The organism is Neisseria sp. P0006.S009 (assembly GCF_051962915.1).
Taxonomy (GTDB): Bacteria; Pseudomonadota; Gammaproteobacteria; order Burkholderiales; family Neisseriaceae; genus Neisseria; species Neisseria subflava_E.
The window spans coordinates 1-57,671 of record NZ_JBQCUV010000001.1 but is presented as its reverse complement, the minus strand read 5'-3'; the positions used below and the strand labels follow the sequence as shown (position 1 = coordinate 57,671).

The window sequence follows — 57,671 nt, the reverse complement described above, 5'->3', positions numbered from 1 at the left end:
CCGTTGACCAGCAAATCGTTGAGGATGCCCGGTTCCATGTTCGCGCCTATCCATTCTCCCAGTGCGGTAAAACCGCCTTCAATGGCGTCCATAATCGGTGCTGCCCAAGTGTATACCGCTTGGAACACCATAAACAGGATCACCAGCAGCATAATCATGCCCCAGACGGGGTGCAGCACGATGTCGTCGAGTTTTTTGTGCCATGCGGGCAGCGTCATCTGGGTGCGTACCACTTGTGCCAAAATCGATTCGACTTCTTGATAAAGTTTGTCGCTATCCAGCGCATCGAGCGTGCGTTCGGCAGAGGTGGGGTTTGCGGGGAAAGAGCGTTTGCGCGGCAGCTTCGCCACGGCTTCGCGTACAGCCTGTACGCCCGACGCGCTCACTGCAACTGTTTCCAAAACAGGTGCATCCAACAACTCGCTCAGTTTGGCCGCGTCGATATTCAAGCCCCTTTTGCGGGCCACGTCGCTCAAATTCAGCGACACCACCATAGGCAGTCCCAGCGTTTTCAGTTCCAAAATCATGCGCAGGGTCATACGCAGGTTGGTCGCGTCGGCAACGGCAATAATGGCATCGGGCGGAATGCCCATCTTGCCTACCATTACATCTTTCGCCACCGCTTCGTCGGGGCTGGTCGTGCGTAGGCTGTATGTGCCCGGCAGGTCGATAATGCGGACGGCCTCGTCGTCGAGGAAGGCGCCCTCGCGCTTATCGACAGTTACGCCCGGATAATTGGCAACCTTGGCATGTGAGCCGGTCAAACCGTTAAACAAAACGGTTTTGCCGCAGTTTGGCGCGCCAATCAAGGCAAAATAGCTTAGTTCCATCATTTTTCCTTATTCTTTCAGACGGCCTTAAACGGCCTCAACGATACGACACATAATCTTCCCGGCCTCTTCCAAACGCAGGGAAAATTGAGATTGGTTACCCAAACGTACCGCAAACGGGCCTCTCCCAAAACCACCCACTGCAATCACTTGCAACGGCATTCCGCTGGAAAAACCCAAATCTGCAAGGCGACGGGTTACCAAGGTATCCAAATCACCAAAAACAGGATTGGAAACGATGGAATCAATATGTACGACTGCGCCTTTTTTCAGGCGCGACAAAGGAATGGTAGACATAAGCCTCTCTTTTCATTTGTTTTAAAAAATCAGATTATTAGAAATGTGAGAAGTGCTGACGAATGTGTGGCACATTTGAAAGATTGGTTATGAATGGCTATTTGCCCCTTCTTTCGATAAGTGCGGTTTGTTTTGAATACTGTGTTTCCGTTAATGATAAGGTATATCAATATAAAAATCAAATGTAACAAGATAAACTAAAAAGGCTGAAATCCTTTTATCATTAGAATTTCAGCCTTTTTATGCACTCAACAAACTAAAGGCCGTCTGAAAACTTTCAGACGGCCTTCAAAATAAAAAACCGAATCAAATCGGTTTTTTATTCCCATTCAGGGAAAGACTCTAAATTACAGAGCGTCTTTCAATGCTTTACCGGCACGGAATTTAGGAGTTTTAGCGGCAGCAATAGTCAAAGGCTCGCCAGTTTTAGGGTTGCGGCCTTGACGTTCGGCACGCTCGCCGACGTAGAAAGTACCGAAACCGACCAGAGTAACAGTGTCGCCGTTTTTCAACGCGTTGGTTACGGCATTAGTAGTAGCATCCAAAGCTTTTTGCGCAGCAGATTTGGAAATGCCGGCTTCTTGAGCAATTGCTTCGATCAATTCAGACTTGTTCACAATTAGTCCCTTCCTATCGTAAAAAATGATGAAATGCCCGAATACTCGGGGCTTAAGCACTTTTAAAGCACATACGCACTTTATAGCAATTCTCAAATTATCATGTCAAGTAAAAGATGTGGAATTGCCCTATTTTTGTGGCATTCAGGGCAAAACCACATTTTTTGCAACATCAGACGGCCAACTTAATGCTTGGTTGCTTTTGTTCTTGACTTCGTCTTAGAAGTTTGCGGGGTCTCGGCAACCGCCAATTCAGCCGCCCATTGCTCAGGCTGAGTTTCCAAGCCCAAAGCCAACACTTCATCAATCCATTTGACCGGATGAATGGTCAGACCGGTTTTGACATTTTCAGGGATTTCTTCCAAATCTTTGACGTTGTCTTTTGGAATCAATACATGCTTGATCCCGCCGCGCAAAGCAGCCAGCAGTTTTTCTTTCAAACCGCCGATAGGCAAAACTTCGCCACGCAAAGTGATTTCGCCGGTCATCGCCACGTCTGCACGCACCGGAATTTTGGTGAAGGCAGAAACCATCGCCAAAGTCATGGCGATACCTGCGCTCGGACCGTCTTTTGGCGTCGCACCTTCAGGCACATGGACGTGAATATCTTTCTTCTCGTAAAAATCAGGAGCCAAACCCACTGATTCAGCACGAGAACGGACAACCGACCATGCGGCCGATACCGATTCTTTCATCACATCGCCCAGTTGGCCGGTGCATTGAATCGTACCTTTGCCCGGCAAAGCTACTGCCTCAACAGTCAACAACTCGCCACCGACTTCGGTCCAAGCCAAACCGGTTACCTGACCGATGCGGTTTTCGCTTTCGGCCACACCATAGTCGAAACGGCGCACGCCCAGATAGTCATGCAGATTTTTCTCAGTAACTTTAATCGCTTTAGGCTTGGCCTTGCTTACTGTTTTGGATTTGGACGCTTTTTTCTTGTCCTCATTCAAAGTAACCTGCATTACCACTTTGCGGCAGATTTTGGCAATTTCGCGATCCAACGAGCGGACACCGGCCTCACGGGTGTAGTAACGGATAATATCGCGCACGGCACTTTCATCAACCACCAGCTCACCCTCTTTCACACCATTACGCTTCATTTGTTTCGGCACAAGGTATTGCATGGCAATATTGATTTTTTCATCTTCCGTATAACCGGACAGACGGATAATTTCCATACGGTCAAGCAGCGGAGTCGGGATATTCAAGCTGTTTGAAGTGGCAATAAACATCACATCGCTCAAATCATAATCGACTTCGGCATAATGGTCAGCGAACTTGTTGTTTTGCTCAGGATCCAGCACCTCAAGCAAAGCACTGGCAGGATCACCACGGAAATCGCTGCCCATCTTGTCGATTTCATCAAGCAGGAACAATGGGTTTTTCACACCCGCTTTCGCCATATTTTGCAAGATTTTGCCCGGCATAGAGCCGATATAGGTACGGCGGTGGCCGCGGATTTCGCTTTCATCACGCACGCCGCCCAACGCCATACGCACATATTGACGGCCTGTGGCTTTGGCAATCGACTCACCCAAGGAAGTTTTACCCACCCCCGGAGGGCCAACCAGACATAAAATCGGGCCTTTGAGCTTGTCCATACGTTTTTGAACGGCCAAATATTCCAAAATGCGCTCTTTAACTTTTTCCAAACCATAGTGGTCGGCATTCAAAATCAAATCAGCCTTGGCAATATCTTTGCTGACACGGGATTTTTTCTTCCACGGCAACTCAAGCAAAGTATCGATGTAGTTGCGCACGACGGTAGATTCCGCAGACATCGGCGGCATCATTTTCAGTTTTTTCAATTCAGACAGACATTTTTCTTCAGCCTCTTTGCTCATGCCTGCTTCTTTGATTTTGTTTTCCAGCGCATCCAGCTCGTCGCGCTCGTCTTCTTCGCCCAATTCTTTCTGAATCGCTTTTACTTGCTCATTCAAGTAATACTCACGTTGGGATTTTTCCATTTGACGTTTCACACGGCCACGGATGCGTTTCTCGACCTGCATGATATCGAGTTCGGCTTCCAACTGCGCCAGCAGAAATTCCAAACGGTCAACAATGCCGGCAGTCTCCAGTACATATTGACGCTGCTCTAATTTCAGCTGCAAATGCGCGGCAATAGTATCGGCAAGACGGCTGTTGTCATCGATACTGCTGATGGTACTGATAACTTCGGCAGGGATTTTTTTGTTCAATTTCGCATATTGCTCAAATTGAGTCAGCAAGGTACGGCGCAAGGCTTCAATTTCGGGATTGTCCTTGTCGCTGTTTTCATCAATCGCCTCCACATGGGATAAAAACAGTCCGCCTGTTTCGTCAACCGTCAATGCGCGCGCACGACGGATACCTTCTACCAACACTTTAACGGTGCCGTCAGGCAGCTTCAAAACCTGCAAAACTTGGGCAACCGTACCAGTTTGGTGCAAATCTTCAGCTTTAGGGTCTTCTGTATTAGGGTCAAGCTGGGCCAACAGGAAAACCGGATCATCATTAGCCATTGCCGCCTCAAGGGCTGCAATCGATTTAGGACGACCGACGAACAGCGGCAATACCATATGCGGATACACCACGACATCGCGTAAAGGCAAGGTAGCCAGCGCACTGTATTCCTCGAAATATTTGTCTTTTGTCGGCATAGTTAGAAATCTCAATCATTGTTAAATCAGAATGTAGCTCAAAATTGGGCTGAAGCGCTCCATTTCAAGACTTGAAAACAGCTTATCCGCACCTATTTTCTAAAACATCATTTTTAATAGCCCGATATGGACGTTTACGATAAAATATATCGGATTTTGGGCCGTCTGAAAACTTTTCAGACGGCCCTGGCTAACCAAAAAAGGTAGTAAACCATGACAGACTCAACCGAAAAAAAATCATTAATTGAATTCCCTTGCACCTTTCCTGTAAAAGTCATGGGCGTGGTTCATCCGGAATTTGAATCCGCCATCTTGGAAACCGTGCGCAAACACGCTCCCGATACCGAGCCGCACCACATTACTACGCGCCCAAGCAGCAAAGGCAACTATACCGGCGCGACTGTCCATGTAAATGTTGAAAATCAAGAGCAGCTCGACAATATCTACCGCGACCTGACTTCACACGAATTGGTAAAAGTGGTGCTGTAATGAAAATCGTGCACAAAGGCTTGGTCGATTACCTGCCGACTTTCGAAGCCATGAAGGCATTTAATGCCTCGCGTGACGAAAATACCGAAGACGAATTATGGGTGGTCGAACATCCGCCCGTATTCACTCAAGGCTTGGCCGGTAAGCCCGAACACCTCCTCATCCGCGACGATATTCCCGTTGTCCAAATTGACAGAGGAGGTCAAATTACCTACCACGGTCCTGGCCAATTGGTCGTTTATACGATGATCAATTTCAAACGCCGTAAGACCAGTGTGCGCCATATCGTTTCCGCACTTGAAAACAGCATCATCGCCACCTTGGCAGAATACGGCATCGAAGCAGCCGCCGACCCCAAACGTCCCGGCGTTTATGTCGGCGAGCGTAAAATCGCTTCCCTGGGCCTGCGTATCAAAGACGGCTCCGTTTACCACGGCTTGGCGCTTAACGTGAACATGGATTTAAGTCCGTTTACCCATATCAACCCCTGCGGTTATGCCGGTATGGAAATGACCCAAATTGCCGACTTTGTCTCTCCGGCACCCGGCTTGGCAGAAGTTTCAGACAAACTGACCAAGCATTTACAGAAAGAGCTGGCATAAGGCCGTCTGAAAATATTCGACCCCAACACCATCTTTTAACTGCCCCTCTGAACCCACAAGCCCTTAGTTCATAAAGACTACAATAAGCTTTTCAGACGGCCTTTATAACGACAGAAAGAACACATCACCATGAGTGAAGAAGTAAAAAACGACCCAAAACGCGGCATCAAACTGAAAGGCGCAGATAAAACTGCACGCATTCCGATTAAAGTTGTTCCATTGGAACAAAAATTGAAAAAGCCCGAATGGATCCGCGCCAAATTACCGGGCAAGAAATTCTTTGAAATCAAAAACATTCTTCGCGAACAAAAAATGCATACCGTGTGCGAAGAAGCATCTTGTCCAAATATCAGCGAATGCTTTACCAAGGGTACGGCCACATTCATGATTATGGGCGATATTTGTACCCGACGCTGCCCATTCTGTGACGTTGGCCATGGCCGCCCCAACATGTTGGATCCTGACGAGCCTAAACACTTGGCCGAATCCGTCAAGTCCATGAACCTGCGCTATGTCGTGATCACTTCCGTCGACCGTGACGACCTGCGTGATGGCGGCGCACAACATTTCGCCGACTGCATCAAAGCCATCCGCGAAACCAGCCCGAATACCAAAATCGAAATCCTTGTTCCCGATTTCCGCGGCCGTCTGGACATCGCACTGGAAATCTTGGCAGAAACACCGCCCGATGTGATGAACCACAACTTGGAAACCCATCCAAGCCTGTATAAAAAAGCCCGTCCGGGTGCCAACTACCAACACTCCCTCGAGCTTCTGCGCCGCTACAAAGAAATGATGCCACATATCCCGACCAAATCCGGCATCATGGTCGGCTTGGGCGAAACAGACGAGGACGTGCGCGAAATCATGCGCGATATGCGTGCCAACAATATCGAAATGATTACCATCGGCCAATATCTGCAACCTTCAGACGGCCACCTGCCCGTCTTGCGCTATGTAACGCCCGACCAATTCAAAGTTTTTGAAAAAGAAGCATATGAATTGGGCTTTACCAATGCCGCCATCGGCGCAATGGTTCGCTCCAGCTACCATGCAGACGAGCAAGCAGCAGAAGCTTTGCGTGAAACCCACGGCGGGTGTAGCCACCACTAAGACGTAGTAAATAGTTAATACCTTGATAAAACAGCCTTTTCCTATCAATAGCCCAAAACTTTGTTTGAGTGCCGGCTATTGATAGGAAAAGGCTGTTTTATCAAGGTATCAGCATTTTATCTATACTCGATGAACCTATCATTATAAACAAGTGTGTCTACAAAACAATAATTTCCCATCAAAGGCTTCTTAAAAATGCCTTCTCCTAACGATAAAGAAATGTCCAAAATGATTAATATGTTGATTCACTAGTTTATTCGTGTAAAATAAAAAGCCATCTGCACCAGTCTTCGGACTATCCTCTCTATTCTAATAGGACAACCTAATGAAACCGATGACCGTATTATTGACTGCAACCCTGCTTTCAATTTCCAGCATAAGTGCTTGTAGTAATTCGGAGAACAGTATGAGTATTCAACAAGAGACAGAAGCCAAATTTCATTTAAATCCTCAGCCTAAACAGGCATACCGCCTCAAAATTAAAATTAATGATGCTCCAGGCCCCTTAAAACTCATGGGAAAGATGGGTGTTGGCTATAAAGCTGAGGATTGTACATACATTATCAATAAAATTGAAGGAGCTCCCGCCCATCCTGAAAAAAATGTACAGTTTGATATCCATCAAATCAATGAGTTTGAATATGAATCCATTGTATATGCAGATGCTGTTTTAAATGAAGACTACTTTGGCGACGGAGTTTGTCATTGGAACCCTGAAGGATTTGGTTTTTCACTATCAGCAACGGGTAAACCGGAAGAAACTAGATTCAATTTTAGCGATATATTGGAAAAGCTACTGAGTAAAAAAACACTGACACAATATTACTGGAAATGGACATATCCCTTTTCAAAAAAAGAAGATGGTACTCTTTATACTGATTCTGTTCATTATGGCATAGTGTCACCTGAACTGTATGATGCAGAAAAACATAAAGAAATGTTCAGTATTACTGTCTCTCTGGAGGAAATTCAACCATGAGTAAAATTACTAGACAACAACATGCCGATTTGGCTGTAGATGCTTATATCACACGCTCCGTTACCAAAGGAAATGAAACTATTAGAATCGGAGGTAATGAATATAAAGTGGCTGCTGTATGGAATAATCCGAAAACTGGATATTATGGTGCTGTATATCAAGATGTCCGTACCAATGACTTTATCGCTGCCCATAGAGGAACCGCGATCAGTCTTAAGGATTTGAGTGATGGGTATACAGACTTAAAAATGGTTACCCGAAGTATGAATAATCAATCAGCCGATGCAGAAAAACTAACACGCATGGCTATTTCAAAAGCAGAAGAATTTCATAGTAAAAACCCATATCTACCCAAACCTTCTGTTACTCATACCGGACACTCACTCGGTGGGACACACGTTCAAATTCAAACATACCGCTTTGGCCATGAAGGAGTAACCTTTAATGCATATGGCGCTGTCCGTATGCATGGTGTACGACAGGGTAATGGTGATGTGATCAATTACGTTAAAGCCGCAGATGCCGTCTCTTCTGCTAATCCGCATTACGGCAAAGTTATCATTCTAGCCGAACAAGACGACCTTGCCCCATTAAAAAAATCTGGCTATAACAATAAAAGCAATACGTCTGCTTACCATGCGGTGACTGCAGCAGCAAGATCATATAAAGCTCACTCATCTGATCATTTTGTGGGTAAAGATTCGATCCTTTCTGAACATAATTACACTCGTGCTCGCCAACTAGCGGAAGCAAATAAATTTATGATTTCAGACTATCGAGGTGATGTAGCTACCGCAAAAACTTTATTTGCTGCAGCCAGTTTTGCGAATGCCAATCTTTTCGAAAAAATGAAAATCATACGTAACATGACAGAAAAATTTGATAGAGATCAGGAAAAGATTAAGGAGTTTATTAATAGTGCGCCTACTCCAAAATCTATATTCGATAGTCGGTCAATGCATCTTATGCAAGATAAGGGTAAACATCCTCATAGCGATAAAACTATTTATGCTGATGCAAATAAACTTGATCTTAGCAAACCTTTAGCTTCAAATGCTTCCTCTAAAGAATTCCGTGAATACGGTTTTGCAGCATTATTAGCAGACGACAAAACAATGCAACATTCGCTAGACAGTCTACTTGCTTCCAACATTAATCGAGGTTTACAACAAAATACGGAAAAAATGTTTCAGGAGCAGGAAAGTATGAGATTGGCTGAAGAGCAATCAAGGGCTTCAGGTATATCCCGAAGCTAAGGAAAGCATATGGATCTGGACCAAAAAATTGATTATCTGACTGATAATATTATTGCTTTAGCTGGGCAAACAGAAAAGCGGGCAAAAAATGCTGAACTATTAATTTCACAAGCATTCCAAGAATTGAATACAGCAACTACCGATTTGAACCGCTCAGCAGATACAATTAAGCAAACAGCCGCAGAAGAAGTACATCGTGGTTTAAATCAGTCAGTAGATAAATTTACCGAAAGGATGGAGACAAGTGGAAGATGGTTGCTCGAAAATTCTCGTGAAATTGAAAAACAGCAGCAGCAATCAGCTAAAAATTTAAAATATTTGGTAATAGCATCAATCACTCTATTTTGCCTAACTGCTCTATTATGTTTAGGTACAATAGTTTATTCTATTCAACTGGCTAATACCCAGATAAAACGTATAGAATGGGTTGAGGAAATTAATAAAGCTATTGATAATGGTAAACTGATGCGATGTGGAGAGGATGGAGGTATTTGCACCAGAATAAAAGGTAAGTCAATCCGATTGGATCAATAAGTCTATGCCTGGGCAAAAACTCTACCCAACAGCTGAGATCCAAATACAGGATTTCAGCTGTTTTTGTTCCAAATCTCCCCTTTATTTCCCCTTTTCCTCCTTGAATATTCGATAATTGGACATTCGGATCACCTTCTAGGCTACTTAGTCTGAAAAATCAGTAGGCTATTTTTCAGACGACCTTTATTTGGTCAAAATTACTATACAAGATTTTTTTAGATTTTCAAAAAATAAACCTTAGTCAGGCTCTAAAGAAAACTAAAAATTCAATCCACCGATATTTATAATGAATTGAGAAAAAAATGGGATTTATCCTTTTCCTCCTAATGGGTCTATGCTTAGTTGCAGCTGTCATTGCCTTTATCAGGCTTGCTGGATTCTACTCTAAGAAGCAGCTTGAAAAACAAGTTATTTTCTATGGTGTATTACTATCCATATTCCTACAGACCTTTATTTTTTTGAAATACGTCCGCATAAAAGAATATTGGGCATTTGATCCACTATTTACACAAATGAATTATCTATTTTTTAAACCATTTGTGCTTTCAATAGTTATCGTTCCTCTTGAGTTTGAGAAACTGTCCAAATTAAGCAAAATCGTCCTATCCGGCGTGATATGCGGTGCTGCTTTTTACTACTTGGCGTTCCCACCTTTCATGACATTACTGTATTTCATTATTGCTGTGGCTTTGGCTTTTACAAAAACTCAATATGCTCAATTTTTAAATAAGATTATTCTGATAAGCATCGTATCTTCATTAATACTGTCGTTCGTTACCATGCCGTTGCTTGAAAACGTATTGGAAGCCTTAAGTATCAGACGATATTATTAAAAACAAACCATAAATTTCAAAATTGCATAATTTGAAATTCAGTAACTTAGATTTCAATTAATCTATTAATAACTATACATTTTTCCGTATCAAGGCCGTCTGAAATATAATGATTGAGCCAATCTTAAGTAATACAAAAAAGCGGCTAAACAGGATAAACACTGTTTGCCGCTTTTTGATTTATTTCTTTATTTTACTTCTTCAACAATTTTGCCGCTTCAATCGCATAGTAAGTTAAAATACCATCAGCACCGGCGCGTTTGAATGCCAACAGGCTTTCCAAAATGGTTTTTTCGCCATCCAGCCAACCGTTTTGAATGGCAGCCTGAAGCATGGCATATTCGCCGGAAACTTGGTAAGCATAAGTCGGTACGCCGAACTCGTCTTTAACTCGGCGGACAACATCCAGATACGGCAGACCCGGTTTTACCATTACCATGTCTGCGCCCTCTTGAATATCCAATGCTACTTCGTGCAAGGCTTCGTTAGTGTTTGCAGGATCCATTTGGTAGGTTTTCTTGTCTGCCTTACCCAAATTGCCGGAGCTGCCGACAGCATCGCGGAACGGGCCGTAGAATGCTGAAGCATATTTTGCCGAATACGCCATGATGCGCGCATGGATATGTCCGGCATCTTCTAAGGCTTCGCGGATGGCAAGAATACGTCCGTCCATCATGTCGGATGGGGCAATGACTTGTGCGCCTGCATCGGCATGACACAAAGCCTGTTTTACCAAAACTTCAATGGTTTCATCGTTGAGGACATAGCCATTTTCATCGGTTAAACCGTCTTGGCCGTGAATGGTATAGGGATCCAAGGCAACGTCGGTCATGATACCCAGCTCTGGGAATTTCTCGCGCAGGGTTCGTACCACTGTCGGCACCAAGCCTTCAGGGTTATAAGCTTCCTCCGCAAACTCGGTTTTGTTTTGCGTTACCACAGGAAACAAAGCCAGCATAGGAATGCCGAGCTTCAGTGCTTCTTCAGCGGTAAACAACAATTTGTCCAAACTTTGGCGTTTGACACCCGGCATGGATGGGACTGCCTCTTCCTGATTCTGGCCTTCCAATACAAAAACTGGATAGATTAAATCATCTGCCGTCAAAGTATGCTCGCGCATCAGACGACGTGAAAAATCGTCTTTACGCATACGGCGCATACGGGTGTTTGAGACATAACGCGGAGGGAAATTCATAACAATTGCCTTTCAATAATGAAGTCTTAAAATCAGTCTTCGACTTGACGTATGGCTTTGACCGAACGTTTGATTTCGCTGAGCGTACCGGTTTTATAACTATTACGTTCCTGCTCGGTCATGCCGTTTTGATCCAATTTGGCGATATTTTTCAATGCCTCGGCATATTGGCCGTCTGAAAGTTTTTCCTGTTTGATGCGCCAACGGTTGTTCACTTCGGAAGCCGTCCATAAGCCTACTTTGTTGTAGTAGAACAAAATGCTTGCCGCCAGCGTCTTCATATCGCTGTCGGGTTTGGCACTGCCGATACTGCGGCCGATACGGTTGTTTCGCTGATCGACTGCCTGGTCGGCAAGGTAACGGCTGAAGTAGTCGTCTTTACCTTCTCGCAACTCCATATCCGTCAGGCGCGCATTACCTGCTTTTTCGGCAATAATGCTGTCGAATTTAGAAGCAATCGCCGCCTGCCATAATGCTTGGCGTACGGCATTGACCTGTGTTCCCCTGCTGTCGCCGTTTGCTTTGTCGTCCAAACCTGTACGCTCGGCAAAGCGTGTGGCATTACTGGTCATATTGATTAAGCCTTCGTCTTCCATGCCGATAACTTGGGCGGCTACGGGATGGTTAAGCGCAAATTGTGCCATTTTACTGCGGCGGCTTTGATCTTCCTGATACGATTGGCAACCGGACAATACCAGCATGCCGAAAACGGCGTATTGAATGTGTTTTTTAATATGTTTCATGATGTAACTATCGATATTATTGTGTGAGTTCAACTTCTTTGTTTAACATAGAAACGCCCGTAAGCGCAAAATAATTCCCATACGGCCAAATCGGCGCATGAATGGCTATTTTATAATAAAAATAAGGCCGTCTGAAAATTTTCAGACGGCATAAGTATTTTTAACCTACCAAGCTTCGAATTTGCGGCCAATAAAACAGACAGGCTATCGAGCAAATAGCAATACTGATACCAGCTGCATTAATGCTGCTGATTTTTTCTTTAAACATTGCCGCACCAATCAGCGTACCCAAAACAATCACGCCAATATTCATACCGGCAAAAACCAAAGTCGGATTATCCTTCATGATTTGGTGTGCCGAAATGTAGGTAACAATATTCAAAAAATTCAGGCAGCCTAAAATCATACCGCCCAAGATGCCCTCTTTGGTCCATTTGCTTCCTTTGGCAAACAGGTAGCCAAACATCAAGATACCAGCCAAACAAAACGCCACCAGCAAATTACCGGCAAACGCGGTACCGCTTTTCGCCACTTGTTTGAACAAAATATCGATGACGCCGTAGCCGCACCAAACGCCCAAAAGCAGCATCACTTGCGTACTGAGGCCGCCGGATTTCTTGCCGCCATCGCTTTTCCAAAGTAAGAAAAACAGTGCCGTAAATGCCAATACCAAACCAATCAGACGGTCTTCAGTCAACTGCTCATGGAAAAGCATGAATGAAGCGACAATCGGCAGAAACAGCGATAAGCGTTGTGCTGCGTCTGATTTGACGATACCTGCCGCATCTACCGATTTGCCCATAATGACAAACACGGTTGGCAGCAAAATACCCAAGGCCGCAAAAAGCCACCACGTCGGTAAAAATACCTGCGGATTGCTCAAATCAGGCTTTAACACCAGCATGGTCAAAGTGACGGCAACGATATAGTTCACCGCCACCGCCTGCTCGATATTGATTTTTTGCTTGCGCGCCACTTTCAGCAATACGGACACCAACACGCTGCAAACGATACTTGCCAATAAATATGCCATGCTTTAAAACCATCCTTGAGTGGAGACGGGCTTATCTTCATTCAGTTTAATCAGTCCGATGACTACACGGTAAATAAACCAAATGGCAGTTACCAACAAAATCAGCCAACCAATTAAGATCAGTGTAGTAAAAGTTCCCAAAACCGTACCCACTAAAGACACCCAAAATGTCTTAATCAAATAATCGATATGACTGGCGTAAATACTGCCTTGAGCCTCATCGCGTTTAACATACGCCATAATCACACCGACAACGGGGGTAAACAAAATCAATAAGCCCACAGCATATGTAACATAAGCAATAAAAACATAGTTTTTTACGTCAGAGCTGGGCGTGTTGACCACATTTGTCGCTGTATCATTGAAGCTGTTGTCTTTAACTTCCTGACGTTCGTACTGCATAGCCGCATCATAAGCCAAACGTTTTTCCGGATGAGACAATACTTCAAACGCCTGTCCGATGGCTTTGAAACGCTCCGCATCTTTCTGAATATCCGGATTGGTCACCAATTTGCCATAAGCCTCGCGGATAAGGTTGATATCAGCATCCTGAGACACACCCAAGATTTCGTATAAATTCACTTGTTCCATCTATATTCCCCTCCTTTACGCGTCCACTGCAACATGAACATCTTGCGGATTAAGCGTCCGCAGGTTTTCAGGCTTCATGCCTACGATAAACCCACGTTTTCCGCCATTGATAAAAATCTCGTCTAAAACCCAAATGCTTTCTTCCACATAAACCGGCAACGCGGTTTTCATACCGAACGGAGACGTCCCACCGACCAAATATCCTGTCCATTTCGCTGCCTGATCCGCCGTTGCCGGCTCGATGTGTTTCAAGCCCAGTTCGCGCGCCAGATTGCGGGTGGAAATATGTTTGTCGCCATGCATTAAAACAACCAAGCCTTTTTTATGCTCATCCTGCAAGACAATCGTTTTGATGACTTGATGCTCGGGCTTGCCCGTACATTCGGCAAAACGCGCTGTACCGCCATGTTCTTCATACGCATAAACATAAGGGACAAAATCGATTTTCTTACTGCGTAAAAAGCGCACTGCCTGCGTAACCGGATATTCTGCTTTACTCATGGGTTGTTTTCTGCCATCCTTTTCAGACGGCCCCTCTTAAATGTGGAACGTAAACAGTCGCAATGTTACCATACCTTCTTTTTGAAATCAGGAGACAACATGGACATCCGCTATCTTGGTGCAAGCAAACGCTATTCAGAAGCCGTCGTAGCCAACGGCTTGGTTTTCCTCTCCGGCATGGTTCCGGAAAATCCTGAAGCCGATGCCAAAGCGCAGACTGAAAATGTTTTGGCGCAAATCGATTCGTGGCTCGCGCAATGCCAATCCGATAAAGCCCATATTTTAGAAGCCACCATCTATCTGCCCGATATGAACGACTACGCCGCCATGAACGAAGCCTGGGATGCATGGACAGCCCCTGAACGCGCTCCGGCCCGCGCCTGCGTGGAAGCGAAACTGGCTTCGCCCGACTGGAAGGTTGAAATCAAAATCACCGCCCTTCAAATCAAATAAAACACAATCCTCAGGCCGTCTGAAAACGCAGCTTCAACCAAGTAAGCGCAGTTTTTCAGACGGCCTTTATTCTTTTGCGGTACAATACCGCCCTTAAATTTTTCTATTATTTCAAAGCACAAACAGCCATGTCCAAAAAAACCAAGCAAGAATTAGAAAACAACAAACTCAGCAAACGCCTGCGCCACGCCGTCGGCGATGCCATTAACGATTTCAACATGATCGAACCGGGCGACAAAATCATGGTCTGCCTTTCCGGCGGCAAAGACAGCTACGCCCTTTTAGACATTCTGCGCCAGCTTCAAGCCAGTGCGCCGATTGATTTTGAACTGGTCGCCGTCAATCTCGACCAAAAACAGCCGGGCTTCCCTGAAGAAGTATTGCCGACCTATCTCGAAAGCATCGGCGTTCCCTACAAAATCGTTGAAGAAGACACCTACTCCACCGTTAAACGCGTATTGGACGAAGGCAAAACGACTTGTTCGCTGTGCAGCCGCCTGCGCCGCGGCATCCTCTACCGCACCGCAAAAGAATTGGGCTGCACCAAAATCGCCTTGGGACACCACCGCGACGACATCCTCGCTACCATGTTCCTGAATATGTTTTACGGCGGCAAACTCAAAGCCATGCCGCCCAAGCTAGTGAGCGACAATGGCGAACACATTGTCATCCGTCCTCTGGCGTATGTCAAAGAGAAGGACTTGATCAAATACGCCGAGCTGAAGCAATTCCCAATTATTCCATGCAACCTCTGTGGCTCTCAGCCCAACCTGCAACGCCAAGTCATCGGCGACATGCTGCGCGATTGGGACAAACGCTTCCCCGGCCGTATCGAATCGATGTTCTCCGCCCTGCAAAACGTTGTTCCATCGCATTTGGCCGATACCGAACTCTTTGACTTTGTCGGCTTGGAACGCGGTCAGAGCCTGAAACATGGTGGCGACTTAGCGTTTGACAGCGAAAAAATGCCGGAACGTTTCTCCGACGGTAGCGAAGAAGACGAAAGCGAAATCAAAATCGAGCCGCAAAAAGCCGAACGCAAAGTCATCAATATTCTGGCAAACAAACCTAAAACCTGCGGTTTATAATTCCATTTAATTTTCAGACGGCCTTTCGGTAGCTATTTACCGAAAGGCCGTCTGAATATTCATATTTAAAATTTTTCTATTCTTTTTTATCTATTCTTTCCCTGACAAACCGTGCAGCAACAATCCCAATACGTCTTGCGGCAGCTTTTGCGGCGCGGCGGCATAAAGCGCGGTCAGTTGAGGATGGCGCATCAATATATCCGCCTGACGGATGAACAGGTCGATGAGTTCCACCGGCAAATCGGGCTGAATCAGGCGGCGTTGTTGCAGGGTGTGGAAGAAACCGCGCATAAAGGCGTATTTTTCTTCGTTCAATTCGTGGAAAAACCGCTCCAGCTCTAAATCGGTATTCTCTTCGATGTCGCGCAGGAAAACGGCGGAATAAAGCTCTTCAAATGATTGTTTTTGCAGGGAAAACACAGCCTCGGCAGCTTCGCGCAAGCTGCATTGCCGTTTAAGCAGATTTTCAAATTCGGCACGGACGTAGTTTTTCTGCTCGGTAACGATTGCCTGCAAGAGTGCGTTTTTACCGCTGTAATATTTGTAAAAAGTGACGCGGCTGACGGCGGCCTCGGTGCAGATTCCGCCCACGGATACGGCGGAAAAACCGTGTTCGCGGAACAGGCGGCGGGCGGTGTCGGCGATGGTTTGTTGTTTGCTGGCAGTCATGACGATAAGAAGATTTTGATTTTGTTCATAAAGGTTTTTCATTAAAGTTATCCGCAAGTCGGATGCTTATCATATTTCCCCACGGCGGCAATGGCAATATGGCGGCTTTCAGACGACCTCTTTCCTTATCCCTCCGCTCCGCCCTACGAATGAGGGCTATCGGATGCTTAGCAGGCCAAATTCATGAAGATTACAGAATCTGCCTCCTCCAACCTTCTCCCCAAAATAGGAGAGGGATTTTTTTTGGTCGATTCACAAGATAAGAGGGAAGTAAAGTGAATGATAAACACTTGCATTCCTGTTTCTTATTTCTTATACTTTACATTAATAGTTTATTTTATGTAAATGTGTAAACACAAATATTTGCATACTGACGGAGCAATTGGATTACCTGATGTTCAATCCACCCCGTCGTATGCCGTCTGAAAGGATAAGGAAATGCAGAAACACACCCTCCGCCGCCTCCCCCTATTGATTGCCGCCGCTTTCGCCTCCGAATGGATTTATGCCGCCGATGCGGTACAAGATGCGGAACAAGTGCAGTTGGAAGAAGTCGTCGTCACCGGCGAACGCACCAACCGCAGCGGCTTTGAAACTGCCACGTCCAACCGCGTTTTCACCACGCCGAATATCGACCGCAGCGGCCACAATCTTTCCGCAACCGACCTACTCAAACAGACCGTGAACACGGTGGACTTGGGCAGCGGTAACGATTTACCGACCGTGCGCGGCGTGGACGGCTCCGGCCCCGCCGTCGGCGCGGTGGCGTTTTTTGCGGGCACGCGGCCGCGCCTGAACCTGTCCATAGACGGCCGCTCCGCCACTTACAATGAATACGCCTTCGGCACGCAGTCGCTGTGGGATATGCAGCAAGTGGAAGTCTTGCGCGGGCCGCAAAGCCATGTGCGCGGGCAGAACGCGGTGGCGGGCGCGGTGGTGATGCGATCCAAAGACCCGACCGACGAATGGGAAGGCGCGCTGCGCTTGGGTTTGGGCAACCAGAAAACGCGCAACATCGCCGGCGTAGTGTCCGGTCCGATTGTGAAAAACAACCTTGCCTTCCGCTTGAGCGCGGAACGGCAGCAGCGCGAAAGCTATGAGCCGTTCGTGTCCTATGAGCCGACCGGCAACCCGCGCCGCGTGGAAAACAACAACGTGCGCTTCAAACTCCTGCTCACGCCCGAAAACCATCCCGATTTTTACAGCCGCCTGACACTGAACCATATCCGTTCGTGCGCTCCGCAAAACGAAATCATGGGCAACACCGCCAGCCGCCGTTTTTTAAAAGAAAAACCCGTGTTCGTAACCGGCTCGACATCAGGCATCTGGGACGTATCGTGGCAGCTTAACGACTATCTAAAACTGGAAAACAAACTGGTTTACGGCCGCTACCACAACGAGCGGCTGCACCTGCCGATGACCGTCAGCCCGCAAGGCGTACCCGCCGAACTCAAAGGCCGCGAACTGCAATGGGAGCCGGTATTGCATTTTTCAAACAAAGGCCGTCTGAAAGGCCTTGCCGGGCTGCACTACTTCCGCAGCAAACAAGACGAATGGGTGGATATCCGCAGCGTCGGCGGCCGCAATACCTTTGACGACCGCAACAGCGTGCGCGCCCTGTTTGCCGAAACCACATACAGCCCCAGCGAAAAATGGGACATCACGGCCGCCGCCCGCATTGAAAAAGAAACGCACAAACGAAGCGGCGGTAGCGGCGCACTGCACCTTGATTTAGACAAAGGCCAGACCGTGTTCCTGCCCAAAATCGATATCGCCTTCAAACCCACTGACCAATGGGTCAGCGGCATCAAAGCCGCGCGCGGCTACAACCCCGGCGGCGCGGGCATCACCTTCGGCCGCCCCGTCGTAACCTACACTTATGAACCCGAATATGTGAACAACTACGAGTGGTACACCCGCTGGCGCAGCGCAGACCGCCGCCTGCAACTCTCCGGCAACCTGTTTCTGAACCACTACCGCGACATGCAGCTCCCCTTCTATCTTGGCACCAACTCCGTCGTCATCCGCAACGCCAAAAAAGTTCATACCTACGGCGCGGAACTCGCCGCCGACTGGCAGGCGACCGACAGCCTGAAACTCACCACCGGACTGGGACTGCTCAACACCAAAATCAAAAGCTATCCCGACAGCGGCATCGAAGGCAACAAACTCGGCCGCGCGCCCAAATACACCGCCAACATCGGCGTGAAATACCTGAACGACAAAGGCTGGGAAGCCGGCGGCGACGTGCGCTTCTACGGCGGCTACTACTCCGCTGCCGACAATGCCGAATCAGGCAAAATCAGCGCATACAACCAAGTCAACCTCTACACCGCCTACAACTTCAAACAAGGCCGCGTCTCGCTCTACGCCGACAACGTGTTCAACCGCCGCCAACCCATATTCATTTCCAGCGCCGACCGCCAAGACGCGCTCTACCAACGCCCCAGAAGCGTAGGCGTGAGCGCGGAATGGAAGTTTTAAATGAAGCTGAAATGATGGAGGCCGTCTGAAAAAACATAGGTTGGACATTTATGCCCGACCTACCGTTTATTCCTCCAAAACACCCAAAGGAATCCCATGCACTACTTCACCCCCGCCAAAACCCTGCCCGAAGGCACCATCTACCTGACCGACCTGACCCACGTCGCCGACTTCACCGACTGGCTGGCCGAATTCGAAACCCTGTTAAGCCAAAACTGCCGCTTCGCCACCGTCTGCACCCCGATGCGGCGGCAGGTGAGCGATGAACAGCGCATTGCCGATCGCAAAACCTACATCGAATGGATAAAGGCACATCGGCCGCAACTGTCCGAACGCTGCGCCGCCATGCTCCTTATCGAACCCAACGTGGCGCAGCTGGCGTTCTTCCGCGAACAATCGTCCAAACTCGGCCCCGCGCTGGGCGTGAACTACATCGTCGAAGCAGATGAAACAACCGCCCTGTTTCGCGCAGAAGAAGCATTGAAGGCCGTCTGAAAAGATACTAAACCTATTTAAATACAAATCAAGTATTGCCACCCAATATGTTCAGACGGCCTTGTCCCTTTATTTGCCTCATCTTCAAAAGAATCATGTGATGTCCGACAATCAGACTTCTCCAAACTCACGCGACTGGCTGCTGCTTATCGGCGGCAGCACTTACAAATTCACGCTAACCGGTTTTTATCTGGTCGCGCTGGTCGCTATTTTGAAAAATCACGGTTACAGCCTGAACCAACTGAGCTGGATTCATTTAATCGGCAGTATCGAAGCAGCGAAGGTATTGTTTGCCGCACTGATGGAGCGGCGGCCGGCGGGGCGGTTCGGGCGGTTTCGCAGCTGGCTGCTGGCGGCGACGCTGGGGCTTTCGGCAGTGTTCGGGCTGATGGCCTGTACCGACATAACGCAGAACTTCGCGCTGCTTTTGACCTGCTGCGTACTGCTCTCGGCGATGTCGGCGGTGTACGGCTGCGCGATGCTGGGTTTGTCGTGCATCGTCCTGCCGCACCGCGAACGCGGTTTCGGCGGCGTGATTCAGACGATGGCGGCGCGCGGTGGCAAGATGATCGGCGGTGCGCTGGTATTGTGGCTGTATCAGGAATACGGACAGACGGCGGCGGCCGGCTTTATGCTGGCGTTCAGCTTGCTGATGCTGCTGCAACTCTTGTACTACCGCGAGTCGGACAGCCCGACGGCGCAAGGCGGTTTGACGGCGTTAGCGAGGCGGCTGATTTCCTTTTGGCGGCAGCCTGAAACGGGCTGGCGGTGGCTGGTTTTGCTGTTTGCCGTTGCCGCACCATATGCGTTTATGGCGGCAACCTTTGTGCCCAAACTGGCAGATTTGGGCTTCAACCCGAAGCAGACGGGCGGGATTTTGGCGGTAGGTATTCCTGTTGCCTGCCTGATTGTAACGCCGCTGTCGGGCTGGTTTGCGCGCAATTATCCGCGCCGCAAACTCGTGTTCCTACTCTACGTGCTGCAACTGCCGCTTTTGGTGTCCATGACTGCCATCGATACGCTCGCCCGCGTCCACTCTTGGCTGCCCCCCGCGCAAATCATCGCCCTGAGCCTGAGCTACACGCTGCTGCTGCCGGTGATACTGGCGTTGGTGATGGACAAATCCGACCGCGCCACCGCCGTACTCGACAGCAGCCTGCAATTTTCCGTCGTCCTGCTCGGCAGTTACGCGGCCGGTTTTGCCGCCCTACGGCTGGCAAAGTCTATTGGTTATACAGATGCGTATTGGGTTGCAGTGTACTTGGCCGTATTGGTAGGCCTGCTTTTATATTTGAATAGAAATTTATTCAATCATTCGGATCGTGATTCACAATAATTCGCTTAGATATTTATTCATCGATTTTAATTGAGCGCGCCTCCGGATAATTTTTCATTTTATTGCACAATCTCTCATGAAAATATAACAAAACGTGCCCATAATACTGCCGTTATTACACTCTTAAATTCAAAAGGAACCTCATGACTGCTGTTCTCATCGTTCTCGGCTTGATCGCCATTGTTGTCGGTATTTTAGGCACTATTTATCCTGCCTTGCCCGGATTGGGTTTGATGTTTGGTGGTGCATGGCTGTTGGGTTATGCCGGCGATTATCAAGTGTTTGGCTCGGGTACGCTGACATTTTTGGCCATCGTTGCCGTATTCGGTACTGCGATGGACTATGTGGCGGGTGCGTTGGGTGCAAAATATACCGGCGCAAGTAAAACCGCGGTTTGGGGTGCATTTATCGGCGGCATCGTCGGCGCATTCTTCTCCATTCCCGGCTTGTTGCTCGGCCCGTTGACCGGTGCGGCCATCGGCGAATTTATCGCACGCAAAGACACTTGGCAGGCAGGCAAAGTCGGTATCGGTACGTTTATCGGCTTCATCATCGGCACAGTAGCCAAAATCGGCTGTGCCTTGACCATTGCACTGACCATCCTGTTTGTTTGGTTGGCCTCGTTGTTCTAAGACAAAACATTAAAGGCCGTCTGAATTTCAAGCATTCAGACGGCCTTTTTATTTCGCTATTTATTTACCGCAACAGGCTTTGTATTTTTTACCGCTGCCACAAGGGCAAGGATCGTTGCGCCCCACTTTTTCGCCTTCACGGCGTACGGTTTGAGGTTTATTGATGATGGACTGCCAATACCAGTAAATATCAAGCAGGACATGCGGCAAATCAGATTCCAGCTGGGTCAACTCTTTTTCATTCAGATGTAAAATAACTTCGCCGTTTTCCTCTTCGTCGTAGATGCCCCCCAAAGCCATGATCGGATAGAACAAATCTTCAAACTCTTCCTGATCGACTGCTTCAAACCAATCGGTAGGCACAATATCCAATGCGTAAAGGTAGGCGTTACACCAAGTGTAAAAATCCGGATTGCCGGCTTCATCTTCATAAAACCACAAATCAGGCAGAATTTTTTCGTTGAGCTTCATGCGCATATCGGCGGCCATTGCCATCACCAAACGCTCGATTTCAGTGCGCTCTTTGGCATCAAACAAAGATTCTTCACCTAAAATCTCAGGCAGCCAGTTGGTCGGATTCAAAGCATCCGGACCGCTCAATAAAGCCATCATAAAACCTTGAACTTCATCACAACGCATGGTGTTGTGGGCTTCGGATTTGGCATCCAACAATTCCATCAAGCGGCTGCGTGCCGCTTCATCAAAAGTCAGTATTTGCATTTTTGTTCCTTAAAATAAAATCGTATTATTGTTTTCAGACGGCCTGAGCATGGATACGCTGCCGCATTTGTTCAAACAGACAAACCGTTGCTGCCATCGCGACATTCAGGGATTCGGTTTGCCCCAACATGGGAATTTTGACACAGGCATCGGCCTTCTCTTTTACCCTTTCGCTCACGCCGCTGCCTTCGTTGCCAAATACCCAAGCACAAGGTTGACTGAGGTTCATTTCATACAAACCGATATTGCGCCCGCCCAAGGCGGTTGCCCAAATTTGATGCTGATACGTTTCTATCCAAGCGGATAATTCCACTCGGCTGAAAATAGACAGCAGAAAATGCGCGCCCATCCCCGCTCGTAACACTTTAGGCGACCAGATATCCACGGAATCATTGCCGCACACAATTTGCTTGACTCCTGCCGCCGCCGCGCTGCGCAAAATTGTGCCTGCATTACCGGGGTCTTGTACCCGCTCCAATACCACACAATCGCCGTCTGAAGGTAAACCTGCCTGCTGCGGAATATCAATCCAAGTCATCACATCATCGGCATCGGTCAGGCTGGTGATTTTAGACAGTGCTTCGTTACCAACCCAAGTAATCAATCCCTCATCCAACTGCGCCGTCATGTCTTGAATTTCAGGATGTTGCTGTTTCTTTTCAGGCAGATAAACCTGTTTGGGCGTACCGCCGCTTTGCAAATAAGTTTGCAGCAGATGTACGCCTTCCAATACGGTTTCACCGCTTTCACGCCTTGCTTTGGCCTGCGTCAGCAGACGGAATAAATGTTTGAGCTGTTCGTTTTGAGCAGAGGTAATCAATTTCATGGAGCGCATTATAACTGTTTTGACTTCGTTGAAGCTATGCTTTCAGACGGCCTGACGGTTTTGCTACGAAAATAAAAAACCCTTGCAATGAAGCAAGGGTTTCACATAATTTCATTTTTTACTGTACAACAGTCTGCTGCTCATGTTGCTGCTCGGTACGGACAGTCGGACGGTTTTCAAGTTTACCGTCTTTTGCCGCATTCGGCACAACAGTCTCGCCAGGCTCTGAAGCTGCTTTATCACTAGGTGTACCGCTCACTGGAATGATATTTTGGGCAGGCTGAGTAATAGACTTCTCTGCAACCGGCAGAGTGTCACGAGAAGTTTGCGGCGTAAACTGCCATGCCGTCACAGCAATGGCACACACGCTGGCAACGGCTGCGAAGAATTTGAAGAAGCCGCTATTGGCCGCTTCACGCTGAGCATATTTTTCCTGTTTGCCTTCAGCTTCGGCTTGAGGCACTGTAAATGCTTTGCTTTGCATGCTTTCATCAGCCACCTTTACCGCCGCGCCCTGACGGATACAGTCGCCGATAATGTGGTACTCATGCCAAGCGCGCATGGCTTCTTCGTCTGCCAATACGGCATCCAGCATCTCATCAGTCAATGCTTCACCGTCCATCAATGCAGACACATACTCCAATGCTTTATTTGTTTTTTCGTTCATTTTTATTACCACCTTTGATCTTCAGAAGTATCCAACAGCGGCCGCAAATCTTTTGCAATCAGTTCACGCGCTCTGAAAATACGCGAACGTACAGTACCTATCGGACAATCCACTACCCGAGCTATTTCTTCATAAGACAAGCCATCCATTTCCCTAAGCGTAATGGCTTGACGCATATCGTCTGGCAGTTGCGCAATGCTTGCTTCGACGGTCTGCAAGATTTCCCGATTCATCATTTCAGCTTCCGGCGTATGGTAATCCGCAATCTGATCGGTTAAATCAAGAACATCTCCCTCCTCATTGGCTGCTTCCGAGCTGACAAAAAACTGGCGACCCGAAGTGGTCAGAAAATTCTTTGCCGTATTGATACCGATACGGTACAGCCACGTATAAAATGCACTCTCACCTCGAAAATTAACCAGCGCACGATAAGCCCTAATCATTGCCTCTTGGGTTACATCGTGCACTTCATGCTCATCCTGAATAAAACGGGAAATCAGTCTGTTTAGCCGACGCTGATACTTGGACATCAGCATCTCGAATGCCTTATGGTCACCTTTCTGCGCGCGCTCCACCAAAACTTGATCTATTTGGCGATCGTTCATACCCAACCTTTAATCGTTTTACTGCTTTAAACCAAAAAATAGTAAAGCGTGCTGTGCACAATAAAGACAGCATCGCTTTGAAATAGTTCCACAAGATTACATTTAATCGCAAAAGTTTATTCGTGCAGATGCTCTAACATAAGCTGTATTGCTTATTATATATACACTTAGCACAAGTAGTTAAATTACTAATACTTACTAAATTTACAGTTAGTCTCTTTGCTTTTCTGCTATATATTTGACCAACTTTTCATGAACAGGCAGATAGCCTTCCCCTATTTGAACATCGCTTCCCACCCGAAGATTAACAACAGCAAGGCACTTGTTGCCCATACTTAGGATAATTGGCCAATATTTACGGACGAGTGGCACAATATGACACTCTTGCAATAGTTTTTCGACTGATTTTTCCCTCTGTCCCGACTGAATCACATCACTTTTGGCCACACTTCTAAGTACCGCCGGCTTCTCCAACTCCTCTTCCGACAAACCTCCCTTAAACGGTAATAAAACAAAACCATTTTCGAGCAAAATATCTTTCAGACGGCCTTGAACTTCCCTGCCATTACACCAAGGCAGTTTTTGAAACTCACTTTCCTGACAAACAAACAGCTTGTCCCGATATGCGACCAGTTCCCCATCTGGCAAATTCAACTGCGCCTGATCAGCGGTTTCCAATACTCGGGCAAAATCGACAATACTGTGATAAGAAGGCAATGATTCCGTTTGCTTTCGCAAAAAATACCAAAGCAGCCGACGACGCAAAAGCGGCGTACATTGTCGCCACAGACTGATGCTGAATATTCCGTTTGGACTGATGCGCTGGTATTCAGACTCAATCAATTCATCTAAAAGCTGCAAATCTTCCTGCAATAATCGAACATTGGCACAAATTTGCTGCTCAAAATTCGGAATACGCTGCTGCCATTGCGGTAAAGCCTGATTTCTCATCCAATTGCGTAAATAGCCGGAGTCTTCATTACTTTCGTCTTCGACAAAAGACAGCCCCCACTGTTGCGCATACTCAGCCAGTTCCTGACGGAAAAATGCCAAAAGCGGCCGCCAAATTTGAATCTCTTCATTTAAATCACGCCATACCGGCATGGCCGCCATACCGCGCAATCCGCCACCGCGCACAGCCGACAGCATAAATGTTTCGATTTGATCATTGCGGTGATGTGCCAAAACAATAATTTTCTTCAGGCCGTCTGAAAATGCCTGATATCGGGCAGCCCTAGCCGCCGCTTCCAAACCTTTTTCTTGTTTTTCCACATTGACACGGCACACCCGCAAGGCAACATTCAGACGCTGACAATAATCCTGACAAAATTTTGCCCAACTGTCGGCATTGGTGCTTAAACCATGATGAACATGGACGGCACGCAAATCAAAACGGCGGAATTCGCGCATCCGGTGCAAAAGATGCAATAGGACGACAGAATCCAATCCGCCACTCAAGCCAACTTCAAAAACAGTATAGCTCGGCAAATCAGGAAAAGCTGCTTGAAAACTTTTAAATAGGGGATCAGGGGATACTTGCGACATTTCAGACGGCCTGAAATTGTGAATTACTCAAAAATAGAACACAAAAAAAGCAAGCAGCGACGGCATCTGCTTGCTTCTTCAACAGTCAAACTTATTTATCGGTAAATTTACCGTAAGCCATGATGCGGTCGAAACGGCGGGAAAGCAAGTCAGGCATAGTCATGCTTTGCGCTTCGCTTAATTGCTGTTCCAAAACGGTTTTGACGTTTTTCATCGTGGTTTCAAAATCACGGTGTGCGCCGCCCAAAGGCTCATCAATTACTTTATCGATGACATCCAACTCTTGCAGGCGTTTGGCGGTAATACCCAATGCTTGCGCGGCATCCGCTGCTTTTTCAGCGGTTTTCCAAAGAATAGAGGCGCAACCTTCGGGAGAAATCACCGAATAAGTCGAATATTGCAGCATATTGACGTAGTCACCGACAGCCACTGCCAACGCACCACCCGAACCGCCTTCGCCAATGATGGTGCACAATACCGGCACATGCAGGCGGGTCAGTTCGTACAAATTACGGCCGATGGCTTCAGACTGGCCGCGTTCTTCTGCACCAATGCCCGGATACGCACCCGGGGTATCGACAAAGGTCATGACCGGAATATTGAATTTTTCGGCAGTCTGCATCAAGCGCAGCGCTTTACGGTAACCCTCTGGACGCGGCATACCGAAATTTCGGCGGATTTTTTCTTTGGTATCGCGACCTTTCTGATGGCCGATAACCATCACGCTTTGGCCGTTGAAACGAGCCAAACCGCCGACAATGGCATGATCGTCAGAATAATGGCGATCGCCGTGCAACTCTTCAAAATCAGTAAAAATACCGTTGATGTAGTCTAAAGTATAAGGACGTTGCGGATGACGGGACACTTGTGAAATTTGAGCCGGAGTCAGCTTGCTGAAAATCGACTTGGTCAACTCGCTGCTTTTCTTTTGCAGTCTGGCAATCTCGTCGGAAATATCAACGGCAGATTCGTCTTGTACGAATCGCAACTCGTCGATTTTATTGGTTAATTCGGCGATGGGTTGTTCGAAGTCCAAAAAAACGGGTTTCATAAAACAAAGCTCTCGGTAACGGTTGCTGACATGATACGCTAATCAGACGTATTTGACAGCATTTCTCAAAGGGAAACTGCCATCTTTTGCAATAAAAAATCTTTCAGACGGCCTTTAACAAAGAAATAGTATATCTGCACTAAACGAATGAAGTGCCGTATCTTATGATAAACTTCAATTCAGTTCAATCATTTCAAACAGGCTATGAAAAACGATCATGACAATTCGTCCATGCGCTTGGACAAATGGCTGTGGGCCGCGCGCTTTTTCAAGACCCGCGCGCTGGCACAAAAACATATTGAGCTGGGCAGGGTTTTGGTAAACGGCTCGAAGGTGAAAAACAGCAAAAATATTTCTGCCGGCGACACCATCGACATGACTTTGAACTCCCTACCCTATAAATTCAAAGTTGCCGCGCTCAATCATCAACGCCGCCCGGCACCGGAAGCGCGTTTACTCTACGAAGAAGACATGAAAACGGCTGCCGAACGCGAAGCTCAAAAACAGCTCGACCAGGCCAGCCGCATCAGTGCCGCTTATCCGGACGGACGCCCAACCAAACGCGACCGCCGTCAGCTTGACCGTATGAAGCGCGATAGCTGGTAAAGCGTTTCATCCATTGTTTCAGACGGCTCCATATCCATGCCGTCTGAAAACCAAAAACAGGCAGGACATCCTGCCTGTTTTTATTTGTGATGATTAAAATTTATATTCTAACTGACCACGGATAACGTTTACGTCCTGCTTATCCGTGCCGACGGTAGGCGTAACCTGTTTGCCGGCCAAATAGAAGCCTTTGAGTTTCCAGTTTTTCCAAGGGATATAGGTCGCACCGATTTGCACGCCTTGGACGTTTTTGCTGTAATCCTCAACAGAAGAGACACCGGACAATGAACCGACACGGCGGTAGTTCAAGAATACATCGTAAGAATTGCGGACGTTCCAGTCGGCTGATTTATAGCGCACTTCCGTGAACACGCCATCATTTTTGATTTTTTGGCCGGCATCATTATAGGCTTTGATATTGGACTTGCTGACTGCAGCCATCCAATGCCAATCGTCATTAAACTTGATGTCCGTACCGATTTCTCCGAAGACCGCATTTTTCTTCGCACCGCGTACATCGATGTCTTTCATGTAGCTGACGGTTGCGCCGACGTTGATATTCTCATTCACAGGCAACATGCTTTGAACCGCGGCAAAATGTCTGCGGCGGCCGCCAATGCCCCATGCGTTGTCGTTCAGATTGCCAGTACGGCGGCCCGCATAGATTTTGGTAGGCAGGGTTTTATTGTCGAAGAAGATTTCGCCGCCGGTTACTTCGGTATCCCATACGCGACCGTATGAAGAGAACGCGCCAAATTTACCGACACGCGCTTTAATGTTGTTGTACAAAGTACCTTCGGCATACAGTTTATTCACCGGCACATCATGATCACCGTTGAACTTACCGGTTTCCAAATCAATATTCGGCTCGATTTGCGCAACCAATTTCCAATCTTTATACAGTTTTGCGCGTAACCAAAACTCTGCATTAAAATTGGTATTGGTGTCTTCAGGCGTCGGATTGATGCTGCTGTTGTTGGCATTGATGTCTTTGGTATCCGCACGTACGCGCAAGCCACCATTCACAGTCAACAAATCATTGAAAATGCTGATTTTATCGTCATCTTTGCGAATAATACTGCCAGAATTGACATAATCGTTGGTGGTGGCCAAAGCCACCGCATCACGTCCGCCATCAGCATTTTCTGCTAAAGAATAAGACGATGAAGCCAATAAAATACAGGTTGCAATCAGTTTGGTTTGAAATTTCATGCCGACTCTCCAAAAGAAGATATTGAAAGTGAAGTATTCGATAAAGCGTACAAAATTATGAATTTTGTATAAATTATTCATTTTATTTACTAATTATTTTTATCGTATGTAAATTAGTGTAATCAGTCAAGCAGATTTAAACGCTTTATCCTCTTTCAGACGGCCTCTTGATTCAGGTCAAACGGAAGCCTGCTCATCAGGCTCTTCAAACTGCCATTTCAAGGCATCGGCCAATGCCGTCCTGCGTTTTTGATGGCATCCCACAGCCTGACACAATTCCTCCGCATTTCCCCAAAACACAAAACGTTCACGCGCGCGGGTAATGGCTGTGTAAAGCAAAGCCTTATCTAAACCTCGAGCCTCTTCTTCACTCTCCGTCGTTGCAGGCACTGACGGAGGTAACAGCCATACTTCCCGATATTCCGAACCTTGGCTCTTGTGCACAGTCATAGCAAAAGCCGATTCAAAATCCGGCAAACGGCTGATGGCAATTTTTTTGAATCCATCTTTCTCAGGAAAATAGGCAGACAAGCCATTCAACGATTCTTCATCTTTCATAATCAGCCCGATGTCGCCGTTAAACACTTCCAGCATGTAATCATTGTGCGTAATCATGATGATTTGTCCGGCAAACCAAGGCATTTCGCCCAAAACTTTTCCTTGTCGTTGCAGGTATTCTTGATAAGCCTGATTCAAATCATCCGCATCCTGCCGCCAAGCTGCCAATACCACCACATCGGCAGCATGACCATAGGCAAGTGCAACATTATTCTCTGTCACGGCCTGCCAATAATCCTGTTGCTTTTGATACAGTAAAGCAACCTGCTCTTTCAGACGGCCTGGTTTCATTTCCAATTCTTTGGGGAACTTGTCAAACTGTTCGACCGCAGTTTGCTTTTCCCCGGACACCACCGCCCTTGCCAAACAGCCGATACCGCTGTCTGCACCAAAACGGTGACTGAACGTCAATTTGGCATTGTTTTGTGATAAAGCCTGTGGCTGCCCTTTTATCTCAAAGCCATGATTGGGCAGGTACACTTCCAGCTTTTCAGCGGTTTCTTTATCCAAAGCCGTTGGACGCGACAATGCCGCCAATACGGCTCCTAACCCAACCGACGGCAACTGGTTTTCATCGCCAAGCAACACCAAACGACAACCGGTCGGCACGGCGCGCAATAAATCCAATACCAGCGGCAAATCCAACATCGAAGCCTCATCCACCACCAAAACATCCAATGCAAGCGGATATTCATGATTGAACGCAGGGCGCATTTGCGGCGGACGCAGTTTCAACAAACGATGGACAGTCTGCCCTTCCAAGTTTTCCAGATGCGCTTTGACGCTCGGAGACAAATCAAAACCGTCCAAAGCACGTTGCAAAGCCCGTGCCATATGCGCAGCCGCTTTGCCCGTCGGTGCCGCCAACGCGATACGGGGCAACTTCGTACTGTTATTACAAATCAGGCCCAAAAGCTTTGCGACGGTTGTCGTCTTACCCGTACCCGGCCCGCCGGTAATCAACATAAAGTTTTGCAGCAAGGCCAAAGCCGCAGCATCCCTCTGCTCTTTACTGTCTTTAGGATCAAACCAATCACTCAGGCTTTTTGAAGCCGCCATGAAATTCACTTCTTCCGCCTCGGCACTGGCCAGCCGTTTGATTTCGACAGCCAAATCATGCTCCAACTGCCACATCCGCCCTAAAAACAATTTCCTGCCTTGCAGGATAAGCGGTTTATCCGCATTGCCGACTAAATTCGGCAAATTGCTTAAGGCATCGACATCCGCTTTATCCAAGTAAATAAACGAATGCCCGTTTTGCAAGGCTGCAAACAGTCGAACCACATAAGGCTCAATAACGGATGCGCCCTGTACTTCGTGGCGGCGGAAAAACGCTATGGCCGCATCTGCGGCAGAGGAAAGGATAGAGTCGGTCGGGTTCATGGCTCAGGATTGATGGATACGGAAAAAGAAAGGCCGTCTGAAAAACAGTGTTTCCATAAATGAAAACCTATTTTTCAGACGGCCTCTATTATACCGTTCAAAGCATAAAATATTTGCCTGAAATAATAACCTTATTGCAGCACTTGCAGGCTGCCGTCTTTCATGGTCATTACCCTGTCGAAACGCTCAGCCAGCTCATCATCATGGGTCACTACAATCAGGCTGGTGTTCAATTCGCGTTTCAAATCCAGCATCATGTCCAGCACATTTTGCGCATTTTTACGGTCAAGGTTCCCCGTCGGTTCATCCGCCAACAGGCATTTCGGCTTATTAACCAAAGCACGGGCAATCGCCGCACGCTGACGCTCGCCGCCGGAAAGTTCGCTTGGACGGTGCAGCATACGCTTGTCCAAGCCGACCTTCTTCAGCATCTTGACAGCCTTCTCCTCGGCCATAGCCTTGGGCATTTTGCCGATTAAAAGCGGCATCATGACATTTTCCAACGCAGAAAACTCAGGCAATAGATGGTGGAACTGATACACAAAGCCCAAATAACGGTTGCGCAATTCGCCCAACTGTTTTTGGCTCAAACCGCCCAAATCCTGATCCATCAATATTACCTTGCCTTCAGACGGCATATCCAAGCCACCAAGAAGGTGCAGCAACGTAGATTTACCGCTGCCTGATGAACCGATAATACTCACGCTTTCCGCTTCGGCAACTTCAAAATCCAAATGATTCAACACTTGTACATTCAATGCGCCGTCATTATAGCTTTTGCCAACGCCGATACATTTCAAAATTGTCTTACTCATAACGTAAAGCCTCCGCGGGTTGGGTTTTCGCAGCACGCCAGCTCGGATACAGTGTGGCGATAAATGCCAAGCCAAGCGAAATGCAGGCAATAACGGCGACATCCTTCAAATTCACATCACTAGGCAGGTAATCGATGAAATAAACCTGTGAGTTAATCAAATGCACGCCAAACAGGTCTTCAAAAAATGCGACAATCTTACCGACATTCCAACCCAGCAATACACCGCATACGACACCAACAAGCGTACCAAAGAACCCCGCAAAAGCACCCTGCACCAAGAAAATCTTCATGACGCCGCCCGGAGATAAACCTAAAGTGCGCAAAATCGCAATATCGGCTTGTTTTTCCGTTACCGCCATTACTAAAGAAGAAACGAGGTTAAACGCAGCAACCGCGATAATCAGCGTCAAAATGATGAACATCATGCGTTTTTCCAACTCAACGGCTTCAAAATAGCTGCGGTTGTTAAACGTCCAGTCGCGCACCCATACTTCATCTTTTTTAGCATCGGGAATCAACTTGGCAATGAAAGATGGTGCATTCTGAGGATCAGCCAATCGTAAACGCAGCCCACCGACATTTTCTCCCAGACGATACAAGACTTGCGCATCCTTGATATGCGTCATGGCCAATGTGTTATCGACTTCATAAACACCTGTTTTTACCACACCGACCACATTAAACTGCTTCAATCGCGGCACTACGCCGGCAGGAGTGACATTACCCTCCGGCGTAATCACAGTAACCTTGCCGCCAATCTCCGTGCCCAATGCCTCAGCAAGCCCTTGACCCAAAATAATATCAAATTCGCCCGGCTTCAAATCGTCAAAACTGCCGGCCGGCATATCCTTGCCGTAATCAACGACATTTTTTTCTTCAGACGGCAAGATACCGCGTATCTGCACACCGCGCACTTCCCCGGCATTGGCAAGCAAAGCCTGATCGGAAACATAAGGTGCGCTGGCCAACACTTCCTTTTTGCCTTTTACAAATTCGCGCAAATTCTGCCAACCCGGCGCACTGCCGACATCGTAATAGCCGATTTCCGCATGAGGTGCGACGTTCAACAATTGACCGCGTATCTCTTTCTGAAATCCGTTCATTACTGATAGCACCACAATCAGCGCCGTTACGCCCAAGGCGATACCTACGATTGAAATCATGGTAATAAATGACATAAAGCCGTTGCGTTTTTTCGCACGCAGATAGCGCAGGCCTATCCAAGTTTCTAAAGAAGCCATTCAAAAATGCCTCATTCGTTTGTCAAAAAAGGCTTATTGTACCGTAAAACCGACAGGTCGTCCGATTGCCCGACTGATGTAGCATTCAGGGATAAAGTGTATGTAAAACCATGTATCTTCCCGTAAATTCCGCCGAAAAACTTGCACAATCAGCCAATCGCCCTTATTCTGAAGCTGTGACACACTTTGTCACCATCAAAAAGGAAATACACTAATGAACAGCAAAAAATTCTTGGCCCTCGTATCCGTAGCTGTAGGTTTGTCATTCAGCTTCAATGCATATGCCGCCAAAGAAATCAAAATCAGTTCAAATAATACCGCTTACTCCGACGCCGATGTTCAAAAACTGGCAGCTACTGCTGTCGGCATGGGCGTAAAAGAACCTGTCAGCCTCAACAGCGGAAACGGTGTTGTTACCGTATCCGGCAGCAGCGCAACCAAATGCGCATTTAAAGTCGGCAACGGTGATACGCCTCAAATTCAAGGCGTCAGCTGCAAATAATCTGATTTAATCAATAAAAAGGCCGTCTGAAAGACTTTCAGACGGCCTTTTTATATTGCCATTTAAGATTGGATATTTCTTCTATCGTAAACAGCCTGAGCCAAAGTACCGGCATCCACATATTCCATCTCGCCGCCCAAAGGGATTCCCCTCGCCAATCGGCTGACTTTATAAGGAAGATTTTTAAACAATTCCGCCAATACATACGCTGTCGCGTCGCCTTCGGCTGTGAAGTTGGTGGCAATAATAATTTCCTCAATATCACTCGCCTGCAAACGGGCAACCAGTTTATCTAACGCTACTGCTGAAATATCCATGCCCTGCGCCGGACTGACTTGTCCCATTAGAACAAAATACAGACCATCATGACAATTGGCCGCCTCCATACTGGAGACGTCCGCCGGCATATGCACAATCATCAAGCGGCTTTTCTCACGTTTTTCGTCGGCGCAAATTTCACACAAATCGCCTTCGCAAAATGTATTACACATCCGACAATGCTGCACCTGTCTCAAGGCAAATTGCAAAGCGTCCACCAACTCCTGCGCTTCTTCGCGTTTGTACTGTAAAAGCTGGTAAGCCATGCGTTGAGCGGATTTCGGGCCGACATTGGGCAATATTTTTAATGCATTAATCAAGCGGACAAAGGCATCAGGATTTTTACTCATGATTTCAGACGGCCTTTAAAAAGATAGCTAAAAATAAGAAAACAGCCGGAATTCATCCGGCTGCCCTACTCTAATATTCTGCTTATTCGGCAGCATTATTAACTTGTTGTGCACCTTGCGTACGATCGATTTTCTTATCCAAATACTGGAGTAAATTATCGAACACATTGGCAGAAAGCTGCTGAACCAAAGCCTGTTTGGCAGCCGGAATCTGTGAATCGGCATTTTCAGGAGCGGAAACGCTCTGAACTTCCATAATCACCGGCGCAGGCATACCTTCCAACAATGTATACGCAGGTTTGCCGCCGACAGGACGTGCTTTCAGCAAAGCCGCATAAGCCTCCGGAGACATGGTTTTACGTGCATCTTGCGCGCTCAATTGAGAAACAGGCGACCATTGAACATCGGCAGCTTTACCGGCTTTCAAAGCAGCCAAAGTTTCCTGGGCTTTTTTCTCTGCCAGTTTTGCGGCTTCAGAGCGCTGATATGCTGCACGGACAGTGTCTTTGACTTCCGCAAATGGTGCGATTTTCTCTTCGCGCACTTCTTTCGCACGAATGACCCAAACGGTTTCGTTGTTGATGGCAATGACTTCAGAATTGTGTTTTTTCTTCAGTACATCATCACTAAACGCGGCATTAATCAACGCTTCAGGCAAGCCGGCTTCTTTCGCGCCCGCTTTGGTCACCCATTCATCCAGGCTTTCTACTTTCAAACCTGAATTGGCAGCTGCTTTTGCCAAAGAAGATGGATCATTGAAGGTATCTTCACCCAGTTTTTCTTTAGCGGCATTAAAGGCAGAAGCCGCTTTTTTCAGTTTCAAGGCTGCTTCAATACGCGCTTTGGCTTGTTCCAAAGTCGGCTCAGCTTCGACATTCAAAACTTTAATGACGTGATAACCCAAAGACGATTTAACGGTATCGCTGACTTCGCCTTTGCCCAATGCAAATGCCGCTTTATCAAATTCAGGTCCAAAGCCACTGCCACCGCTTTTGCTCAGGTAGCCCAAATTGCCGCCTTTATTGCTGCTGGACAAATCTTTGGAGTACTTGGCTGCCAGCTCAGCAAAAGCATCTGGATGCGCTTTGAGCTCTGCAGCCATTTTGTCTACTTCGGCTTTAATTTCCGCATTGCTTGCTTCATCTCCGTTAGGCATGACCGGAATGAAAATATGCGCAATTTCGGCTCTTGGCGACAAATCTACACTTTTGCTGTCGTAAGCTTTTTGTACTTCTTCCGCACTGACGGTTTGCTTATCAGCCAAATCTTTGATGTTCAAAGCCACATATTCCAGCTTAACGGCTTGAGGAATCAAGTAATCTTTTTTATGCGCTTCATAATACTTTTGCAAAGCCGCATCATCTACTTTTACTTGTGCCGCAAATGCTTCAGGGCTGAAAGTAAATGACCGGATGGTACGTGTTGCTTGAGTCAGGTTAATCAACTGACGCGCTTGCGCATCGCTGACCAAAGCACCGTTTTGCACCAAATTCAACAGATTTTGCAATTGGAACTGTTCGCGGATATCTTCAACAAACTGATCCTCTGTCATTTTGCGCTGATCCAAATACTTCTTGAGCAAATCCTGACTAAATTTGCCGGAAGCATCATGGAAATTCGGATCATCCACGATAACTTGCTTGATTTGTTCCTGAGACACAGCAATGCCCATCAGCTTGGCACCCTGCTTCAGGTAAGCACGTTGCAATAAAGATTGGAATATAGCATCACGCGAAGGCGCATTATTGCCGGCAGCCTGCTCATTCTGTATCGCAATCTGTAAAGCATGCTCGCTGACCTTCTCATCCCCGACTTTGACAATGTAATCAGAACCCGGCGAAGACAAGTTATTGGCACCGAATCCGATAAAGGTCAGACCGATGATACCTAAAACAATCTGGGCGGGTGTTTTATATTTTTCAACAATATGGAACATATTTATCCGAAAGAAAAGTTTGGCGCGGCAGCCGGAAAATGCTGCCGCAAAAATCTTAAAATCCTGAAAACAGGCTCAAAGCGCGTATTGTAACGTATTTTTTCGAGGCTTGCTTTTTTCAGACGGCCTAAAAATCTAAAAATACCTTATCCGAAAATTTCCTGATACGCTTCTACTGAAAATCCGACATGAACCTGTCCTTCTTTGACCAATACAGGCCGCTTGATGATGCTGGGATTTTCCACCATTAAAGCAATCGCACCTTCTTTTGTGGCGGCAGATTCTTGCGCATCTTTATCCAACTTGCGCCAAGTCGTGCCTCTTTTATTGAGCAAAATTTCCAAAGCTACCTGCTCCATCCAGCCATCAATCAATTCGGCAGTCGGGGCGTTTTTCTTAAAATCTACAAACTCAAACTCAATGCCGTTTTCCGCCAACCAACTGCGCGCTTTTTTAACCGTATCGCAATTGGGAATACCGTATAGTTTTATCATCTTATTTATCCTTGGTTTTATTCATAAAATCACAAATTCAGGCCGTCTGAAATTTTTCAGACGGCCTGAATTGAATGCAGCTTATTTCTTAGCAGCTTTCTTCACTTTAATCTTCACGCTTTTGCCTTGAGCATTATTTTTACCCCCTGCTTTGACGGAAGCTGTTTTCGCCTGCACTTTTTTCTTGCTTACGGCTTTAGGTTTGCTTGGCTTGGCCGGCTTGGAGGCAGGTTTACTTTTCACCTTGCTCTTCTTTGCCTTCACAGGAGCGGCCAACGCTTCATCAATTTCTTTAGCCGAAAGTTTACGCTTACGCTTTTCGACAGGTTTGTCAGCAGCTATCGGCTTGCTCACAGGTTTTGCTTTTCTACTGCCACGTTTCTTACCGACCGAACCGCCGCTGACTAAGGTCAAATCAATCTTACTGGTATCCAAATCGGCACGAGCGACTTTCACAGTGACCGTATCGCCCATGTTGAAACGGACACCGCTGCGTTCGCCCTCAATCGCCATAATTTCAGGACGGAAGTTGAAATAATCTTCTCCCAAATCGCTGATATGTACCAAGCCATCGATATGAATATCGTCCAACGTTACAAAAATACCGAAGCTGGTCATGCCCGAAATCTTGCCACTAAAGACTTCGCCGACTTTGTCGCGCATATAATAAGTTTTCAGCCAGTTTTCCACATCGCGGCTGGCATCATCTGCTCGGCGCTCACAGAAAGAGGTATGCACGCCCAAAGCCTGCCAGGTTTTATTGGGTTGGTAAGTTTGTCCGTTCAACACAGCCTTGATGGCACGATGGACCGTCAAATCAGGATAACGGCGGATAGGCGAAGTAAAGTGTGTATATGCGCTATAAGCCAGACCAAAATGACCGTCGCAATGCGGCTCATAAACCGCCTGCTGCATAGAACGCAACATCATCACTTGCAACAGCTCCGCGTCCGGACGGTTTTTAAATTGCTCGGCAAGCGCAGCATAGTCTTTCGGCGTCGGATTATCGCCGCCCCCCAAACTCAGCCCCAGTAAACCAAGCTGCTCGCGTAAAGTAGCCAGTTTTTCAGGAGTCGGGCCCAAGTGATTGCGGAACAAAGCCGTATGTTTGTTTTTCAGCAAAAATTCTGCCGCGCAAACATTCGCTGCCAACATACATTCTTCAATCAGCTTGTGCGCATCGTTGCGGACGACGGGAACAATCTTGTCGATTTTACCGTTGTCATCAAAAATCATCTGAGTCTCAACGCTCTCAAACTCAACCGCGCCACGCTCAAAACGTTTTTTCTGTAAGATTTTAAATAACTGATACAGAGTATCAATTTGCTGCTTAAACGGATGATCCTGGCCGTCTGAAATCCAATCCCAAACTTGATTGTAAGTCAGTCGCGCATGAGAACGCATTACTGCCGGATAGAAACGGTATTCCTTGATATTGCCTGCATAGGTAATCACCATATCGCACACCATACACAGGCGTTCGACATCAGGATTGAGCGAGCAGATACCGTTGGACAACTTCTCCGGCAGCATCGGAATCACGCGGCGTGGGAAATACACGCTGGTACTGCGTTCCTGAGCATCTACATCAATTCCGTCATTAGGACGGACATAATGGCTGACATCGGCAATCGCTACCACCAAACGGTAATTGCGGCCGACTTTTTCAGCAAAAACCGCATCGTCAAAGTCCCGCGCAGTTTCGCCGTCAATGGTTACCAAAGGCAAATCGCGTAAATCCACGCGCCCTTTCAAGTCGGTTTTACGCACATGATCAGGAATTTTCTTCGCGGCTTTGACACATGCTTCGCTGAATTGATGAGGCAAATGGTGCTTGCGTACAGCGATTTCAATTTCCATACCGCTGTCGGCATAATCGCCCAACACTTCAATCAGCTTAGCCACTGCAGGACGATGCGCTTCAGGATACGTCTCAATTTCAGCCACAATCACTTGGCCGGATTGCGGTTTAAAGTTCGCCACACTTTCAGGCTCTAACACGATACTTTGGCTCAAACGCTTGTCTTCGGCCTCCAAAATAGCCACACCGCGATCCATATAAAAACGGCCGACCACTTTAGACTGCGCACGCTCCACCACATCCAAAACCGTACCTTCACGACGGCCTCTGCGGTCGATACCAGCAGGACGCACGGTAACAATATCCCCATGCATCACGCCACGCATCTGACGCTCATACAAAACAAAATCGCCCTCGCCTGTCGGCGTTAGCGGCACGGCAAAACCAAAGCCGTCTTTATGCGCCTCGACACGGCATTTAACCAATGCCAATTTTTCTGCCGCACACACCGCGCCACGTCTGTTAATCAACACCTGACCATCACGCGCCATCGCTTTCAGACGGCGTTCGAAGAATTCATATTCATCTTCTGCAATCGACAATTCATGTGCCAAAGCTTCGATTTTGGTCGGCACACCTTTTTGTTCCAATAATTCAATAACCCATTCGCGGCTGGGCAACGGATGAGCGTAACGTTGTTTCTCCCGCTCCAAATACGGGTCTTTTTCTCGTAAATTTAAAGATTTAGTATTTTTGTTCATTTTGATAGTTGACATTCTTTTTTTAAAATATATAATAGCTGCTTCTTCGCAGTTCAGGTAGTCAACTCTACCTTAAATTGAAGAATAAAGCAAAGCCCAGGTGGCGGAATTGGTAGACGCGCTAGCTTCAGGTGCTAGTGTCCTCACGGGCGTGGAAGTTCGAGTCTTCTCCTGGGCACCAAATAATTTGGTGCTTCTTTGCTTAAGAAAATTTAAATTGCCCAGGTGGCGGAATTGGTAGACGCGCTAGCTTCAGGTGCTAGTATCCTCACGGGTGTGGAAGTTCGAGTCTTCTCCTGGGCACCACTGATAAATCAATCAGTCAAGTTTTACATTATTCTGATAACAAGTCAGGATAATAGTCCACAGAGAGGTGGATGAGTGGTTTAAGTCGCACGCCTGGAAAGCGTGTATACGTGAATAACGTATCGAGGGTTCGAATCCCTTCCTCTCTGCCAGATACTAAAGACACCAGCTAACGGTGTCTTTTTTCATATCCGCCCTTCTTAAAAATATTACACCACACTTTTATTTCTATTACCCTCTAATCATAAACCTGCCACTCATTCTTATCTTATACTAAACCTTAATGATTAAAGGCTGTCTGAAAGTTTTCAGACGGCCTCTTTCTTAAAACCTACCAAATCCCAAACCATTGTTTATCAGACTGCTTTTTATTACCGTTCTGCTGCTCGTGGTTTTGACGGCGAAATTGCCAAGGCGCTTGCGGATTATCTTTTTTCCATAAACCTTTACGTTTTTCCTTGGCTTGTTTTTGTGCGGCCGAATAGTCAGTGTAGGCAGTTTTACTTTGTTGTTTTTTGGCATAACTTTCATAATGCCATGCGGCGCCATCCCGTATCTGCATTAAATTCAAGTTAATCGTGCCGACTGATACTTGGGCAACTTCGCGCTGGTAGCGATCGGCTTCAAACACGCGGACTTTGGCTTTTTTATTCAATGCAGCATCAATCAGATTGTCTCGTGATTGCGTACCATAAGCCTGATTGATTTCTGGTGCATCGATATGGGCCATACGGATTTTATGTTTCCTGCCGTCGCTATCGATAATGTGCATGGTATCGCCATCATGGATTTTGATGATTTTTCCGTTGTATGTGTAGGATTGTCGCGATGACTTTTGTTTTTGTTCCGGTTTAGGTTTAGGTTTAGCTTCGGCTTTGGTGTCAGATGTGGCTTTGACGACATTTTTTCCCAGCCATTCATTGACCTTTTCCAAACCGATATTGTCGCCTTGTGCCAATGTTGCAGCAACGCTTACCCCGGTACGAATCAACTCGGTATCGCGTGAGCTGTAACCAAGCGCGCCCAACACGGATAAAACAACGGGCAACCATTTTATAATTTTACTGATTTGCATATTTTGCCAAATTGAAGGCCGTCTGAAAGACCTGATGCACTTTCAGACGGCCTTTAAAATTGATTAATCTCCATTAATCCTGACAAGGCAAGATGACTTTTGCACCTTCTGCCGTACCCAAAACCAACACATCGGCGGCATCGCGGGCAAAAATACCGTTTTCGAGTACGCCGGTGATTTTGTTGATTTCGTCTTCCATTTTCAGGGCTTGGTCGATATTGAGGCCGTGAACATCGACGATTTGGTTGCCATAGAAAGTAGTATAGCCGACACGCAACTCAGGTTGTCCGCCCATGGCAAGCAGTTTGCGCGACACCAGCGAACGGGCATTTTCAACGACTTCGACCGGCAATGGGAATTTTCCCAAACGGGAAACGTATTTGCTTTCATCAGCGATACAGACAAATTTATCGGATGCGCTGGCCACGATTTTTTCGTTCAAATGCGCACCGCCGCCACCTTTAATCATTTGCAGCGCGTGGTTGACTTCATCTGCGCCGTCAACATAAACCGCCAAACCCATCACTTCATTCAGTGAAACTTCTGGAATCTCGTATTTTGCCAAAAGCTCGCTGGATTTTTTAGAAGTAGATACGGCACCCTTGATTTTCTTACCGCTTTTACCCAAAGCTTCGATAAAAAAGTTGATGGTAGAGCCGGTACCGATACCGATGTATTCGTTTTCAGGAACATATTCCACCGCTTTTTCGGCGGCAATGCGTTTAAGTTCGTCTTGAGTTGCCATATTGTCAGTCTTTCAGTTTGAATAATAAAGTAATTTTAAGCTCTTAGGCTTTAATCAGCAATACTGCCGCTTGTGCTTCAATGGCTTCCATACGTCCCAGATAGCCAAGTTTTTCGTTGGTTTTACCCTTGATGTTCACGCAGTTTTCAGGCAAACCCAAATCTGAGGCAATATTGGCGCGCATTGCCGGAATATGTGGCGCAAGTTTTGGCTTTTGCGCAATCACGGTCGTATCGACATTAACCACCTTCCAACCCAATGCCTGCACGCTTTGATAAGCCTCGCGCAACAGCACACGGCTGTCAGCATCTTTGAACTCGGCGGCAGTATCGGGAAAATGGCTGCCGATATCGCCCAAACCGGCCGCACCCAACAGAGCATCGGTAATCGCATGCAACAGCGCATCGGCATCTGAATGACCCAGCAAGCCTTTTTCAAACGGAATGTTTACGCCGCCGAGTATCAAATCTCGCCCTTCGACCAACTGATGGACATCGTAGCCCTGTCCGATACGGATATTCATGTTTGCTTCCTTAAATAATGGGTTTTGATTGTTCAGACGGCCTTGAGCAACAATCTGACAATGTATTCGTCTTGCGGCAGCGTCAATTTTAAATTACGCGTATCGCCCTGCACCAAGCGCGGCCGGATACCCAGTTTTTCAACTGCTGACGCTTCATCCGTAATCTCACTCAAATCATCAACCGATAAGGCGCGATTTAATAAGGCCGTCTGAAAAAGCTGCGGCGTTTGCGCCTGCCATAATCCTGCGCGTGCAACGGTTTCATCAATATGATGACTGCCGTCTGCCCGCTTGAGCGTATCGGCCACCGGTATGGCCAGAATACCGCCCTCATTGCTCTCTTCAGCCTCATCAAGCAAACGTGTTAATGCTTCAGCAGGCAAGCAACAGCGCGCGGCATCATGAACCAAGATATTGTCTTGTGCCTCGGCCAAACCTTGTTCTAATAAAGTAGATACGCCATTGCGTACCGTTTCGGCACGACTTGCGCCGCCTACTCGAAAGACGCGTACTTTCTCAGACAGGGCAGTCTGAAAAACCGAATCTTCCGGCGAAAGAATAACGGCAATTAAATCTATGCGGGGGTGTTGCTCAAAGATTTCTATGGTATGTTGCAATACGGTTTTACCATTGATTTCAACATATTGTTTTGGTTTTCCTGCACCAAATCGCGCTCCCACACCGGCAGCAGGAATCAAAGCGATATTGCGGCGTATCATGCTGACGCTCCGGCATTGGCCTCATCAGGCGTTTCAACCTTGCGCCATACACACGCTTCTCCCAAATCGTCCAAATATTTTTCATGTGCGGCCAGCTCGTCCGCATTGGCTTTGATGACTTTCAACTGCGACGTACGTTTGGTTTCCGCAATAACGGTTTGTTTGACTTCGCCCTCTTCTTCCGACTCGCCGCCCATCAGGTCGAACTGCTGACGCGTCATGGCAAGATAGACTTCACCCAAAAGCTCACAGTCGATTAACGCGCCGTGCAAGACCCGTTTGCTGCGGTCAACGGAAAAGCGGTTACACAACGCATCCAAGCTTGCCTTTTGTCCCGGAAACATTTCACGTGCCATAGCCAGCGTGTCGGTCACTTTACAACCCAGTTCCTCAATAGAAGGCAAGCCCATGCGGCGGAATTCCATATTCAGGAAGCCGACGTCAAACTTGGCATTATGGATAATCAGCTCTGCACCACGTATAAAGTCAGCAATCTGTTTACCCACTTGGGCAAACGGCGGCGCATTCTTCGCTTCCAATACTTCAATCGTCAAACCATGCACCTTCGCCGCTTCCTCCGGCATATCGCGTTCGGGGTGGACATATAAATGAAGGTTGGAGTCGGTCATTTGGCGGTTGATCATTTCCAAGCCGGCAAATTCGACCAGACGGTCGCCGTTTTCAGGATAAAGACCCGTAGTTTCCGTATCGAGGATAATCTGACGTTGGCTCATGGTTGGTAGTTTCTGCAATTATCAAAACGTCCTGAATCATACTGAAGGCCGTCTGAAATGTATAGTCAGCAAAACTTTAGCTGCTTTTGAAATACCTTTTTATAGCTGGATTTTTTCAGACGGCCTTTATTCTTTTTGCATTTAATGGCTATCTATTACTGCATTTTTAAGTAGAAAGCCCAATTTCTAAAAAAATTTTTTAAATTTAATTTCTTTAATAATTAATATCTTACTTATAAATTAAATAATAGGAACAATTATCATTTGCAAATTTAGAAAATCGCCGTATAATACAACCCATCGAAACAAAACAACCGCACAACAGAATGAAAGGAGAAGAAAATGCCCGAAAGTATTTTTAAGCAAGTCTCCCTTGACATTCTGAGACTGCACCAACAAGCCATCCGCTCTTTAATCGCCACCAAGTGTTGCGATGAGTGCGAAGTACACGACGCAGTATTCATTACTTTAGATGGCCGCTATTATGTTTGGCTCCCTTGCATGGGCAAATCGCCCCAATCAGAAACCGGCATCCTGCTGATTGAAGATGAAGACGGCAATACGCGTTTGAGCTGGGTTGCCGGTACACGCGAAGTCAAACAAAAAGACAGTCTGTACAACCGCGTTGTTTCCGCCCTGCAAAGAAAAATGCAGCGCACGAAAAACAAGTTTATCCAATCGGCAAACGCACGATTGCTTGAGCTAACGCCTCAGCAAGGCCGTCTGACGACAAACAGCAAAGATTTTTCGCTTTCACCACATGACTTGATGAAAGCACTTTATCCGGCAACACATCAAATAGGAGAATTTGCCCTGTAACAGTTTTTGGTAGTGGTTTGTGTTCCTTTTGCGCCCCTTAACATTTTAAAGGGGCGATTTTTTTGCCCCTACTTTTCAGACAGCCTCAAAACCGGTTTTCCAGTACAATAAAGGCCGTCTGAACATTTCCTACTTTTCAACCAACCATGCAACTGCTCAAATACATCCAATCGCAAGGCCTCGGCAGCCGCAAGCAATGCCAATGGCTGATAGACAATGACTGCATTGCCATTAACGGCGAAATTCATAATCGTGCCAAAGACAATATCGACCCGTCTCAAGTGCACACCCTGTCTGTTGACGGCGAAGAAATTGCCGCCGTCCCCATGCCCTATTTCTACATTCTGCTTCATAAACCTGCAGATTACGAAACTTCGCACAAACCCCAGCAATATCCAAGCATCTTCAGTCTGTTTCCCGACCACATGCGCAATATCGATATGCAGGCAGTCGGCCGCTTGGATGCAGACACAACCGGCATTATTCTTATTACCAACGACGGGCAATTTAACCATCGCGTTACCTCGCCCAAACACAAAGTTCCGAAGCTCTACCGTGTCACTTTGAAACATCCTGCCGACGATACCCTTTGCACTACGCTGAAAAACGGCGTTCTCCTGCATGACGATCATGAAACCGTCGCCGCAGTCGAAGCAGTATTAGCCGCCCCAACCACATTGATGATGACCATTACCGAGGGTAAATACCATCAGGTCAAACGCATGATTGCAGCCGCAGGCAACCGTGTCGAGCAGCTCCACCGTGAGAAATTCGGCGACTGGAATGTCGATGATTTGGCCGCGGGAGAATGGAAATTTATCCAAATCTAAAAAAGTTCTAAATTTTTTCGATAAATTTTTAAACAATATGGATTTTTTATTTATTTAAAATCAAACATCTAAATCTTATCATTTTTATTTAACAGAATTTAACACTGTAAAGACTGAACTATTGTATAATTCGCCTGTCTGAGTAACACTTGCTTCGAAAGAAGTGAGTAAGTGAGTAAGACGTTTTCCCCGTAATGTGTTTGGCCATCTATACTTTCCCCTTAGTATAGATGGTTTTTTTTATCTAAAATTTGGCAATCAAGCGGGCGTACTTTCAGACGGCCTTTCTCATCTAAAGAAGCCATCATTACTAAACCTCATCTCCCACTCATTACCTTGCCATTCCTCCTTTTCTCTTTCTCGTCTCTTCCGCATCAATCTGTACCATTCCAATTTCAGACAAATCGTTTTATAGAAAGAAAAACCATCGGCGACTATCCAAGCTAAGGTTACAGGATGTTATTAGACAACCTTAGAGAAATACCATCTTTGTTGCCGACATATTTGAAAGCACACCTTAGTGCTATCCAATCTCCTCACAACAACCCTTTCCCATATCCCACTTTTCAGACGGCCTTTATCGTTACGGCTCTTTCAATCATTCGTATCGCTTCAGACAAATTCTCTGTTTGCAGGTTTCAATACCAAGCAAACCAGAGAAACCCACTAAAAATTCTTCATTACATAGTTTTTTTAACTAATTTTCTTTTCAGACTTTAGTCAAGATTCGTTAAATCTTTGCGGTAAAATGTTGTCTTTATTTTAATGCATCTGAGTATTTATGTCTTCCAATCAACCCCGTCAAACCTGGTCCAACCGTTTGACTTACATCCTTACCGTTGCCGGCGCGACTGTCGGCTTTGGTGCAACTTGGCGTTTCCCGTATTTGGTCGGTGAAAACGGCGGCGGTGCATATGTGTTTCTGTTCTGTATCGCCATGCTGGTCATCGGTATTCCGATGATTTTGGTGGAAAACGTCATCGGCCGCCGTAAAGGCGTGAACGCGCTGGATGCGTTTGGCGGCACAATGAATGGCAAACCCGTTGCCAAAGTTTGGAAATTGGTCGGCTGGATGGGCCTGCTCGGCGCATTCGGCATCATGGCCTATTACATGGTGCTCGGCGGCTGGGTTATCAGCTACATCATCAATATCATCGGCGGCAATTTGGACATTTCCAGTCCGGTTTCCGGAGAAGTCACCAAAAGCTTCTTTACCGAACACATCGAAAACAGCCCTTGGGAAATTGCGTTTTACACCTTCCTATTTGTGGTTGTGAACCAATGGATCTTGGTCAAAGGCGTGATCGGTGGTATTGAAAAAGCGGCAAAATACCTGATGCCTTTGCTGTTTTTATTCCTGATTGCCATGGTTGTGCGCAACGTTACCCTGCCGGGCGCAATGGAAGGCATCATCTTCTATCTGAAGCCTGACTTCAGCAAAATTACAGCCGAACTGTTCGTCTTCGTTTTGGGCCAAGTATTCTTCGCCTTAAGCTTGGGTTTCGGCGTGATGATTACGTTATCCAGCTATCTGGATAAAAACGAAAATCTGGTTCAGACGGCCGTGATTACCGCGATTACCAACACTTTGATTGCCGTGTTGGCCGGCTTTATGATTTTCCCTTCCCTCTTCAGCTTTGGCGTCGCCCCTAACTCCGGCCCGACGCTGGTGTTCCAAAGCCTGCCGATCGTGTTTTCCAATATGTGGGCAGGCCCGGTGTTTGCAGTGATTTTCTTCTCACTGCTTCTGATTGCCGCGCTGACGACTTCTCTGACGATTTATGAAGTGTTGATTACGACGATTCAGGAGAAAACCAAAATCCGCCGTACCGCCGCGATTACGATTGTCTTGGCCGCCATCTTCATCTTCGGCAACATTCCGTCTATTTTGAGCTACGGCCCATGGAAAGATATTTCCGTGTTTGGTAAAAACATTTTTGATGCCTTTGACTATATCAGCGGCAATATCCTGTTTATGCTGACCGCGCTCGGCTCCGCGCTGTTTGTCGGTTTCGTGATGAAGGATGAAGCGAAGGACGAATTGCTCTATAAAGGCAACCATACGACGGTCAATATTTGGTTTGCTTATGTGAAATACCTCGTGCCGTTGGTGATTCTGCTGATTTTCATCAGCAACCTGTTCTGATAAGCAAGCATATAAAAAGGCCGTCTGAAATATTCAGACGGCCTTTATTAACTATGCTTTATTCTGCCCAGTTTTTCTTCTTACTGGTTTTACCGATACCGGGGTTGAAGCTGTTGGTCGGGTCAAGTTTTTTATAGAACTGTTTCAGTTCAGGCTTGGCTTCATACAGATGACCGACGTTGTGCTCGGCAGGATATTGCGCGCCGCGTTGGTCAAGCAGATGGAGCATTTCATGTTCCAAAGCCATGCAGTCGTTGCCTTTTTTAATGATGTAGTCCTGATGGAACACATGACACATAAAATGTCCGTAATACAATTTATGGATGATTTTATTGTCGATTTCAGGCGGCAGTGTTTCAAACCAATCACGATCATCACGGCGCAAGGCGATATCGAGTGCAACCAAATCCTCTACTTCATCATCATGTACAGAACGATAGCGGATCGCGGCAGAAGCCACAGCAAAGCGATGCAGCATGGCCGCCTGCGTTTCTTCGGCATTACATTCGAAGAATGCGCCGCCATGAGTTGCAAAATATTCCTTCAAGAAAGCACGCGCTTCTTCTACGCCCTCGCCACCCATTTTTAAAATTAGGTGATGTTCATATTTATCCCGATAGTTGCGCATAGATTTCGGCAAGTGATCAGGCAAAATTTTACTGATCAGTTGCATGAATTTATCAGAGAAGTGTTTTGGTAAGAAACTTATCTTTTTGCTGAATCTATCCACACGGGCTTTCAGATCAAACAGTTTCGGAAGTTGGTGGGTACCGAACGTCTTAATGATATAAAACGTATCTTTACCATAAACGGCAGCAATATCAAAAGCATGACGATGGATATACTCTCCGGAAATAGGCAGGTTTTTAAACTCGCTCAAAGCGGCACGACGAATATCGGTCAGCTCATTAATATCATTGGTGCCGATATAGAACACGGCAGTTTGCTTTTCTTGAGGGAACGTATCCAGACGCACGGCAAATACCATCAGCTTGCCCGCGCAGCCTGAAGCCTCGTAATGGCGTGCAGGGTCGGCATTAAAACGGGCGGCAGTCGGTTCATTCACTTGGCGGACATGATCGCAGTATGCATGGTCATGCCCTTTGCCGGCATCTTGCGTAATGTCTTTTCGCTGATAATGGAAACCTTGCAAGTTGGTCAAAATTTCTTCAGGGGTTTCGCCCAAATCAATGCCCAAATGGTTGACCAGCTCCAGCTTGTCCTCTTCGTTGATTTGCGCAAACAGGGCCATTTCCGTATAAGCCGGACCACGCTGTACCAATGCACCGCCGGAGTTATTACATACGCCACCCAATACAGATGCGCCGATACAGGACGAACCAATTACAGAGTGCGGCTCACGGCCTAAAGGTTTCAGCAGCAGCTCCAATTGATTCAGGGTAGAACCGGGCAGGCAGACAACCTGTTCGTTATTGTTAATCGGCTGAATGATGTTCAGACGCATGGTATTTACAATCACGATATCGCGGTCGTAATCATTGCCGTCAGGAGTCGAGCCGCCGGTCAGGCCGGTATTGGCGGCCTGCGTAATCACGATAACATCAGCCTCAACACACGCCTGCAAGATTTGCCACATTTCCAAAACCGTACCAGGACGGACAACTGCCAGCGCCTTACCTTCGCCAAAACGGTAGCCTTGACGGTATTGTTCAGTTTTTGCCGGGTCTGTGATGATATATTTTTCGCCGACGGTTTGCGTCAGCCGACTGATTAATTGTGTAGCATTCATTGCATACTCCTTGAGAGATTAATATATTTATTAAATTGCAAGTATTGTAGTAATCCGTTCCATCAAAGTAAAGGCAAAACCCGTTTTTTAAACTCATCTTTTAAATAAACAAAAGGCCGTCTGAAAATTTCAGACGGCCTTTTGTTTTAAGCTTGAATAATCAGATTATTCGGTTGCTTTCTCTTCGCGAGCAGGAGCTTCCAGCAAAGCTTTGATAGACAGGCGTACGCGGCCGCGATCGTCTACTTCCAATGCTTTCACGTTCACAACCTGACCTACTTGCAGGTAGTCGCTGACATTGCGTACGCGCTCGTGGGCGATTTGGCTGATGTGTACCAAACCGTCTTTGCCCGGCATTACGCTGACAATCGCGCCAACGTTGTTGTCGAGGATTTTAACCACAGTACCTTCGTACACTTTGCCCACTTCCACTTCGGCAGTGATTTCTTCGATGCGTTTTTTCGCTGCATCGCCTGCTTCTTGAGTAGTCGCAGCGATAGTGATGGTACCGTCTTCAGCGATATTGATTTCAGTACCGGTTTCGGCAGTAATCGAACGAATGGTTTCACCACCTTTACCAATAACATCACGGATTTTGTCTTGGTTGATTTTCATGGTGAACAAGCGTGGCGCGTGTGCTGACAGCTCTTGTGGACCTGCAACAGCGGCTTTCATCTGATCCAAGATGTGCAAACGTGCTTCTTTGGCTTGAGCCAAAGCGATTTGCATGATTTCTTTGGTAATACCTTGGATTTTGATGTCCATTTGCAGCGCGGTCACGCCTTCGGTTGTACCGGCTACTTTAAAGTCCATATCGCCCAAGTGGTCTTCATCGCCCAAAATATCGGTCAGAACGGCAAATTTGTTATTGTCCAAAATCAGACCCATGGCGATACCGGCAACGTGTGCTTTCAAAGGCACACCGGCAGACAACAGGCTCAAGCAGCCGCCGCAGACGGAAGCCATAGAGGAAGAGCCGTTGGATTCGGTAATTTCAGAAACCACGCGCATGGTGTAGCTGAAATCTTCAGGTTCTGGCAATACGGCCAACAATGCACGTTTAGCCAAACGGCCGTGACCGATTTCACGACGTTTTGGCGCTCCTACGCGACCCACTTCGCCGGTAGAGTATGGAGGGAAGTTGTAGTGCAGCATGAAGCGGTCGGTGTATTCGCCGGACAGCGCATCAATGATCTGCTCGTCGCGTGAAGTGCCCAAAGTTGCAACCGCCAAAGCTTGGGTTTCGCCACGGGTAAACAGTGCAGAACCGTGAGTGCGCGGCAATACGCCGGTTTGAATGTTCAACGGACGAACAGTGCGGGTGTCGCGACCGTCAATACGCGGTTGGCCGTCCAAAATTTGGCTGCGGACAACATCGGCTTCCAAGTGTTTGAAAATGCCTTTGATTTCGTTGGCTGCCAAAGTGTCGGTTTCTTCGGTAATCAACGCTTCTTTTACAGCACTCCAAGCTTCGTCCAATTTGGCAGAACGCGCTTGTTTTTGACGGATTTTGAACGCTTCTTTAATGGTTTCGCCGGCAATTTCGCGTACTTTTGCAACCAATTCTTCATTGGTTTCAGGTGCTTTCCAATCCCAAACTTCCGGGTTGACTTCGTCGGCAAACTCATTGATGGCGTTAATGGCCACTTGCATTTGATCGTGACCGTAAACAACCGCACCCAACATCACTTCTTCAGACAAGATGTCGGCTTCGGATTCCACCATCAACACGGCTTTAGAAGTACCGGCAACCACCAAGTCCAATTGTGATTTGGCCAATTCGGCTTTAGTCGGGTTCAAAACGTACACGCCGTTTACATAACCCACGCGTGCCGCACCAATCGGACCAGCAAACGGTACGCCGCTCAACACCAGCGCGGCAGATGCACCCAACATTGCAGGAATGTCAGAATCAATTTCAGGGTCAACAGACACCACCATCGCTACGATTTGGATGTCGTGGTAGAAACCTTCAGGGAACAAAGGACGGATCGGACGGTCGATCAGACGGCTGGTCAGAATTTCTTTTTCGCTTTGTTTGCCTTCGCGTTTGAAGAAACCGCCGGGGATTTTACCTGCTGCGTAAGTACGCTCGAGGTAATCGACAGTCAGAGGGAAGAAGTCTTGGCCTTCTTTCACTTCTTTGTTGGTAGTCACAGCAACCAAAACAACGGTGTCGCCCATAGATACTTTAACGGCAGCAGCGGCTTGGCGAGCGATTTCGCCGGTTTCCAAAGTAACGGTTTGATTACCGTATTGGAAGGTCTTAACGTGTTTATTGAACATCATTGTTCCTTTCAAAATACCGCACTGCTAAAACACTAATAATGCACACTAAAATCCGAATGTGCATAGTTAGGGTTTCAGACCGTGCGGCAGGTTATAAACAAGCTTTCAGACGGCCTTTAAGGCGCTGAAAACAACTCTCGATTATAAAGGCAACCATCCTTAAAATCCAGTATTTATACAATAAAAAGGCCGTCTGAAACATATCTCTTTCAGACGGCCTTTAAACTTAAAAATCAATCCTGAGTCAGCAAAGTCAATGCTTCCTGATATTTTTCGACTGTTTTTTGAATCACATCGGCAGGCACTTTAGGTGCAGGCGCTTTTTTATTCCAACCGCTTTGCTCCAGCCAGTCGCGGACAAATTGTTTGTCAAAAGACGGCGGATTGGTGCCGACTTTGTATTGGTCTGCAGGCCAAAAACGGCTGGAGTCAGGCGTTAATACTTCGTCCATCAAAGTCAGCGTACCTTCTTCATCCAAACCAAATTCAAACTTGGTATCGCAAATAATAATGCCGCGAGATTTGGCATATTCGGCCGCTTCTGTATACAGCTGAATCGCTTTGGTGCGCACTTCCGCCGCCAATTCTTTTCCGATAATGCGTTCGCATTCTTCAAAGCTGATGTTTTCATCATGATCGCCAACCTCGGCTTTGGTTGATGGCGTAAAAATCACTTCAGGCAGTTGTTGCGCTTCCTGCATACCTTCAGGTAGTTGAATCCCGCAAACAGAACCTGTTTTTTGATAATCTTTCCAACCGCTGCCTGCCAGATAACCGCGCACAATAGCCTCTACTTTCACCGGAGTGAGTTTTTTAGCCACAACGGCGCGTTTTTCTAAAACTTTGGCTTCGTTTTCAGGCAAAACGTCGTAAACCGTATGGCCGGTAAAGTGGTTAGGCATGACATGAGCCAGTTTTTTAAACCAAAAATTGGAAATCTGCGTCAGAATCTCCCCTTTACCCGGAATCGGGTCATCCAAAATCACATCAAATGCAGACAGGCGGTCGGAAGCAACCATCAACATTCGCTTATCGTCAATTTCGTATAAATCGCGTACTTTGCCGGAGTAGATTTTTTTCAAGCTGATTTCAGACATTTTGGGTATCTCTTTGGTAGACAGAAGAATGCAGTATTTTAGCCCAATTTGGAATTTTTCGTCAGATTGTTTACAAAATAAAGGCCGTCTGAAACCTTATATTTTGGTTTCAGATGGCCTTAACCGTTGATTTCAGAGAAGAACCCTGAAAATCACCATCCTATCAGATTACAGAAGCTTGAGTCTGATCTTGGATTTGGTTCACAGCAGACAGAGAGTAGTAGTCGCCGTGGCCGGTTACTTGGTAAGTGCTACCGTCAGCAAACTTGAAGTTTTCAACTTTGTGATCGTTACCGGTGAACCAGTCATCGATGGTGATGCTATCGTTAGTACCGACAGAAACAGTCAGGTTAGCACCAGATTTGCTCAGCAATACGTCGGAAGCTGCAACGCCTTTACCGAACAACAGGGTGTCATTACCACTTTCTTCACGGATAGTGTCGTGACCGTAACCTTTGTCGAAGAAGTAAGTATCGTTACCGGTACCACCGATCAGGATGTCGTTGCCGACACCGCCGTCGAGGTAGTCGTTACCGTCTTTACCAACCAGGCAGTCGTCGCCGGCCAAACCATACAGATGGTTGTTGCCGCCGTTACCTTCGATGTTGTTGTTCAAAGAGTTACCAGTACCGTTCAGGTTTTGCATACCTTGCAAAATCAGGTTTTCAACGTGATCGGTCAGTGTGTAGTCAATAACGGTACGAACAGTATCGATACCGGCGTGTGCATTGCCGTACTCGATAACTTGGTCGTTGGCATTGTCAACGAAGTAAACGTCATTACCGTCGCCACCGCGCATGATGTCCGAGCCGGAACCACCGTTCAGGTAGTCGTTACCGGCACCACCTTGCAGGTAGTCTTTACCTTCTTCACCGTACAGAGAGTCACCGTCGGCATCACCGTAAATGGTGTCATTACCAGCACCGGCGTAGATTACGTCTGTACCGTTGCCACCGTAGATGATGTCTTCGCAAGCAGTACCATAGATGGTATCTTTAGCATCTGTACCGCGGATAACGTTGCCGTCTTTGCAGTCTTCAGCTCGGATGACATTACCTGGGTTTTTGTCTTCGTGACCGTATGAGTTGTTTTGGTTATGGTCGTCAACACAGTCTTTGCAGTCTGGCTCAGGTTTCGGTTCTGGCTTAGGCTCAGGTTTTGGCTCTGGCTTAGGCTCAGGTTTTGGCTCTGGCTTAGGCTCAGGTTTTGGCTCTGGCTTAGGCTCAGGTTTTGGTTGTGGTTTTGGTTCTGGTTGCGGTTCTGGTTGTGGCTCAGGTTTAGGCTCAGGTTTTGGTTGAGGCTTAGGCTGAGGTTTAGGTTGTGGTTTTGGACATGGGATCGGTTTGATTGGATCGCAGTTGTAAGGTGGGCAAACCGGAACACATTTGTAGTTAGGAGTTTTTGCCGGTGGGCAGAAAGCCGCAATAGCAGAAACCAAACCAGTTACCGCATTAACTACTGACACGCCGACGCTGGCAATGCTAGCGATGCTGCCGATAGAAACAGAAGATTTTGCTGCAGGAGCGCAGTAGTAAGAAGAGTAGGAAGCCTTAGGCGCAGGAGCGCAGTAAGAACTAACCAGGGGTCTAGTATAATACCCCCCGTAACAGTATGCCATAATAATTACTCCCAAAAGTTAATAAAATATTGGGTTGACGGAACGAGCAAATCCGCCCTTGCCCAATTATTATTTTAGTAATATTTTGCAAAATATTTACTCAAAAATATCAAACGGTAGAATTTGCCGACAAAAGGACAGAAGCTCCCCTAATTTTAAATACCATTATCCTAATAATCATAAAAACATTAACATTGATTCACAATTTCTTAACTAATATAACCGCTTAATCCATCTAGCTAAAACCTATATTTTAACTATAGTTATAGTATATTATTAAAATATTGATAAATAGTTACATTATAGATAGATAATATCGACTACTTACTCAAATACAGCCCTATTTGTATTTTGTTCTACGCTAATAATGTGAATTTGTCGTATTTACACTATAATGACACGAACACCTATTTAACAGCTATCAGAGGAGATACTCAACCATGCGTACTTTATTGACCGGAGCCAAAGGCCAGCTTGCCCGTTGTCTGCGCGACCGCCTGCCCGAAGATTGGGAACTGATTGCTACCGACTCTACTTCGCTGGACATTACTGATACCGAAGCCGTGCATCACATGATCAAAAATTTCCAACCAGATGCCATCGTTAATGCCGCAGCTTACACTGCCGTCGATAAAGCAGAAGAAAACGCAGAGGCTGCTTTTGCCGTCAACGCAAGCGCTGTTCACAACTTAGCCGCAGCTGCCCGCGCCGCACACGCCCGCTTTATTCATATTTCCACTGATTATGTATTCGACGGCGAAGGCAAACGCCCTTACCGCGAAACCGACTATACCAATCCGCGCAGCACTTACGGTCAATCCAAAGTAGCAGGCGAGCTTTTGGCTTTAGCCGCGCATCCGGAAAGTACAATCGTCCGTACTTCATGGCTGTTTAGCGAATACGGCAACAATTTCGTTAAAACCATGCTGCGCCTTGCCAAAGAACGCGATTCCCTCTCCATTGTCCACGACCAAACCGGCTGCCCGACTTATGCAGGCGACTTGGCTCATGCCATCATCAGTTTATTGCAACAGCCCACTTCCCCACGCGGTATCTTCCATTACTGTGGCAATAAATCGGCAACATGGTACGAATTTACCAAAGCCATCTTTCAGACCGCCCACCAATTAGACGACAGCTTCCGCATTCCGGAACTGAACGCAATCACCACCGAACAATACCCCCTACCCGCTCCGCGTCCGGCATACAGCATTATGGATTGCTCACGCCTAGAGACCGAATTTGGTATCAAACCGTCCGACTGGCAAAAAGCCCTACGCGAAATTCTCCGCAAAATCGACTGATAAGCTTATCCATCTATATCAAGGCCGTCTGAAAACATATTTTCAGACGGCCTCTTTGTTTCTTTTATATCAAATGCTTTATCTATCCAGTCTGTCATTTGAAAAGTGCTACAATAGCCGTTTATTTTATTTTTCAGACGGCCTGACAATATGTGCAACCATCATCCCAAACATTCACACGATAATGACACCATCCGCATCCGCGGCGCGCGTACACATAATTTGAAAAATGTCGATTTGGATATTCCGCGCCACAAGCTCGTGGTGGTAACAGGATTGTCAGGCAGCGGCAAATCGTCGCTGGCGTTTGATACTTTATATGCCGAAGGCCAACGCCGTTATGTTGAGAGCCTTTCCGCCTATGCCCGTCAATTTTTACAGATGATGGACAAACCCGATGTCGATTTGATCGAAGGTCTGTCGCCTGCAATTTCCATCGAGCAAAAATCCACCAGCCACAATCCGCGCTCCACCGTCGGTACGGTAACGGAAATTCACGACTACCTACGTCTTTTGTACGCACGCGTCGGCACACCCTACTGCCCCGAACACAAGCTGCCGCTATCCAGCCAAACCGTATCTCAGATGGTCGATGCCGTCTTGAAGCTGCCGGAAGACACGCGCGTGATGATTCTGGCGCCGGCGGTACGCGAGCGTAAGGGCGAGTTTGTCGATTTCTTTGCCGACTTGCAGGCGCAAGGCTTTGCCCGTGTACGCGTGGACGGCGAAGTCTATCAGCTTGACGAAGTGCCGAAGCTGGAAAAAAACATCAAGCACAATATCGACGTCGTCATCGACCGCGTGAAAGTGAAGGCGGACATCAAGCAACGGCTGGCAGAAAGTTTTGAAACCGCGCTGCGCCACGGCAACGAGCGCGCGCTGGCGATGGAAATGGACAGCGGCGAAGAACATTGGTTCTCCGCGCGTTTCGCCTGTCCCGTATGTTCGTACAGCCTGCCCGAATTGGAGCCGCGCCTGTTTTCCTTCAACAACCCTATGGGTTCCTGCCCGACTTGCGACGGCTTGGGCAACACCAATTTCTTCGATCCCGAAAAAGTGGTCGCCCATCCCGAATTATCCTTAGCCGCAGGCGCGATTGACGGCTGGGACAAGCGCAACCAGTTCTATTTCCAAATGATTCAGTCGCTGGCGCGGCATTACGGTTTCGACGTGCAGGCTGCTTGGGAAACGCTGCCTGAAAAAGTCAAAAAAGTCATCCTGCACGGCTCGGGCAAAGAAGTCATTGATTTCACTTACCTGTCCGAACGCGGCACTACCTTCAACCGCAGCCACGCCTTCGAAGGCATCATTCCCAATCTCGAACGCCGCTACCGCGAAACCGACAGCGAAACCGTGCGCGAAAAACTGCGCGAATACCAAAACCACCGCGCCTGCCCGAGCTGCGGCGGCGCACGTTTGCGCAAAGAAGCCCGCTACGTTTACGTCAGCGGTGAACCCTTGCACGAAGTCTCCGCCTGGCCGCTGACCAAAACCCACCAATTCTTTAAAACACTGGATTTGGACGGCAACAAAAAACAAATCGCTGAAAAAATCCTCAAAGAAATCACCGAACGTCTCGGCTTTTTGATTAATGTCGGGCTGGATTACCTGAATCTCTCCCGCTCCGCCGAAACCCTTTCCGGCGGCGAAGCCCAACGCATCCGCCTCGCCAGCCAAATCGGCAGCGGCCTGACCGGCGTGATGTACGTTTTGGACGAACCCTCCATCGGCCTGCACCAGCGCGACAACGACCGCCTGCTCGCCACCCTCAAACGCCTGCGCGATTTGGGCAACAGCGTGATTGTGGTCGAACACGACGAAGACGCCATCCGCGAAGCCGATTTCGTCGTCGATATGGGCCCCGGCGCAGGCGAACACGGAGGCAACGTATTGATTGCCGATACGCCCGAAAACGTTGCCAAATGTGAAAAATCCGTTACCGGACAATACCTCAGCGGCAAAAAATCCATTGCCGTGTCGTCTGAACGCACGCCCGTCAATCCCGAGCGAATGCTCGTCCTCAAAGGCGCGCGCGGCAACAACCTCAAAAACGTTACCCTCGAATTGCCGCTCGGTTTGATTACCTGCATCACCGGCGTATCCGGCAGCGGCAAATCCACCCTGATTAACGACACCCTCGCCAAAATCACCGCCCGCGAACTCAACCGCGCCCAAGAAGAACCCGCCCCATACGACGACATCCACGGCCTCGAACATCTCGACAAAGTCATCAACGTCGACCAATCCCCCATCGGCCGCACCCCGCGCTCCAACCCCGCCACTTACACCGGCTTGTTCACCCCCATCCGCGAACTCTTCGCCGGCGTACCCCTCTCGCGCGAACGCGGCTACAACGTCGGCAGATTCTCCTTCAACGTTAAAGGCGGCCGCTGCGAAGCCTGCCAAGGCGACGGCGTGATCAAAGTCGAAATGCACTTCCTGCCCGACGTGTACGTCCCCTGCGAAGTCTGCCACGGCAAACGCTACAATCGCGAAACCCTCGAAATCCAATACAAAGGCAAAAACATCAGCCAAGTCCTCGACATGACCGTCGAAGAAGCCCGCGAATTTTTCGACGCCGTCCCCACCGTATCGCGCAAACTGCAAACCCTGATGGACGTAGGCCTAGGCTACATCCGCCTCGGCCAGTCCGCCACCACCCTCTCCGGCGGCGAAGCCCAGCGCGTCAAACTCGCCCTAGAACTCTCCAAACGCGACACCGGTAGAACACTCTACATCCTCGACGAACCCACCACCGGCCTGCACTTCGCCGACATCGCCCTATTGCTGGAAGTGATAGGTCGTCTGAAAGGCAAAGGCAACTCGATCGTGATTATCGAGCATAATCTGGATGTGATTAAAACTGCGGATTGGATTGTGGATTTGGGGCCAGAGGGGGGCGATGGGG

At 47.3% G+C, this 57,671-nt stretch carries 53 protein-coding genes and 3 tRNA genes (1 of these 56 running past the window's edge); 23 read left to right on the top strand and 33 right to left on the bottom strand.

Annotated elements, in window-relative coordinates; all coding sequences use genetic code 11:
• The 4 genes from feoB to lon all read right to left on the bottom strand — a co-directional run.
• Nucleotides 1-830, bottom strand: partial view of a ferrous iron transporter B gene (gene feoB / locus ACTHTK_RS00280; protein WP_049333813.1) — the start only. Its footprint begins 1,039 nt before the window's first position; only the first 830 of its 1,869 coding nucleotides appear in the window; it begins with the start codon at nucleotides 828-830; its stop codon lies off the left edge, out of view.
• Between the two features lie 27 nt (nucleotides 831-857).
• A complete protein-coding gene (locus ACTHTK_RS00275) occupies nucleotides 858-1,127 on the bottom strand; it encodes a FeoA family protein (RefSeq protein WP_049344802.1) in 270 nt (89 codons plus the stop codon).
• Between the two features lie 347 nt (nucleotides 1,128-1,474).
• Nucleotides 1,475-1,744, bottom strand: a complete 270-nt coding sequence (locus tag ACTHTK_RS00270; protein WP_003683413.1) for an HU family DNA-binding protein — start codon at nucleotides 1,742-1,744, stop codon at nucleotides 1,475-1,477.
• Nucleotides 1,745-1,929: 185 nt separating this feature from the next.
• Nucleotides 1,930-4,389, bottom strand: coding sequence for an endopeptidase La (lon, locus tag ACTHTK_RS00265; RefSeq protein WP_070587696.1), 2,460 nt, complete (start codon nucleotides 4,387-4,389; stop codon nucleotides 1,930-1,932).
• A 213-nt stretch (nucleotides 4,390-4,602) separates the two neighbouring features.
• Here lon and ACTHTK_RS00260 point away from each other — a divergent pair, with 213 nt between their 5' ends.
• The 7 genes from ACTHTK_RS00260 to ACTHTK_RS00230 all read left to right on the top strand — a co-directional run bounded on the left by ACTHTK_RS00260 (nucleotide 4,603) and on the right by ACTHTK_RS00230 (nucleotide 10,195).
• Nucleotides 4,603-4,878: an HP0495 family protein gene (locus tag ACTHTK_RS00260; protein ID WP_004519710.1), complete on the top strand. Its 276-nt coding sequence runs from the start codon at nucleotides 4,603-4,605 to the stop codon at nucleotides 4,876-4,878.
• Nucleotides 4,878-5,480 (top strand): lipoyl(octanoyl) transferase LipB, encoded by a 603-nt coding sequence (gene lipB / locus ACTHTK_RS00255; protein ID WP_004519711.1) that lies wholly within the window; start codon nucleotides 4,878-4,880, stop codon nucleotides 5,478-5,480. Before ACTHTK_RS00260 ends, lipB begins: the two co-directional genes overlap by 1 nt.
• 129 nt (nucleotides 5,481-5,609) lie before the next feature.
• Nucleotides 5,610-6,593, top strand: a complete 984-nt coding sequence (gene lipA / locus ACTHTK_RS00250; RefSeq protein WP_003683323.1) for a lipoyl synthase — start codon at nucleotides 5,610-5,612, stop codon at nucleotides 6,591-6,593.
• 325 nt (nucleotides 6,594-6,918) lie between these two features.
• Nucleotides 6,919-7,572, top strand: a complete 654-nt coding sequence (locus ACTHTK_RS00245) for a hypothetical protein (RefSeq protein ID WP_107723198.1) — start codon at nucleotides 6,919-6,921, stop codon at nucleotides 7,570-7,572.
• Nucleotides 7,569-8,828, top strand: coding sequence for a lipase (locus tag ACTHTK_RS00240; RefSeq protein WP_107723197.1), 1,260 nt, complete (start codon nucleotides 7,569-7,571; stop codon nucleotides 8,826-8,828). The genes ACTHTK_RS00245 and ACTHTK_RS00240 overlap by 4 nt, the downstream gene beginning before the upstream one ends.
• A 9-nt stretch (nucleotides 8,829-8,837) precedes the next feature.
• The gene (locus ACTHTK_RS00235) at nucleotides 8,838-9,362 is read left to right on the top strand and encodes a hypothetical protein (RefSeq protein ID WP_107723196.1); all 525 of its coding nucleotides are present in this window, start codon (nucleotides 8,838-8,840) and stop codon (nucleotides 9,360-9,362) included.
• 302 nt (nucleotides 9,363-9,664) lie between these two features.
• Nucleotides 9,665-10,195, top strand: a complete 531-nt coding sequence (locus tag ACTHTK_RS00230) for a hypothetical protein (RefSeq protein WP_107723195.1) — start codon at nucleotides 9,665-9,667, stop codon at nucleotides 10,193-10,195.
• A gap of 193 nt (nucleotides 10,196-10,388) precedes the next feature.
• On the opposite strand, the gene hemB is transcribed toward ACTHTK_RS00230, so the two are convergent.
• The 5 genes from hemB to ybaK form a co-directional block, all read right to left on the bottom strand.
• Nucleotides 10,389-11,390 (bottom strand): porphobilinogen synthase, encoded by a 1,002-nt coding sequence (gene hemB, locus ACTHTK_RS00225; RefSeq protein WP_107723194.1) that lies wholly within the window; start codon nucleotides 11,388-11,390, stop codon nucleotides 10,389-10,391.
• Nucleotides 11,391-11,422: 32 nt separating this feature from the next.
• Nucleotides 11,423-12,133 carry a DUF6973 domain-containing protein gene (locus ACTHTK_RS00220; protein WP_107723193.1) on the bottom strand — a complete coding sequence of 237 codons (711 nt, stop codon included), beginning with the start codon at nucleotides 12,131-12,133 and terminating at the stop codon, nucleotides 11,423-11,425.
• A 160-nt stretch (nucleotides 12,134-12,293) separates the two neighbouring features.
• Entirely contained in the window at nucleotides 12,294-13,166 is an 873-nt protein-coding gene (locus ACTHTK_RS00215) for a DMT family transporter (RefSeq protein ID WP_107723192.1), read from the bottom strand.
• A gap of 3 nt (nucleotides 13,167-13,169) precedes the next feature.
• Nucleotides 13,170-13,757 (bottom strand): DnaJ domain-containing protein, encoded by a 588-nt coding sequence (locus ACTHTK_RS00210; protein ID WP_440378211.1) that lies wholly within the window; start codon nucleotides 13,755-13,757, stop codon nucleotides 13,170-13,172.
• A gap of 15 nt (nucleotides 13,758-13,772) precedes the next feature.
• Nucleotides 13,773-14,258 carry a Cys-tRNA(Pro) deacylase gene (gene ybaK, locus ACTHTK_RS00205; RefSeq protein WP_107723190.1) on the bottom strand — a complete coding sequence of 162 codons (486 nt, stop codon included), beginning with the start codon at nucleotides 14,256-14,258 and terminating at the stop codon, nucleotides 13,773-13,775.
• Nucleotides 14,259-14,357: 99 nt separating this feature from the next.
• On the opposite strand from ybaK, the gene ACTHTK_RS00200 reads away from it, so the two are divergent.
• Complete coding sequence (locus ACTHTK_RS00200; protein ID WP_003683286.1) at nucleotides 14,358-14,711, top strand: RidA family protein; 354 nt, start codon at nucleotides 14,358-14,360, stop codon at nucleotides 14,709-14,711.
• A 128-nt stretch (nucleotides 14,712-14,839) separates the two neighbouring features.
• Entirely contained in the window at nucleotides 14,840-15,799 is a 960-nt protein-coding gene (gene ttcA / locus ACTHTK_RS00195) for a tRNA 2-thiocytidine(32) synthetase TtcA (protein ID WP_004519719.1), read from the top strand.
• A gap of 90 nt (nucleotides 15,800-15,889) precedes the next feature.
• On the opposite strand, the gene ACTHTK_RS00190 is transcribed toward ttcA, so the two are convergent.
• Nucleotides 15,890-16,510, bottom strand: a complete 621-nt coding sequence (locus ACTHTK_RS00190; RefSeq protein WP_107723189.1) for a TetR/AcrR family transcriptional regulator — start codon at nucleotides 16,508-16,510, stop codon at nucleotides 15,890-15,892.
• A gap of 396 nt (nucleotides 16,511-16,906) precedes the next feature.
• Here ACTHTK_RS00190 and ACTHTK_RS00185 point away from each other — a divergent pair, with 396 nt between their 5' ends.
• From ACTHTK_RS00185 to ACTHTK_RS00170, 4 genes are all read left to right on the top strand, one after another.
• The gene (locus ACTHTK_RS00185; protein ID WP_107723188.1) at nucleotides 16,907-18,952 is read left to right on the top strand and encodes a TonB-dependent receptor; all 2,046 of its coding nucleotides are present in this window, start codon (nucleotides 16,907-16,909) and stop codon (nucleotides 18,950-18,952) included.
• Nucleotides 18,953-19,048: 96 nt separating this feature from the next.
• The gene (locus tag ACTHTK_RS00180; protein ID WP_440378210.1) at nucleotides 19,049-19,447 is read left to right on the top strand and encodes an extensin; all 399 of its coding nucleotides are present in this window, start codon (nucleotides 19,049-19,051) and stop codon (nucleotides 19,445-19,447) included.
• Nucleotides 19,448-19,547: 100 nt separating this feature from the next.
• A complete protein-coding gene (locus tag ACTHTK_RS00175; RefSeq protein ID WP_107723186.1) occupies nucleotides 19,548-20,783 on the top strand; it encodes an MFS transporter in 1,236 nt (411 codons plus the stop codon).
• 143 nt (nucleotides 20,784-20,926) lie between these two features.
• Nucleotides 20,927-21,415 (top strand): DUF456 domain-containing protein, encoded by a 489-nt coding sequence (locus ACTHTK_RS00170; RefSeq protein ID WP_049333782.1) that lies wholly within the window; start codon nucleotides 20,927-20,929, stop codon nucleotides 21,413-21,415.
• Between the two features lie 60 nt (nucleotides 21,416-21,475).
• Here the strand turns inward: ACTHTK_RS00170 and ACTHTK_RS00165 are convergent, their stop codons facing one another.
• The 6 genes from ACTHTK_RS00165 to ACTHTK_RS00140 form a co-directional block, all read right to left on the bottom strand.
• A complete protein-coding gene (locus tag ACTHTK_RS00165; RefSeq protein WP_107723185.1) occupies nucleotides 21,476-22,135 on the bottom strand; it encodes a YecA family protein in 660 nt (219 codons plus the stop codon).
• Nucleotides 22,136-22,169: 34 nt separating this feature from the next.
• Nucleotides 22,170-22,961, bottom strand: a complete 792-nt coding sequence (locus ACTHTK_RS00160; RefSeq protein ID WP_107723658.1) for a TrmH family RNA methyltransferase — start codon at nucleotides 22,959-22,961, stop codon at nucleotides 22,170-22,172.
• Nucleotides 22,962-23,079: 118 nt separating this feature from the next.
• Nucleotides 23,080-23,628, bottom strand: coding sequence for a sigma-E factor negative regulatory protein (locus ACTHTK_RS00155; protein ID WP_107723184.1), 549 nt, complete (start codon nucleotides 23,626-23,628; stop codon nucleotides 23,080-23,082).
• A 5-nt stretch (nucleotides 23,629-23,633) separates the two neighbouring features.
• The gene (rpoE, locus tag ACTHTK_RS00150) at nucleotides 23,634-24,233 is read right to left on the bottom strand and encodes an RNA polymerase sigma factor RpoE (RefSeq protein WP_004519728.1); all 600 of its coding nucleotides are present in this window, start codon (nucleotides 24,231-24,233) and stop codon (nucleotides 23,634-23,636) included.
• 210 nt (nucleotides 24,234-24,443) lie between these two features.
• Complete coding sequence (gene tilS, locus ACTHTK_RS00145; RefSeq protein ID WP_440379742.1) at nucleotides 24,444-25,652, bottom strand: tRNA lysidine(34) synthetase TilS; 1,209 nt, start codon at nucleotides 25,650-25,652, stop codon at nucleotides 24,444-24,446.
• A gap of 217 nt (nucleotides 25,653-25,869) precedes the next feature.
• Entirely contained in the window at nucleotides 25,870-26,829 is a 960-nt protein-coding gene (locus ACTHTK_RS00140) for an acetyl-CoA carboxylase carboxyltransferase subunit alpha (RefSeq protein ID WP_049333774.1), read from the bottom strand.
• A 204-nt stretch (nucleotides 26,830-27,033) separates the two neighbouring features.
• On the opposite strand from ACTHTK_RS00140, the gene ACTHTK_RS00135 reads away from it, so the two are divergent.
• Nucleotides 27,034-27,435: an RNA-binding S4 domain-containing protein gene (locus ACTHTK_RS00135; protein WP_003679090.1), complete on the top strand. Its 402-nt coding sequence runs from the start codon at nucleotides 27,034-27,036 to the stop codon at nucleotides 27,433-27,435.
• 93 nt (nucleotides 27,436-27,528) lie between these two features.
• Here ACTHTK_RS00135 and ACTHTK_RS00130 read toward each other — a convergent pair whose 3' ends face one another.
• The 4 genes from ACTHTK_RS00130 to ACTHTK_RS00115 form a co-directional block, all read right to left on the bottom strand.
• Entirely contained in the window at nucleotides 27,529-28,728 is a 1,200-nt protein-coding gene (locus tag ACTHTK_RS00130; protein ID WP_107723182.1) for a hypothetical protein, read from the bottom strand.
• A gap of 96 nt (nucleotides 28,729-28,824) precedes the next feature.
• Complete coding sequence (recD, locus tag ACTHTK_RS00125; RefSeq protein ID WP_107723181.1) at nucleotides 28,825-30,588, bottom strand: exodeoxyribonuclease V subunit alpha; 1,764 nt, start codon at nucleotides 30,586-30,588, stop codon at nucleotides 28,825-28,827.
• Nucleotides 30,589-30,719: 131 nt separating this feature from the next.
• A complete protein-coding gene (lolD, locus tag ACTHTK_RS00120) occupies nucleotides 30,720-31,403 on the bottom strand; it encodes a lipoprotein-releasing ABC transporter ATP-binding protein LolD (RefSeq protein ID WP_107723180.1) in 684 nt (227 codons plus the stop codon).
• Nucleotides 31,396-32,646: a lipoprotein-releasing ABC transporter permease subunit gene (locus ACTHTK_RS00115; RefSeq protein ID WP_295862983.1), complete on the bottom strand. Its 1,251-nt coding sequence runs from the start codon at nucleotides 32,644-32,646 to the stop codon at nucleotides 31,396-31,398. Before ACTHTK_RS00115 ends, lolD begins: the two co-directional genes overlap by 8 nt.
• Before the next feature lie 214 nt (nucleotides 32,647-32,860).
• Here ACTHTK_RS00115 and ACTHTK_RS00110 point away from each other — a divergent pair, with 214 nt between their 5' ends.
• On the top strand, nucleotides 32,861-33,148 hold the full coding sequence (locus ACTHTK_RS00110) for a hypothetical protein (RefSeq protein WP_003683377.1): 288 nt from the start codon (nucleotides 32,861-32,863) through the stop codon (nucleotides 33,146-33,148).
• A 62-nt stretch (nucleotides 33,149-33,210) separates the two neighbouring features.
• Here ACTHTK_RS00110 and recR read toward each other — a convergent pair whose 3' ends face one another.
• From recR to rnr, 4 genes are all read right to left on the bottom strand, one after another.
• Nucleotides 33,211-33,816 (bottom strand): recombination mediator RecR, encoded by a 606-nt coding sequence (gene recR, locus ACTHTK_RS00105; protein ID WP_003679078.1) that lies wholly within the window; start codon nucleotides 33,814-33,816, stop codon nucleotides 33,211-33,213.
• Between the two features lie 82 nt (nucleotides 33,817-33,898).
• Nucleotides 33,899-35,752: a SurA N-terminal domain-containing protein gene (locus tag ACTHTK_RS00100; protein WP_440378209.1), complete on the bottom strand. Its 1,854-nt coding sequence runs from the start codon at nucleotides 35,750-35,752 to the stop codon at nucleotides 33,899-33,901.
• Nucleotides 35,753-35,898: 146 nt separating this feature from the next.
• On the bottom strand, nucleotides 35,899-36,246 hold the full coding sequence (locus ACTHTK_RS00095; protein WP_107723177.1) for an ArsC family reductase: 348 nt from the start codon (nucleotides 36,244-36,246) through the stop codon (nucleotides 35,899-35,901).
• An 81-nt stretch (nucleotides 36,247-36,327) separates the two neighbouring features.
• Nucleotides 36,328-38,823 carry a ribonuclease R gene (gene rnr / locus ACTHTK_RS00090; protein WP_440378208.1) on the bottom strand — a complete coding sequence of 832 codons (2,496 nt, stop codon included), beginning with the start codon at nucleotides 38,821-38,823 and terminating at the stop codon, nucleotides 36,328-36,330.
• Nucleotides 38,824-38,902: 79 nt separating this feature from the next.
• Between rnr and ACTHTK_RS00085 the strand changes: the two genes are divergently transcribed.
• The 3 genes from ACTHTK_RS00085 to ACTHTK_RS00075 all read left to right on the top strand — a co-directional run bounded on the left by ACTHTK_RS00085 (nucleotide 38,903) and on the right by ACTHTK_RS00075 (nucleotide 39,266).
• Nucleotides 38,903-38,989, top strand: a tRNA-Leu gene (locus tag ACTHTK_RS00085).
• A 38-nt stretch (nucleotides 38,990-39,027) separates the two neighbouring features.
• A tRNA-Leu gene (locus ACTHTK_RS00080) sits at nucleotides 39,028-39,114 on the top strand.
• A gap of 61 nt (nucleotides 39,115-39,175) precedes the next feature.
• Nucleotides 39,176-39,266: transfer RNA gene (locus ACTHTK_RS00075), tRNA-Ser, on the top strand.
• A 179-nt stretch (nucleotides 39,267-39,445) separates the two neighbouring features.
• Here ACTHTK_RS00075 and ACTHTK_RS00070 read toward each other — a convergent pair.
• From ACTHTK_RS00070 to dnaQ, 5 genes are all read right to left on the bottom strand, one after another.
• Entirely contained in the window at nucleotides 39,446-40,189 is a 744-nt protein-coding gene (locus ACTHTK_RS00070; protein WP_107723176.1) for a thermonuclease family protein, read from the bottom strand.
• Between the two features lie 73 nt (nucleotides 40,190-40,262).
• Nucleotides 40,263-40,934, bottom strand: coding sequence for a ribose-5-phosphate isomerase RpiA (rpiA, locus tag ACTHTK_RS00065; RefSeq protein ID WP_107723175.1), 672 nt, complete (start codon nucleotides 40,932-40,934; stop codon nucleotides 40,263-40,265).
• A gap of 43 nt (nucleotides 40,935-40,977) precedes the next feature.
• Nucleotides 40,978-41,457, bottom strand: coding sequence for a 2-C-methyl-D-erythritol 2,4-cyclodiphosphate synthase (gene ispF, locus ACTHTK_RS00060; RefSeq protein WP_107723174.1), 480 nt, complete (start codon nucleotides 41,455-41,457; stop codon nucleotides 40,978-40,980).
• Between the two features lie 32 nt (nucleotides 41,458-41,489).
• Nucleotides 41,490-42,176 (bottom strand): 2-C-methyl-D-erythritol 4-phosphate cytidylyltransferase, encoded by a 687-nt coding sequence (ispD, locus tag ACTHTK_RS00055; protein ID WP_107723173.1) that lies wholly within the window; start codon nucleotides 42,174-42,176, stop codon nucleotides 41,490-41,492.
• Nucleotides 42,173-42,910, bottom strand: a complete 738-nt coding sequence (gene dnaQ, locus ACTHTK_RS00050) for a DNA polymerase III subunit epsilon (protein ID WP_107723172.1) — start codon at nucleotides 42,908-42,910, stop codon at nucleotides 42,173-42,175. The genes ispD and dnaQ overlap by 4 nt, the downstream gene beginning before the upstream one ends.
• A 342-nt stretch (nucleotides 42,911-43,252) precedes the next feature.
• Between dnaQ and ACTHTK_RS00045 the strand changes: the two genes are divergently transcribed.
• The 3 genes from ACTHTK_RS00045 to ACTHTK_RS00035 all read left to right on the top strand — a co-directional run bounded on the left by ACTHTK_RS00045 (nucleotide 43,253) and on the right by ACTHTK_RS00035 (nucleotide 46,705).
• Complete coding sequence (locus ACTHTK_RS00045; RefSeq protein ID WP_003683363.1) at nucleotides 43,253-43,729, top strand: hypothetical protein; 477 nt, start codon at nucleotides 43,253-43,255, stop codon at nucleotides 43,727-43,729.
• A gap of 146 nt (nucleotides 43,730-43,875) precedes the next feature.
• Entirely contained in the window at nucleotides 43,876-44,559 is a 684-nt protein-coding gene (locus ACTHTK_RS00040) for a 16S rRNA pseudouridine(516) synthase (RefSeq protein WP_107723171.1), read from the top strand.
• Nucleotides 44,560-45,340: 781 nt separating this feature from the next.
• Nucleotides 45,341-46,705, top strand: a complete 1,365-nt coding sequence (locus ACTHTK_RS00035) for a sodium-dependent transporter (protein ID WP_107723170.1) — start codon at nucleotides 45,341-45,343, stop codon at nucleotides 46,703-46,705.
• Between the two features lie 58 nt (nucleotides 46,706-46,763).
• On the opposite strand, the gene dld is transcribed toward ACTHTK_RS00035, so the two are convergent.
• The 4 genes from dld to ACTHTK_RS00015 form a co-directional block, all read right to left on the bottom strand.
• Nucleotides 46,764-48,455, bottom strand: a complete 1,692-nt coding sequence (gene dld / locus ACTHTK_RS00030; protein WP_107723169.1) for a D-lactate dehydrogenase — start codon at nucleotides 48,453-48,455, stop codon at nucleotides 46,764-46,766.
• Nucleotides 48,456-48,620: 165 nt separating this feature from the next.
• Entirely contained in the window at nucleotides 48,621-50,744 is a 2,124-nt protein-coding gene (pnp, locus tag ACTHTK_RS00025; protein WP_107723168.1) for a polyribonucleotide nucleotidyltransferase, read from the bottom strand.
• A 233-nt stretch (nucleotides 50,745-50,977) separates the two neighbouring features.
• On the bottom strand, nucleotides 50,978-51,841 hold the full coding sequence (locus ACTHTK_RS00020; protein WP_107723167.1) for a phosphoribosylaminoimidazolesuccinocarboxamide synthase: 864 nt from the start codon (nucleotides 51,839-51,841) through the stop codon (nucleotides 50,978-50,980).
• Nucleotides 51,842-52,004: 163 nt separating this feature from the next.
• Entirely contained in the window at nucleotides 52,005-53,459 is a 1,455-nt protein-coding gene (locus ACTHTK_RS00015; protein WP_440378207.1) for a calcium-binding protein, read from the bottom strand.
• A 440-nt stretch (nucleotides 53,460-53,899) separates the two neighbouring features.
• Between ACTHTK_RS00015 and rfbD the strand changes: the two genes are divergently transcribed.
• The gene (rfbD, locus tag ACTHTK_RS00010) at nucleotides 53,900-54,763 is read left to right on the top strand and encodes a dTDP-4-dehydrorhamnose reductase (protein WP_440378206.1); all 864 of its coding nucleotides are present in this window, start codon (nucleotides 53,900-53,902) and stop codon (nucleotides 54,761-54,763) included.
• Between the two features lie 150 nt (nucleotides 54,764-54,913).
• A partial coding sequence (gene uvrA / locus ACTHTK_RS00005) for an excinuclease ABC subunit UvrA (protein ID WP_440379740.1) occupies nucleotides 54,914-57,671 on the top strand: 2,758 nt, incomplete at its 3' end.

Coding starts and splice junctions, on each gene's coding strand:
- ACTHTK_RS00275 (WP_049344802.1), bottom strand. CDS start 1,127: ATGTCTACCATTCCTTTGTCGCGCCTGAAAAAAGGCGCAGTCGTACAT.
- lon (WP_070587696.1), bottom strand. CDS start 4,389: ATGCCGACAAAAGACAAATATTTCGAGGAATACAGTGCGCTGGCTACC.
- ACTHTK_RS00260 (WP_004519710.1), top strand. CDS start 4,603: ATGACAGACTCAACCGAAAAAAAATCATTAATTGAATTCCCTTGCACC.
- lipB (WP_004519711.1), top strand. CDS start 4,878: ATGAAAATCGTGCACAAAGGCTTGGTCGATTACCTGCCGACTTTCGAA.
- lipA (WP_003683323.1), top strand. CDS start 5,610: ATGAGTGAAGAAGTAAAAAACGACCCAAAACGCGGCATCAAACTGAAA.
- ACTHTK_RS00245 (WP_107723198.1), top strand. CDS start 6,919: ATGAAACCGATGACCGTATTATTGACTGCAACCCTGCTTTCAATTTCC.
- ACTHTK_RS00240 (WP_107723197.1), top strand. CDS start 7,569: ATGAGTAAAATTACTAGACAACAACATGCCGATTTGGCTGTAGATGCT.
- ACTHTK_RS00235 (WP_107723196.1), top strand. CDS start 8,838: ATGGATCTGGACCAAAAAATTGATTATCTGACTGATAATATTATTGCT.
- ACTHTK_RS00230 (WP_107723195.1), top strand. CDS start 9,665: ATGGGATTTATCCTTTTCCTCCTAATGGGTCTATGCTTAGTTGCAGCT.
- hemB (WP_107723194.1), bottom strand. CDS start 11,390: ATGAATTTCCCTCCGCGTTATGTCTCAAACACCCGTATGCGCCGTATG.
- ACTHTK_RS00220 (WP_107723193.1), bottom strand. CDS start 12,133: ATGAAACATATTAAAAAACACATTCAATACGCCGTTTTCGGCATGCTG.
- ACTHTK_RS00215 (WP_107723192.1), bottom strand. CDS start 13,166: ATGGCATATTTATTGGCAAGTATCGTTTGCAGCGTGTTGGTGTCCGTA.
- ACTHTK_RS00210 (WP_440378211.1), bottom strand. CDS start 13,757: ATGGAACAAGTGAATTTATACGAAATCTTGGGTGTGTCTCAGGATGCT.
- ybaK (WP_107723190.1), bottom strand. CDS start 14,258: ATGAGTAAAGCAGAATATCCGGTTACGCAGGCAGTGCGCTTTTTACGC.
- ACTHTK_RS00200 (WP_003683286.1), top strand. CDS start 14,358: ATGGACATCCGCTATCTTGGTGCAAGCAAACGCTATTCAGAAGCCGTC.
- ttcA (WP_004519719.1), top strand. CDS start 14,840: ATGTCCAAAAAAACCAAGCAAGAATTAGAAAACAACAAACTCAGCAAA.
- ACTHTK_RS00190 (WP_107723189.1), bottom strand. CDS start 16,510: ATGAAAAACCTTTATGAACAAAATCAAAATCTTCTTATCGTCATGACT.
- ACTHTK_RS00185 (WP_107723188.1), top strand. CDS start 16,907: ATGCAGAAACACACCCTCCGCCGCCTCCCCCTATTGATTGCCGCCGCT.
- ACTHTK_RS00180 (WP_440378210.1), top strand. CDS start 19,049: ATGCACTACTTCACCCCCGCCAAAACCCTGCCCGAAGGCACCATCTAC.
- ACTHTK_RS00175 (WP_107723186.1), top strand. CDS start 19,548: ATGTCCGACAATCAGACTTCTCCAAACTCACGCGACTGGCTGCTGCTT.
- ACTHTK_RS00170 (WP_049333782.1), top strand. CDS start 20,927: ATGACTGCTGTTCTCATCGTTCTCGGCTTGATCGCCATTGTTGTCGGT.
- ACTHTK_RS00165 (WP_107723185.1), bottom strand. CDS start 22,135: ATGCAAATACTGACTTTTGATGAAGCGGCACGCAGCCGCTTGATGGAA.
- ACTHTK_RS00160 (WP_107723658.1), bottom strand. CDS start 22,961: ATGAAATTGATTACCTCTGCTCAAAACGAACAGCTCAAACATTTATTC.
- ACTHTK_RS00155 (WP_107723184.1), bottom strand. CDS start 23,628: ATGAACGAAAAAACAAATAAAGCATTGGAGTATGTGTCTGCATTGATG.
- rpoE (WP_004519728.1), bottom strand. CDS start 24,233: ATGAACGATCGCCAAATAGATCAAGTTTTGGTGGAGCGCGCGCAGAAA.
- ACTHTK_RS00140 (WP_049333774.1), bottom strand. CDS start 26,829: ATGAAACCCGTTTTTTTGGACTTCGAACAACCCATCGCCGAATTAACC.
- ACTHTK_RS00135 (WP_003679090.1), top strand. CDS start 27,034: ATGAAAAACGATCATGACAATTCGTCCATGCGCTTGGACAAATGGCTG.
- ACTHTK_RS00130 (WP_107723182.1), bottom strand. CDS start 28,728: ATGAATAATTTATACAAAATTCATAATTTTGTACGCTTTATCGAATAC.
- recD (WP_107723181.1), bottom strand. CDS start 30,588: ATGAACCCGACCGACTCTATCCTTTCCTCTGCCGCAGATGCGGCCATA.
- lolD (WP_107723180.1), bottom strand. CDS start 31,403: ATGAGTAAGACAATTTTGAAATGTATCGGCGTTGGCAAAAGCTATAAT.
- ACTHTK_RS00115 (WP_295862983.1), bottom strand. CDS start 32,646: ATGGCTTCTTTAGAAACTTGGATAGGCCTGCGCTATCTGCGTGCGAAA.
- ACTHTK_RS00110 (WP_003683377.1), top strand. CDS start 32,861: ATGAACAGCAAAAAATTCTTGGCCCTCGTATCCGTAGCTGTAGGTTTG.
- recR (WP_003679078.1), bottom strand. CDS start 33,816: ATGAGTAAAAATCCTGATGCCTTTGTCCGCTTGATTAATGCATTAAAA.
- ACTHTK_RS00100 (WP_440378209.1), bottom strand. CDS start 35,752: ATGTTCCATATTGTTGAAAAATATAAAACACCCGCCCAGATTGTTTTA.
- ACTHTK_RS00095 (WP_107723177.1), bottom strand. CDS start 36,246: ATGATAAAACTATACGGTATTCCCAATTGCGATACGGTTAAAAAAGCG.
- rnr (WP_440378208.1), bottom strand. CDS start 38,823: ATGTCAACTATCAAAATGAACAAAAATACTAAATCTTTAAATTTACGA.
- ACTHTK_RS00070 (WP_107723176.1), bottom strand. CDS start 40,189: ATGCAAATCAGTAAAATTATAAAATGGTTGCCCGTTGTTTTATCCGTG.
- rpiA (WP_107723175.1), bottom strand. CDS start 40,934: ATGGCAACTCAAGACGAACTTAAACGCATTGCCGCCGAAAAAGCGGTG.
- ispF (WP_107723174.1), bottom strand. CDS start 41,457: ATGAATATCCGTATCGGACAGGGCTACGATGTCCATCAGTTGGTCGAA.
- ispD (WP_107723173.1), bottom strand. CDS start 42,176: ATGATACGCCGCAATATCGCTTTGATTCCTGCTGCCGGTGTGGGAGCG.
- dnaQ (WP_107723172.1), bottom strand. CDS start 42,910: ATGAGCCAACGTCAGATTATCCTCGATACGGAAACTACGGGTCTTTAT.
- ACTHTK_RS00045 (WP_003683363.1), top strand. CDS start 43,253: ATGCCCGAAAGTATTTTTAAGCAAGTCTCCCTTGACATTCTGAGACTG.
- ACTHTK_RS00040 (WP_107723171.1), top strand. CDS start 43,876: ATGCAACTGCTCAAATACATCCAATCGCAAGGCCTCGGCAGCCGCAAG.
- ACTHTK_RS00035 (WP_107723170.1), top strand. CDS start 45,341: ATGTCTTCCAATCAACCCCGTCAAACCTGGTCCAACCGTTTGACTTAC.
- dld (WP_107723169.1), bottom strand. CDS start 48,455: ATGAATGCTACACAATTAATCAGTCGGCTGACGCAAACCGTCGGCGAA.
- pnp (WP_107723168.1), bottom strand. CDS start 50,744: ATGATGTTCAATAAACACGTTAAGACCTTCCAATACGGTAATCAAACC.
- ACTHTK_RS00020 (WP_107723167.1), bottom strand. CDS start 51,841: ATGTCTGAAATCAGCTTGAAAAAAATCTACTCCGGCAAAGTACGCGAT.
- ACTHTK_RS00015 (WP_440378207.1), bottom strand. CDS start 53,459: ATGGCATACTGTTACGGGGGGTATTATACTAGACCCCTGGTTAGTTCT.
- rfbD (WP_440378206.1), top strand. CDS start 53,900: ATGCGTACTTTATTGACCGGAGCCAAAGGCCAGCTTGCCCGTTGTCTG.